The sequence below is a fragment of the Glaciecola sp. KUL10 genome (assembly GCF_003203515.1).
In the GTDB taxonomy this organism is placed as follows: domain Bacteria; phylum Pseudomonadota; class Gammaproteobacteria; order Enterobacterales; family Alteromonadaceae; genus Glaciecola.
Genome location: NZ_BGNG01000003.1, coordinates 346,029 through 403,699, shown reverse-complemented (window position 1 = coordinate 403,699; position 57,671 = coordinate 346,029). Strand labels below are relative to the sequence as shown.

Here is a 57,671-nt window from a genome sequence, read left to right as displayed (position 1 = left end):
TCCAATCCCAGCTTCAAAAGCTGCACTGGCTAAAGCAGGTTTGTCTGTTGCTGACATGGACGTAGTTGAGTCAAATGAAGCGTTTGCTTCACAAGCACTTACGGTGTCTAAAGGACTTGATTTAGATCCTGCTAAAACGAACCCGAATGGCGGCGCAATTGCGCTTGGTCACCCAATAGGTGCTTCGGGTGCTGTTATTGCCACCAAAGCAATTCATGAATTACAACGCATCGGTGGTAAATATGCGCTTGTGACTATGTGTATCGGTGGTGGTCAAGGTATTGCGGTTGTATTTGAACGTCTTTAATCACATTGCGTGAGTTAATTTGTTCTTAACACTTCTTAAAGGCATTACTTATTCAGGTGATGCCTTTTTTAACGTCTATTCAATACTCTTTCTATCCATATCAATGTCAAACTGCTAAGCAAAAGCAACCAAAACGCTAATTTATCTATTGACCTTGTTGTTTGTCTTGAAATATATGCGATATTTTCCCTGCTTTTATTAAATTGACTACTTTGCAATTCATTCAAGCGTTTTAATGCATATGTGTGGTTAGTCAGCCAGTCTTCATGTGCATAAGCGAAACCATTAAAAAAGTCATTAACGCTAGGCACAGTGTGCAAACTGAACCATCCTGATGAGTCGATGAGCGATTTGGTGCATAGTGTGGAAGCGTACTCATTAATATGTTTTTTAAAATTAGCGTTTTGGAAGCTTATTTCTCGACTTATACCATTTTGTTTCAATAATAAACTAGCAGTATCATCTGTTTGCGTATTCTCAATGGTAGCTTTTTTACATATTTTGCTTGGTTGCTTAGCTCTAAAAATATTTTCAAGTGCATGTGGCTCTGCATTGTATATGCGTTTATTGGCCTCTTTTTCTCTGGCGATGTTTTTAATCAAAAACTGCCAAAGTTGGCTATGAACCAAACTACTGCCTTGAGTTTTGATTGCATAGCTGGAAGGTAGCAACGAGAGGGCTACTTTACCTTTCCCCAACTGAATGCGTTCAATAATTGAATTACCCGCTTGATCTTGGATTAGTGACTTTGTAAACAGGGAGGGTAAGGTGTTGTTAATACTGGCAGGTATGACTGCCAATGGCCTATCAAATGAACTTTCCCCCCAATTTATTAGGCGCAACTCATCTTGATTTTCCAGGTAATCTAACTCGAAAAGTGAGTTTATAGCTAAAAAATTGGCTATTTTGGAGCTTTCTATTTCAGCGCTTTGAGTACTCCAATTCTGTGCATCCTCATAATTAACGATGAGGTATATACCGAGCCCCTGTTCGACAGCCTCTGTAATCGAGGTGTGTTGCTCGTCGCTTAACTTAAACAAGGTGGTGCTGTCGATAATTATTAGGTCTATATAGTTCAATGACTGCGATGAAAGGGGCGAAGTAAATATTACTTTTTCATCGTCCGAAAAGTTGATGAATTGACGGCTTATTTTGTCTCGACTAATTTGCGTGAAGCTGGCGATTTGTGCACCGTTTTCGGCAGCCCAGTTTTGAATTTGTTTAGTTTCAAAACTGGGGGCGCTTTGTGAGATGAGCAACTTTAATCTAGGTTTATCTATGACGTTGATTGCAATGGTTTCTGTGATGCTTAAAGCGTCTTTGTGCGCTTCATTTAAAGTGACATTTTCACGCAATTTATTGGATTTTTTTGTAGCGTTGGCTTGTTTTAATTGCAGTGAGTACTCCCACTGACCAGCGGCGATTGGAATAAAGTTTAGAGCAAAGGGTTCTGCGATTCTAACGACCTCTTCAGCAATGATTCTGCCACTGGGGTCAGTTAATGTGAGTGAGAAGAGTTTTGTAGTGTCATCTGCATTTTCGGATGTTGAAGAGGCAGCTTGGACTTGGCCGCTAATAGTGACTGTTTCACCTACCGTGCTTTGTTGTTGCCAATTGACGTCGACTAGGCCGAACTGATTTGGATTCGGCGTAAAGATGAGTTGAGGCGCATTTCGTCCATTGCTCTTGGCATCGTTAGTGCGAGCGAGTGCATGGATAATTTGCCACTGTTCAGCGTTTAAGCCATCACCTAATATTTCGATGGTTTTGTAATCAAAAAAGGTGTGTTTGGTAAATGAAACAAAGTCGCTTACGGTTTGATAGTCAACTAAGTCAACTAAGTCAACTAAGTCAATTTGACTTGCTGAGGTTTGCAGGCGGTTTTGCAGCGCGTAAACGCTGCTTGAGTTGTCTATTTCTCTGAGTTTTTTGTTGGCGACAGCAGACGTAACAATAACAGCCTTATCATTTTTGTGCACATTGTAGGTAATGTCGAGCAACAGGCCTACTATCGCTAGACTAGCCAACGCATTTAAAGTACTCAGCGCATAGTGCTTAAGTTTTGTTTCAACACGCTGCTTGACTTGATTAAACAGAAAAACGTTTAGCGCGACTAGGCTCACTATCAGCAGTACTAAGGCCCAGGTAGGAAGCGTAGAACTAATAGTAAATATGCCTAGTTTAATCATCATTTTCTACGCGACCTGATTCTTGATTGTAAATACTTGCTAACGATTTGCGCTTTTCCATTCGAAGAAAGTCTGAATATGCTTGTGTAAGAGGCGAGTTAGTTGCTTGGCTTTGTTTGGTGAAGGGGGCCGCTTCTTGAGCAGGTATTATCTGCCACAAGGAACGAGTTAGTTCGTTTAGACAGTTTTCACAATCGTTAAGCGCTAAGCTTTGATTGAGTGCCAAACGTTCTAGTGTCGCTAGACTCACGATGAGCTGCGGTTTTTCCACAAGTTGCGTGATCAAGATTTCCTTAACACTTTCAATATGTTTTAAGAGCTTGCTTATATCAAAGCGCGTTTCATTAGCGTTTTCATATAAGACTTTGTTGACGTTGATATAGCTTAATAGGGCGCTAATTGCTTTTGTTTGTTGTAAGTCTTTATCCTGCTCATTGTTTAATGAGCGCTCTATTTCATTTTCAAGAATGTCAGTGAGTTTCGCTTGATAACGCCTTTCTTCAGAAACTGGTGGCGGTTCAAATCCTAGTCGTTTAACGTAAATACGCTCGGCTTTTTTAGCGCGGTTTAAATAGTCCAATGCTTCTTCTTCATATGGAAGCGCTAATTCAGGTTGTGATAATCGAAGGTGAAGCTCGGCTTGCCACATTTGAGCAATCGCTTGTTTCATCAATACTTTGGGGCTTAGCATGCCTTTGTCGAGTTTAATAAACCCGATGTCTGCTTGGCCATGGTTGTGTCCGAAACGGTCGATAATTTGTGCGTAGCCAGAGCGATCATCCATTGAATTAGCTTCTGATTGAGCGTGTCCGTGGTCATGCCCATGCCCATGTTCACGCTCGTGGCTATGTTCTTCCATATTCTCGTTATTTGACTCATTATGCGCTTCATCGTGATCGTCATGTTCATCATGATCATGCCCCGAGTCTTTTAAATTTATATCCGAAGCCGCTTCCATCGATTGCAATACGCCCGTTTCAAACTCGTCACCCAAATACTGCCCATAACGCTGCTTCAAATCGCTTTGATCATTACCTAAGCCTCGTGACGCTCGGTCAAATTCTGTTTCACTAAGAAAGGGCTTGTCTTGAATAAGTTGCTTGGTTTCGATGATTATCTGCCGTTGGCTTTTAAAGTACTCTGGCTCAAAGTCGATTAGGATACCTTCACCACCTAACACGGCTTCTTCATCTTCTAGCCATCTAATAATCTTAGTTTCTGAGCGAGTGCTTTGATAGCTAGGTTGATTACTGACGTTGTGATAGTTATCGCTGGCTTGAACCGAAAAATAGAGTTCGTCTCCGGGCTCCATGTCGAGTTCTTCAAAACGCCATGTTTTTTTATAGGTGCGTTCTAGATATGTCGAGTTTGGTTCGTCCGTGTTTTTCGCTTTTTCGGTAAATGAATCAAAGGTAAATACCTCATCTCTAAACTTAACTGCTTCGCCTGAGCCTTTTGCGATTGAAGCTAAAATAGTCACGTCTGTCAGCCCAAAGTCGTCACTGACAAGCACTTCTGTTTCTATTATAGGTTGAGTGTCTTTTGGAAAATTGGTGAGCGTGGCTCTTGGAGACAAAATGCGAATGCGTGGTGCCGTATCCCTAATTGTTTCTATCGAAAAAGGACCTGCGATTAGCTTTTCTTTTAGCTGTTCATTGTCTTGTTTATCTAACGTATTTGAAGGGCTCAATTGTATAAATTGATATAGCGTACTTTGATTGACTTGTAACGTGAGACTCGTTTTACTTTGGGAATCTGTCGCTAGTTTTTGGGCTGTTTCTCCATTGCCTAGTCTAAGTTGCAACAAAGCTTTTTCTGCATTAATCGCATCTACAGAATTTGTCTCGCTTATCATCCATTCTATACTGCTACCTTGAAGCACCTTCAAATTAGGTGCCTGCAAAACCTCAGTTTTCATTTGCGTATAGCTAGGTGGCGTAATCTCAATCAGCAATTGAGACATCGGGTTTAGCAAGACCTTGTTTGTAGGTTCAGCATTTTGTGATGCTTGGGACGATATTATGGAATCACTAGGCTTATCGAGCTGAATATCTGATATTGCGAGAGCGAGCAGATTCATTGACATACCAAGTAATACAACGACCAACGCAATACCAAATTTAGTTTTTGGAAGCGCTAAATCTTCGTCTGGTTTAGACAGTATTTCTTTTAATCGATGCGCAATTCGGTCTTGTTGCATCTCAGCGAGAATACTTGTTTGTTGCCTTTGATTATCATTTTGTTTTGCATCGACATCGTTAAAAAATAGCGCGGCGCTTTCTTCTAATTCACTGAAGTGTTTATTTAAGTGAGCGATGACATTGACTTGGCTAAGGTGAGTGATCTTAGCTTTATATACAAATATGGAGGTGGCTATCGAAACAGAAAACAAGACCAGCAAAAAAGCGACCAAATGCACATTGACTAGGGTCAGAAGACTGCTTGTTGTTAAACCTATTCCGAATCCATAACAAATTGAATAGATAAGCTTTTGATAGCGCAGTTTTTTTAGAATCGCTTCGACACGTTCACTTGCAAGGCGGTTGATTTGTGTGTGTTCACTACTCATTTTCGACGCTCCGAAAGGATACGTTCAAAAATAAAAAGGCCTACTAATAGCGCGGCTAACCAGCTTGGAATAGGGGCTTGTTTGACTGTTTTGCTATTTATCGAAGACTGTTTGACATCACTTTTTGAAGAAGCAAAAGCGCCGAGGCTGGCTTGTTTTATCTTACTTAGAGGAAGCGTCGCTAGTTGATTTTCGGCAAGTGCGAGCTCTTGTTTAAATAAGTCGTTAAACAACAAAGCTGGGAATGAGGGTTTACTGAGTTCCTCGATATGTACTATGAGTTTACCGTCAGGCGTTTTAGTTATTTGTGAGTCATTAGTGGTTTCGACAATTAGTAGTTCGACAGATTTATCAAAACGCTTGTTAAGTGAATTGTTATCATTATCAATCGCCTCGGTGTTAATCGCATCTATACTCTTTGTATTAGTGCCAATCGAAAGACTGACCTGCGGAATATTTTGATTGATTGCATCAATTGCTGCATAAAGGTAAGGGCTAATTTGTTGCGCTAGCTCATCAGGCGAGAACAATAAATTCACCTTGAGATATCCTAAGTCAGGCAATTCATTCTCAGTTTGTTGTTTCAATGATAGCAAACGCCAATCGAAGATAGCTGAGTTGTTTGGCAACTCACTGCGAGTGATAGAAAATGTCTGCGGGTCGTATTTTTGTTGAGCGAGAGAAGAGATTTCGGGAGAAAATGAGCCCGCACTAGACAAATCGTACTGACTAAGTCGATTGGTAGCAAATACGCTTATCTGCGTGTCATCAGACTGTTCAATCAATCCATGCGATACTAATTGAGCATAAGCCTGCGCGAGCTGTGTATTGACGCTATTAACAAAAAAAGAAGCGTTTAGTGCTTGCTCGGCTTCTTGAGACAGACTTAAGAAAGAATCTTCAGGTTGCTGCAAAGCCTCTGGGAAGGACTCACTAATTATTTGTTCAAGCGAATAGATACTTTCAAACCCTTCTTGTATTAGTGCATTTTTTTCTGTGTCACTCGCCATCAAACGCCAATCATCTGTAACAATGGCGATTTTTGATTGGGCTTGAATGGTGTTATTTGAATAAAGCCCGATTAATAAAATTGAGCTGAGTGCTAACAAAAGCAAGCGAACTGCAAGTAACAGGTACTGATTGAGCTTTAACTGAAAGACTGTTTTCTTAGTTGGCGCTGGAAGTAAATCTACAAAACTAAATACAATTCGTTTGCCGCTGCTTCGATTAAACAAATGAATAATGATTGGAATGAGCAACGCTAAAAGCGTCCATCCGTAGTTTATATCATTAAGGTTATTCATCTATTCATCACTTTTTGTTTGTGCTTCTTTGCTGGTGTCTATGCTGGTGGCTACGGCGCATCGCTGTCTGCAAATTAAATAAATCGTGCATTGCTTGGTGGATCGGTAGGTCAACGTTAACTAATAGGTGTTGCATGCCTAAGTGACTGATATGCGCTTCTAGTTGCGCTTGATGTTTGTTTAATGCTTGCAAAAAGCCTGTTTTGGCTTCGTTTGCGGAAAGTAAGAAGCTTTGTCCGGTTTCTGGCTCTTCGAATTTTATTTGGCCTTGGTAGTTAAAGTTCAGTTCGTCTTCACACATCAGTTGCACACAAATCACATCTGTTTTTTGCGTATTAAATTGCGCGAGTAACTCAAATATTTCTTGGTTGTGCTGGCAAAAATCGCTAACAACCACTAATACTCCATGGTGGCGCATCGATTCAAAGCTGGGTAGTAAATTTTCTAAGTTTGGAAAGCCGCCATCGGCGTTTATGTTGTATAGCGACAACAGTAGGTTTTGCCAGTGCGCATGACCTTTTTTCGCTGGTATAAAGAGATCGTTTGCATTTGTTGAACTTGATTCCAGAGACACCAATCCAATTGCATCTCCTTGTTCTTGAGCGATGCAACTTAAGCTCGATAGGAATACTTTCGCAAAGTCTAGTTTTGACAAAGGTTTTGAGCGAAGGCCGTTCATATCGATGCTTTTATTTTGCTTTGAGACCATAGACATAGATGCACTTGAGTCTATCAACATCCACAGGTCAAGGTCGCTTTCTTGATAAGCTTCTCGCACAAAATAGCGATCTGAGCGTGCAAATAACTTCCAGTCTATATTTGCTAATGCATCGCCAGGTTCGTAAGCTCGGTATTGGCTAAATTCGACGCCACTGCCTCTTGATACGCTTGAATGCAGGCCACTTAAAAAGCCTCGTGCTACCTTTTGAGCAATCCAAGGTAAGCCTTTCACTTTTGCTAAAGCAGCTAAGTCGACAAGTTCGTTCACAAAAGCAACTCTCTAAGCCAATGGGCTGGCAGGTGCGCTCACGCCATTCACAATTGCATCGATCACGCTTTCGACCGTTTGCTGTTGTGCTTGCGCTTGAAAGTTAAGCAGTATTCGGTGGCTTAATACACTGGGTAAAACACTTTGTATGTCACTTAAGGTCACTACAAAGCGCTTGTTGAGCAAAGCATGGGCTTTTGCACATAACACCAATGCTTGTCCGGCTCTTGGACCTGCGCCCCAACTGACAAACTGAGATACTTCGCTGATTGAAGTGCCTTGAGGACGTGTATTTCTGACCAGTTCGGTTACGTAATTGAGTAGATCGTCGTTAAACTCAACTTCTCTGACCAAATTCTGCAATTGGATAATTTCTTGAGAGGAGAGTGTTGCGTCGATCGCATAATCATATGTACCCGTTGTGCGCTTGAGTATTTCTCGTTCGTCTTCCTGAGAGGGGTATCCAACATTTACAAACATTAAAAAGCGGTCTAACTGAGCTTCTGGCAAGGGATAAGTACCAGACTGTTCAACCGGATTTTGAGTGGCAAGCACAAAAAATGGCTTGGGCAAAGGATAGTGTTCACCTGCATAACTGACGTGCTTTTCTTGCATGGCTTCCAACAAGGCCGCTTGTGTTTTTGCCGGGGTGCGATTGATTTCATCAGCCAACAAAATATTAGTGAAAACAGGCCCTTTTTGAAACTTGAAAAAGCGTTGACCGCTATCGTGGCCTGTTTCTAATACTTCGGTGCCAATGATGTCACTGGGCATCAAATCTGGCGTAAATTGAACACGATTGAACGATAAATCTAAGGCCTGTGATAAGGCATTAACCATCAGTGTTTTAGCTAATCCTGGTACACCTTCTAGTAAACAATGACCGCCAGCTAGTAGACTAATCATGAGTTTTTGCACGACGTCTTGTTGCCCGACGATTGCTTTTGCAACTTCACTTTGGACTTGTTCAAGCTTATGTAGCAGCGCTTGTATTTCGGTTTTATCTAGAGTCGCCATCTTTATTGTTTGCCTTTGGAATCAAATTTATTGGTTTATGCACAACGCTCGCGGGCTTAGGACATCATCGCGTACATCACAATGTTAACGCCAAACTTTGTATTGTCTTTGCGTAAGAAACGTTTATTTCTAAAGTCGTAATCCCATTCGCAGCCATAGTCTTTGTTACTGTAAAGCACGGCTATACGCCCATTAACGATAATCGCTTTTAAATAGTCATGAACGAGATCATCTCCCCAACCATTGAGCTCAAGTCCAGTGGTAGGTGGACCGTCAAATTCAAAAAAACTGCTATAAATAGGGTGATCGTTAGGGATTTTTTGAAGTGCATCGTCGCCAAATATAGCGGCCATTTGACGCTCAAATGTACGTGCAAACATGCCATCTATATCGTGGTTACAATCATCAACAAAGACAAAGCCGCCATTGTTGACGTAGGTTTCAAAGTTATCTCGTTCTTGAGTATTAAATTCAACCAAGCGATGACCTGCCATGTAGCAAAACGGTGCGCTAAGCATGGCTGGATCAGACAGTGGAATAATTCGCTCTTTGATATCCACGCGCAAGCTTGTGTACTCAATTAGCGAATTAAGTAGATTAGCAGGCATGCGTTCATCAACATCCCAATTGCCTGATTCGTAACTCAAGCGAGTAAAGTAAAAATCGTATTTACTGCTTAAAGCACTGACTTTAAATGGCAATGATAGAGAAGCTAAAAGCGCTGAGCCTGAAACGATGAAGTCTCTGCGTTTCATAAGATTTATATCAACTTAAACGACATGCACCGCCTGAAGAAATAGGCGGTGCAATGACTTACTTTATACCGCGTCAGATAAACTGCTAAAGGTAAAGTCTCGTACTTTCATTGGCGGGATCATATTGCCGTTGATTCGTTGAGGTTCACCTAGCGCTTCTATATTGTTGAGCATCACGATTGGACTTTCATTGAATCTGAAATTTTTAATCGGGTATTTAATCTTGCCATTTTCAATGTAGAAAGTGCCGTCTCGGGTTAAGCCAGTGTACAACAGTGTTTGTGGATCCAACGAGCGGATGTACCACAAGCGAGTGACCAAAATGCCTCTGCGAGTATTTTTGATCATGTCTTCTAAAGACTCGTTACCGCCGTCCATAATAATGTTGCCACCACCTGGAATGTAATCAACGCCCGTTTTCTTCGCCCAGTAAGGAGAGTTTGGCATGTTGACTACTTTGCCGTTTTTAATCCAATCGGTGTGCTTTCTCGGATAACCGTTACCTTCAAACGGAGCCGTCGGAGCAATCGGATGTTGAGGGTCGGTGTAGATGTTCACGCGTTCATCGAACATTTTTTCGCCAAGGCGGTTTTTAGGTGCTTTTTCTGGATCTTCGCCTTCTTTTGGCTTGTAACTCAAAAAGCTACGGCCTTCATCAGCTGAGCGTTGGCCAAAGTTGTTTACCATATTGCCTAGCAATCCTACACTTGCCGCAGGCTCAAGGATGACAGTGTATTTACCTGGCTCCATGGCTTTGGCATCCACCGAGTTTTTCGATTTTGTGATTGCGATTTTGGAGGCTTCTGCAGTATCAAGCAGTTTAACGTCGCTATAGTTGCGGGTTGCCCAACCAGAGCCTTTGCCGTCTTCTGTGCGGATAGTGACAGAAAAATCAACGTCAGTCGCTTGGTTGTAGGCAAACAAGCCTTTGTTGTTCATGATTGCCGAAAAGCCCACTGTTTCTTCTAGAAAGCCTGAAGCAACGAGTTTGTTTTTCTTTGAAGGTACAATGCTGTCTTCTGCTGCTTGAGCTCTAAACTCTGGCGTGACATCAGCTGTAGACTTGAAGTAGGTCTTTGATTCTACGTATTTTTGCTTTCCAAACACTGGCATATGCTCATCATTTTCAGGCGCCAGTTTTGCTAGTTCTTCTGAGCGTCTGACCACCTTTTGAAGTGATGCATCATCGAACTCGTTGATCGTCGCAACGCCCGTGCGTTTGCCAAAAGTTGATTGTACTGCAAGCACTAAATCACTTTCTTCACCGGCTGTTGATACGGTATTTCGTGCGTATCTTATGTTACCGCCCAAAGTGCCATCGAGGTTGCATTCACACTCGTCAGCTTTAGAAAAGGCGATGACTTTGCTTAATAAAGCTTTTGCTTTTTGTTCTGATAATATTGTCATTTTTATATTCCTTGTCCTATGCCTTACACGTTGCGCGCTGTGTTGATCACGTTGATATTATTGAATCTTGTGGTTGGGCAACCATGAGAAACTGCGCTAACTTGTGAAGGCTGACCTTTGCCATCAAAGAATGAACCGCCTAAGCGATAGTCTGATTTACCTGCCATTTGCACACAACTGTTCCAAAACTCTTGTGTATTTGACTGATAAGCCACGTCTTCAATTTGATCGACGATTTTACCGTCTTTGATTTCATAGAATAATTGACCGCCAAATTGGAAGTTATAGCGTTGCTGATCGATTGAAAACGACCCGCGCCCCGCGATGTAAATGCCTTTTTCGACATCTTTGATTACATCTTCAGCTGATATATCTTTTTCATTTGGTTTTAAGCTGACGTTCGGCATACGTTGGAATTGAACGTCGCGCCAACTTTGAGAATAACAGCAACCATGAGACTCGTTTTGATCAATCATGTGCACTTGATCACGTGTTGCTTGATAGTTAACTAAAATGCCGTCTTTCACTAAGTCCCACTGTTTGGTTTTAACCCCTTCATCATCGTATTCAACGTGACCGAGTGAGCCCACTTGGGTTTTGTCAGCAAACAAGTTAACGATGTCAGAGCCGTATTGGAATTTACCGCTTTTCCATTTATCTAATGTGGCGAAACTGGTGCCAGCAAAGTTAGCTTCATAGCCCAGTACACGGTCTAGTTCAAGCGGGTGTCCTACTGATTCATGAATCGTTAGCATCAAGTGAGCAGGGTCTAAGACTAAATCATATTTACCAGGTTCTACCGATTTGGCTTTTAGCTTGGCTTTGAGCTGCTTACCCGCAGCCGCGGCATCTTCGATAATATCGTATGACTTGTTGTAGCCGACGTTTGCGCCGGTAATTTTAATTTTGTCTTCTTCTTTACCGTCTAAGTACTCAAAGCCCATGCCGACAGGATTACCTAAACCTGTGCGTTGTTTAAATCCTTCTGGACCGACAGCGGTGGCGAAGAACGGCGCCCATAAACGATGAACATCTTGATCAATATAAGAGCCATCTGTTGAAGCGAAATACTTTTGTTCATTCACTAAAAACAAAACAGAAGTAATGAAGTTGGCACCATTGCTCATCGCTGCATCGTTGACCGATAGCAATAAGTCTACTTTTTCTTTGATCGGCACTTCCATTGCATTTTTGGTGATCGGCGTTTGCCAGCTGACATCACCGACCCCTTTAACAGGCGCTAATTTAACGGGAGAGGTTTGAAACTTAGAATTAGCTTTTGCTACTGCAACGGCTTTTTTAGCTGTTTCGGCAATACTGTCAGGCGTCATAATAGAGGTTGAGGCAAATCCCCATGTGCCGTTAGCAATTACGCGGATACCAATTCCAGCAGACTCAGTGTTGACGATATTGTCTACGTTGGTTTCTCGAGTCGTGACAAATTGATTTAGGTAGCGACCAATGCGAGCATCTGCATAGGATGCACCTGCCGCTTTTGCAGTATTGAGTGCAATATCTGCCAGTTTTTTCTTAAATGCGACATCCATGGGTTTGTCGAGCATTTGTTCTGCCGAGATGGCTATGCCTGAAACAGGCAACACCATTGCACCTACTCCTGCGGCTGTGCCTAACTTGATAAAGTTACGTCTATCCATTCTTATTCCCTCTGCCGTTGTTTTTTGTGATTTCTTATTGTTTTATTATTATTTTTTTTCGTATCTTCACCAGTATATGGCATTGAGTAAAAAACACTCAAGCAAGGATTTACCTTGTTGCCAATTAATACGTAACAACTTGTTACATTCATTGGCAAAATCAGCGCTATTTATGGACTTTGTTGACATGTAAAGCGCTAGACGTTATTGCTAGCGATATAAATAACAGCGTAATAGTCAATGAGCACGTTTAAGCGTATTCAATAGACATAAATTCAAAGGATTCAATTGAAATGACAACATGTATTGGAACACCATTTTCAACAAGCGCGACTAAAGTGCTTTTATGTGGAGCAGGTGAGCTAGGCAAAGAAGTAGCGATTGAACTCAAGCGATTGGGGTGTGAAGTCATTGCTTTAGACCGATACGAAAACGCACCAGCGATGCAAGTTGCCGATCGTAGCTATACACTTTCGATGCTGGATTCAGAAGCGTTAAGCAAGATCATCAAAGCAGAAACCCCTAATTATATCGTGCCTGAAATTGAAGCGATTGCGACGGATACGCTCATGCAGCTAGAAAGTGAGGGGTTTAATGTTGTGCCCACGGCGAAAGCGGCGCATCTGACCATGAATCGAGAGGGAATTAGGCGCTTGGTGGCCGAGGATTTGGGCATTCCGACGTCGTCATATCAATTTGCGGATAATTTTGAAGACTTCAAATTAGCGATTGAGCAGATTGGCTTCCCATGCTTGGTAAAACCTATTATGAGCTCATCAGGTAAAGGGCAATCTTTGTTAAAAAGCGAAAGTGATGTCCAACATGCTTGGAATTATGCTCAAGAAGGCGGCCGCGCAGGAAAGGGCAAAGTCATTGTTGAAGGCTTTGTTGATTTTGATTACGAAATTACCTTGCTCACTATTCGGCATATCAATGGTACAAGCTTTTGCGAGCCGATAGGGCATCGACAAGAAAATGGAGATTACCAAGAATCTTGGCAACCACAAGCAATGTCGCCCCTAGCGCTTCAACGTTCACAAGAAGTCGCTGAAAAAGTCACCTCGGCGCTAGGTGGTCGTGGCTTATTTGGTGTTGAGCTATTCATAAAAGGTGACGATGTGTTTTTTAGTGAGGTTTCACCACGCCCTCACGACACTGGTATGGTGACTTTAATATCGCAAGGTTTATCTGAATTTGCTTTGCATGTGCGAGCATTTTTAGGCTTACCAATACCGAACATACCGTTTAACGGGCCCAGTGCATCAGCTGCAATACTGGTGACGGGGGAGTCCAAGCAAGTCAGCTTTTCGTGTTTGGAAGAAGTATTGAGCATTGCCAATACTGATCTGCGCTTATTTGGTAAGCCTGAGGTGGCCGGCACAAGGCGCATGGGTGTCACGCTCGCCAAAGCAGAAAATACAGATGATGCAGTGGCCATTGCTAGTCATATGAGAAGCACTATTAAAGCAAGTCTCTAAGCTTGCTTTGGATTTGTATGCTCTTGTCTATACTGCTTAGGAGTCATCGAAAAATGCTTTTTGAATACTGAATACATGTATTGAAGCGAGGGATATCCGCACTTTTCAGCAACCAGATTTATCGCTTCATGACTGTCTTTTAAAAGCGTGCACGCGCGTTCAAGTTTGGCGTTGTGAATTTCGTTGTGCACACTGTGACCGCATTCTTGTACAAAGCGTTGCTCTAGGTTTGAACGTGAAATACCCACATAGTCTACAACTTGCTCTACTTTAATACCTCTGCATGCATGTTGTCTGACGAAATGCATGGCTTGAATGACATAAGGGTCTTGTAAGGCTTTAAAGTCTGTTGACTGACGTTGAACAACGCCCGTTGGATCGACCAACACTCTCGGGAAAGTTTCTGGTTCTGGGCGATTACTTGCTTTTCTATCTAACGCTTTGTGCAACAGACGAGCGGCTTGAACACCCATTTCAAAACACCCTTGCGAAACTGAACTGAGACTAATTCGACTCAAGTTTCTTGCAATGTCGTCATCATCAATCCCGACAATTGAAATTTGGTCGGGCACTAAGCGCTGCACCTTGTCACATGCTTGAAGCAAGTGTCGCGCGCGGGCATCGGTAACTGCGATAACACCGGTAGGGGCGGGGAGACTTTGGATCCAGTCAGATAAACGATTCATATTGTGATGCCAAGTTTCAGGCGTGGTTTCATAGCCTCGATATACCAAGCACTCAAAACCAGAGCGGCGGCACAAGTCAATCACTGCTTTTTCTCTTTCTAGCGCCCACTTTCTGCTTTCGTTTATCGGCAGCCCATAAAAGGCAAAGCTTTCTAAGCCTTTTTGTTTTAGGTGGACAAAAGCGGCTTCGATTAAGCGACTATTGTCGGTAGCAACATAAGGTACATTGGGATAGTCAGCTTCGTTTTTGTATGAGCCACCTACACCGATGACGGGCTTTCTAAACGATGAAAGCGCATCTCTGATTTCTTGGTCATCAAAGTCAGCGATGACACCATCTACTTCCCATGCGTCAAGATTATTGAGTCTTGCAAGACAGTCTTCTTCAAGAAAAACATCCCAGCCGACTTTTGATGAATGCAAGTAGTGTCCGATGCCTTCTATTACTTGCCGATCGTAAACTTTATTAGCATTAAATAACAAACGAATACTGTGTTGTTGATCCATCCGTAACCCCTTAATGAACTTTAATGATTTTTACTTAATCGATTACGAAAGATGATAATCAAAATTGGTTAACAAAAGAATAACAAAATTACGGAATTTATTTATGAAAATTAGTAATTGAGCGATTTATTGGCATGCCCGATGATGTATCCATCAAAACAAACGGTAACTATTTTTCGTTAACAAATAACGTTTACCGGAATGCATTCAATGTAATGCATTGAAATAAAGGCACAGCTATGTATTTAGGAATCGATTTAGGCACATCGGGCATCAAAGTTATCATTACCGACCAAGACGGTAAGTTGGTTGCGTCGGTGACAGAAGGACTTACCGTGCAGCGCAAGCACGCGCTTTGGTCTGAGCAAGACCCAGCGCAGTGGTGGGATGCACTGCAAGCTTGTATGAGTAATAAGCAGTTAACACCATTTTTGGGTAGTGTAAAAGCACTGGGTGTAACCGGTCAAATGCATGGTTCTGTCGCGCTTGATAAAGATGCAAATGTCCTTCGACCTGCAATTTTATGGAACGATGGGCGCTCATCAAAAGAATGTGCTGAGCTAGAAGCAGAAGTCAAAAATGCGCGCCAAATTACCGGTAATTTGATAATGCCCGGGTTCACTGCGCCCAAGATCAAATGGATGCAAAAACACGAACCTGAATTGTTTCAGAAAATCGATAAAGTACTGCTTCCAAAAGACTATCTTAGGTATCTGTTAAGTGGTGATTTTGCCTCTGATATGTCAGATTCAGCAGGCAGTTTGTGGTTGGATGTTGAAAACCGTAAGTGGAATACCGAGTTGCTTAAGGCCTGCGGTCTTGATGAATCTCATATGCCCACTCTCTATGAAGGTTCTGATATTACTGGCCATTTAAGCCCATCGTTAGCACAAAAGTGGGGCATGCAATCAGTGCCGATCATTGCAGGTGGAGGTGACAATGCCGCTGGCGCAGTTGGTGTGGGCTTGATCAACAGTGGCAAAGCAATGATCTCACTGGGCACCTCAGGTGTTTACTTTGTCGTGAATAACACTTTCTCTGCCAATCCAGACAAAGCAGTCCACAGTTTTTGTCATGCTTTGCCTAATACTTGGCATTTAATGTCGGTGATATTAAGTGCGGCAAGTTGTTTGGAATGGCTATCTACGCAGGTGCTTAAAAAAGATCTAGGCGAGTTGATGCTTGCGCTTGAACAGGCTGATCTTGATACCTCGAAAGCACCGATCTTTTTGCCTTACTTATCGGGTGAGCGAACCCCGCATAATAACCCTAATGCTGTTGGAAACTTCTTTGGTATCACCCATCAAACAAGCGATTTAGATATGCTTTATGCAGTGATGGAAGGCGTGTGTTTTGCGTTTGCTGATGGCTTTGATGTGCTTCATGAGAACAGCCCAAAACCCGATGCTATTACGCTAATTGGCGGCGGTTCTAAAAGCTTGATGTGGAGACAGATGTTTGCAGATATCTTAAACATCGAAATAGATTACCGAGAAGGTGGCGATGTTGGCCCTGCCTTAGGTGCAGCAAGACTTGCACAAATTGCGGTTGACGATTCAAAAACACTAGTTGAGATTTGCCCTGAACCGCCGGTAGTCGCAACTTACCAACCAAACCAAGCGGCGCAGACTTTATACAAGAAGCGAAGAGCGACTTTTATACAACTTTATAGCGCGCTAAAGACGCTTTATTAATTTCTTTTTCAAGCCGGGTGATTAGCCCATGCTTGAAAACAACTATGACACGGGGACAAATATGTCGACTTATTTTTCAGATATTCCAAAAATCGCGTTTGAAGGCGCTGATTCAGATAATCCGCTTGCATTTCATCACTATGATGCTGAGCAAAAAATACTCGGTAAAAGCATGAAGGATCATCTTCGCTTTGCGGCGTGCTATTGGCATAACTTCTGTTGGGACGGTGCAGATGTATTTGGGCAAGGCACGTTTAATCGTCCTTGGTTACAAACAGCCGAACCAATGCAACAAGCCAAGCAAAAAGCAGATGTTGCCTTTGAGTTTTTTGAAAAATTAGATATTCCTTATTACTGTTTTCACGACATTGATGTTGCGCCAGAAGGCAATAGCATCAAAGAGTACGTAAACAACTTCAGCGAAATGGTAGATGTACTTGAGCAAAAGCAAGCTGAGACAGGCTTAAAGCTACTTTGGGGAACGGCAAACTTATTTAGTAACCCTAGATATGCCGCAGGTGGTGCTTCTAACCCAAATCCAGAAGTTTTTAGCTATGGCGCAACACAAGTATGCCATGCTATGAATGCAACTCAGCGTCTTGGCGGGGAAAACTATGTTCTTTGGGGCGGCAGAGAAGGATATGAAAGTCTTCTTAATACTGACCTACGACAAGAGCGTGAGCAACTTGGGCGTTTCTTTACCATGGTCGCAGAGCACAAAGCAAAAATTGGATTTAAAGGGACGCTTTTAATCGAACCCAAGCCTCAAGAGCCTACAAAGCATCAATATGATTATGATTCTGCAACGGTTTATGGTTTCTTAAAGCAGTTTGGTCTAGAGGATGAATTTAAGGTCAATATCGAAGCAAACCACGCGACACTTGCGGGTCACTCTTTCCATCATGAAATCGCGACAGCTATTTCATTGGGCATCTTTGGTAGTATTGATGCGAACAGAGGCGATGCCCAAAACGGATGGGATACGGATCAATTTCCAACCGATATTGAAGAGCTAACACTTGTCATTTACGAGATTCTTAAATCAGGTGGTTTCACCACGGGCGGGTTCAATTTCGATTGTAAGTTGCGTCGTCAAAGCAGTGACCCTGCCGATTTATTCCATGGTCATATAGGTGGTATGGACAACCTTGCGTTGGCGCTCAAAAAGGCGGCTGGCATCATAGAGAACGACTTCTTTGTTGAAAAAGTGGCACAACGCTATGCTGGTTGGAATGCAGACTTAGGTAAAGGGATATTGGCAGGTCAATACTCATTGTCAGGCCTTGCAGAAAAAACAATTAAGGACGGTTTCTCTCCAAAGCATAGCAGCGGTCAGCAAGAATTTTTAGAGAATAGGCTAACACGTCATATATATAAATAGTTTTTGCGTGTTCTTAGGCTGAAAAGACTTGTTGCGTTCCGAGTGTGTGCGGAATCTTTAAGTACTTCTCCTTAGTCTAGGCTTAAGGACCGTTTAGGCAGAAATAACTCTATTTCTGCCTAATTTTTTACCTTCATATAAGGCTAAATCTGTGCGTTTGAGACACATGTCTATCGTATCTCCATTTCGACATTGTGTGATCCCTAGCGTAATCGTGATTGAGTGTTTAATTTGTGAAGTTAAATCAAAATATATCTGCTCTCTGATGTCTTCCGCTATTTTCTTACCCTCTTTTATTTCGCAATCTGTCAATAAAACCAAAAACTCTTCTCCGCCCCAGCGACCAGCAAAGCCATGCTCTTTGACCATTCCCTTCATAATAATACCGCCCGTTTCTAGGACAATATCCCCTACATCGTGACCAAGTTGGTCATTCAGTTTTTTGAAATGGTCGAAATCGATTAAAACCAGGCAAAATGGTCTTTGAAAAACATCAAATTCTTGCTTTGCTTGGTTGATATGTTGCATGAGGCCGCGACGATTTAATAAACAAGTTAGCGGGTCTTCATTGACCAAGACTTCTAATTTTTGATTTGCTCTTGCTAATTCGCTGGTTCGCTGGATTACTTGGTGCTCGAGTGTAGAACTGAGCTCTTCTAATTTTTCGTTTCGCTCTTTAAGTCTTACATCCAAGACCTTATTTTCGATGCCTGCATTGATAAAATAAGTATAGGTCAGATAATTTTGACACATTAAAAAGGCTACGAGACCAAAACTGCTTAAAATTAAGGTATCAATGACATTCATGCTATGCAAAATATCATTGACAACGCAAGTAAACAGCATCATTGAACCAACAAACAAAAGGTTTGCGTTTGGACGTTTCCTAATGACAGCTAAAATAATACCTGACATTAAAAATAGCAGCGCAGGTATCATGAAAACTTGGAAGTAGGGCATAAATGTGCTGAATAGCAAAGAGGGGGTAAGCAATATAATCAACGAATAAGTGATAGCAACCGCATTGATGAAGATCATCACACTGCGATAGTAATCCTTTGGAAACATGTAATAGAAATACAGCATGTAAATTGGTGTTGTTGCAGCAAACGTCAAAAAGCTAATTCGCACTCCTGCTTCAAAATTCCAATAGTAAATGTCAGAGAATTGAAGAATCTGACTAGCTTCTAGTTCACGTATTGCTAACGATGCAGATATCAATGCCACTAACAGCGGCAATCTATTAGTCGGATTTAATGAAAACTGAATAAGATTAAATATACATACAGTGATGAATACTGCGATCAGGAATGAATTACGGAAGCCTTTTGCATATTGTTGTTTAAATAGTTCAGAGGGTAGGCCTACTCTAAGTGACTCCCAAAAGCCTCCCCATTGAAATTGATGATTGGATACAAGCACCGTAATAGTAAATGTTTCACTTTGAGGGGAAAAGTCGAAAATACCTGGGTGATATTTTGCGATTGAATCTTTAGCATCGAACGCAACCTTACCGCCTTCTGCAAGCAGTTGATCATCAATGTACAATTGATAAGCGGTACCAATCGACGGTATTCGGATGGCTAATCTCTCGTATTGTTTATTCAGTGTCACTTCTGCTTGATAAGTCGCTGCTCCATGCAATGCGAGGTCTTTCCCACGGTGCTTCTGAGTATTCCATGTGCTTGGAACTTTGAAAAAATCAATACTGGAGTTTTCTTCATTAATATCTTGCGGTTTGCGCAACTCTTGCCAATAAAATGACCAATCACCATCAAGAGGAACGGATTTTGTCTGATAAAAATCTATTTTACTTAGATCAAGCTGACCTTTAATTACAGTTGGCAGAGATTTGTCTTTAACAACGTCACCTACGAGTACCAAAACGCTAAAAACAACAACAGAAAAAAACAAAGCAATAGGATCCCTGACATTGAGTACAGTGAGGTTTCTATTGATTGCCTTTTATCACTTGCTGTTTGGCTATTGGTGTTGATAATGCCGTCGCTCTGATATTGATAATTCACCTATTAATATCAGAGGTATCGGCATCTACTGAATTGGTATTACATTTTTATTAGGTTGGTTGATTGCGTTTCACTTCAGTGTAGGCGTATGCTTATTGCGAATTTATCGTAGCCATCTCTTTATTCGTCAATCTATAATGGCGAAGCAACAGAAAAACAACGACACCAGCAAGCGCTGATGCTGCAGAGAATATTAATTTTATACCCAATAATGAACTGTCGGATTGGGTGACGTTTGCCTCATAGCCGAAGCCAGCGAGTATCCATCCAGTCATAGCACCACCAATTGCAATACCAATTTTGAGTGCCCATAAATGACCTGAAAAGCTCATTGCCATCGCTCTTGAACCATGCTTGACTGCACCGTAGTCTACAGTATCTGCAACGGCAGAAAATAATAGCGGCGTGATCACCATATGGGTAAAGTTGGCGATTAGCATCAATGCAAATGCTGCCCACAGCATATCTTGTGGTACAAAAAATAATGTAGCATTACTCACAATAATACCGGTAGTTGCAAGGCGCATGAGCGAAACTTTGCATAAATAACGAGATAACCAATCTGTCGACAAGGCGCCCGCCACACCAGCTAGCATGCCAGCTGTCATGAACATCGCCACCATATCTTCGCGCCCTAAGTAGTAAGTGACATAGTATTGAGTGACGGAGCCTCTCATGGCGACACTAATTAACAAAACAAATGTGATTAAGGCAATTATTCTCCACTGGTCATTTGCGAGCATTTTTTTGACATCCGCTAAGATACTTTGCTTATCTACTCGTTGACTTTCGTCCTTGTTGGGTTCGACTATCGTTCGTTCTTTTGTGAATACGAAGCACACGACAAAACAAATAACAGCGAAGATCGACAAAGTCGCCATTGCAAATAGATATCCGCGCTCTTTATTTCCTTGTCCCCAAAACTCAACCAATGGCAACATTGAAGCGGTGACAATTGCACCGCCAATCATAGCAAGTGCAAAACGCCACGATTGAATAGACGCTCTTTGAGTAGAGGACGATGTCATCACGCCTCCTAATGCAGAATAAGGAATATTAATTGCTGTATAAACCGTCATTAATAGCGTGTACGTAACATACGCAAAGATGAGTTTTCCTTGGGCACTAAAGTCAGGGGAAGAGAATGCTAATACCGCAATTAAGCCATAAGGAATGCACATCCATAGGAGGTATGGACGGTATTTACCCCACTTAGTTTGAGTGCGATCTGCTATTCCACCCATAATAGGGTCAGTTATAGCATCAAAGATTCTTACCACAAGAAACAAGGTACCTACGGCCGCAGCTGATAAGCCGAAAACATCAGTGTAATAAAACATTAAAAAGCCGATCACCACTTGAAACACAATGTTGCTGGCTGTGTCGCCTAATCCATATGCGAATTTTTCAGTTACTTTAACTGGCTTTTCCATGCTCTGATTGTTAGTCGATTCCATTACTTTTCCGTTAACATTTTTAGATGTTTATCGAATGTTAACAAATAATGTTATCGTTAACAAATGAGTTTTTAAAAAAACGCGAACAGAGCGAACGCGCTTTATACATTATCAACGATACTTTGATTGCATGTGAGCAAGTGCAAAAACCAAGGGGGCATTCCAGTTAATTGTGACCTCATTTGAGGCATAGCTGCACCAGTGATCGACGTATGATTGTGATGGTAAATCAGAAACATAATCACATTTATCTTGTTGACCAGAATGTGGGCCGCCCACAAGAAAGCCTGGTACAGGCTTGACAACATTATCAGCCTCAGAAGGTCTATGATGAGGGTGCATAGGTGTGACCTTTCCAAATCCTGTTACATAGCTGAAACCCGTTGGATTAGTTCCTAATGCATAGTTTAAAAGGCCCTCTCCAGCAACTTGATATGCCATCTCTTTTGTTAAGTTATATGCTTGAAACATTACCATTGCTTTGTTCATTGCAACGCCGTTACTTCCCCAAACATAGTCGACTTTGGTCATCGAGTTTGGATAGGCTGACTGCTCGTGCTCTTTTAAAATCCGTTTAGCAAGCAATAAGAATGTGCTTTTAATTCGTTGATAGTCTTGCTCAGGAAGTAACTGCTTACCATCGAATAAAAGCGATATATAACCTAATGCACTGCTATTTGACCAAGAAGGAACTTCTGGTGTCACGGCGACATTGTTAAACGAAGTTAAAAACGAATTACTGTTCGTGGTTAAAAATAATTCGGCAGATGCCCATGCGAACTCGTCGATTGGATACTCATCTTCATATTGACCAGTCGAAACATCTTCCGGTTGACGATAAGGAACTGCTGGGTTGATGGATGCCCACTTAAAAGCAGCTAATGCTTGTTTCTCATACTTTTCAGAAAGGTCTGCATCAATATTTTTATACACTCGGCTAGCTTTGGCTAGTACGGCTGCAAAATTCAGGGCCGCTGTTGTTGTCTTTTGAACAACAAAACGGGACTCTTTTCCTTCTTGTGGCATGATAATTCCAGAGAAGTTCAGTGTCGTAAGCTTGTGATATACACCGCCATCATTTGGATCTTGCATGGTACTCATCCATTCTAGATTCCATGCTATTTCATCCAAAATATCCGCTTTGTTGTTATTAGATTCTGGAATATTTAAATTAAGTGAATTGTAGTAATCTTCGTGCTGAGAGAAAGCTTGAAGTAAGGTATATGTTGATATTCCTGAATTGACGATATATTTGTTGTAGTCGCCAGCGTCATACCAGCCTTTAGGTGAACTAATCACCGTGCCAGCTGGGCGCGCATCACTTGCTGCAGACGGATGAATAATGACTTCTGTATCAGGGTGGCCCATTGCTCTTGCAAACTTACCCCCTAATTCAGGTGTGATCTCCAAGCCTGCCCTATTGTAATAATAAGCTTTAAGCGTGGCCTTATGTAAGTCTTCATATCGGTTATTGATAACTTCAAAGGTTGAAGTTTCATCAATCCCATCTACTGACAACTCATATTTACCTACATCTTTTATACTTGATAGATCTATTTGAGAAATCGATTCCCCTGATAAAGTGCTCGGCTTAGGTTCACTCGAAATACCGTTTTTAATGACTTCGCCAGAGGCGTTCCGAACGCTAAATTTGCGAGCACTAACGGTCGGTATAGCCACAATTTTACTTGCGTTTGGCAAGTAACCGAGTTGATTTATTTTGATAGATGATGCGTATGGGTGCACAACGACTCCTGCTGTTGAATTATCTTCAGTAGCACCGCAACCCGCTAGCCCTAAACTCGCTCCGATAGTAATGATAGCGCTTACATATGCATTTAATTTTTGCTTTAGCATAACTTCGATCCCTGCCAAAATGTTAAAAAAGTGTTGTCCACATTAAAAGGTGTGAGGGAGTTATTGTCAAGAAATGTTAAAATGCAAAGTGTTGCGTTTTGTTGTTAGGCCGTTACTTAATTTCAGTTATTGAAATTGAAATCACTCGGTTGTAACCAGAACATAGCGTTATTAGGCTCTGACTCATCTGGTAAATCGTGGTTATCAATTTTTAAGATCAGGGTTGCTGACTCATCCGACAAAGGGAATATATCTGAGGTGAGCGGATGAAGTTGCATAAATCTCTCCATATCTCCGGATCGAAACATTCGTTCTAAGCCTTTTTCCATGCTTCGCGCGAGAGCTTCGTTTTCGACACTTGTATAAAAATAGACCGCATATGGGTAATGCAGCATGATTCTGTCATATTGCATCAAGTTGGGATATAAGCCCTGCCTTGTTTCTAATTCGCCAAGGACATCGTGGTAGCCTCGAGGGAAATAGTCACACCTGCCACGATCCAGAAGTTTAAATAATGTTTCGTAGTCAGTACTCGTAACGACGGGAAGGCTAGCTTGTCCTAGGATTCGAGTATCGGGCCAGTGACTGCCTTGGCATGCAGTCAGTTGTGAAAGCATCTCAGTGGACTGCACCTTATCAAGTTTCGCTTTACTTGCTTTGTTTATTAAGAACTTTCTATATCCAATCAAGCCTTTTGTTGTTGGGTAATGAATTGCTCTTAGGCCTTTTGTATTCGCTTTGCTCGCGCCGAGCCAATAAATGTCGAGCTTTCCGCCGCTCTTGAGTTCTTGCTCGGCTCGCCCCATTGACATTTCAAAAGTCTCTTCGAGTCTTGGTAAAATAGGATAGTCGCCACTCCTCTCGAGCGCATTCATCATTAGTTGGATATGAAATACGTGAGAGATATCGAAAACAGAACGTGACTTAGGTACTTTTAATACCTCTTTGTTGGCCGAATATGCGCCGCTAGTGAAAAAGATAATCACAGCAAAGGCAACTGTTTTACATAACTCTTTCATCTTAGGATAATGCCTCAAGTTCTTAATTCGACTCAAAGAATTATAGAGATTTAAATTGTTTAGTACGAGTTAACTCTTTATACCTTTGTATCATTCCTCAGTAACTTGAATTAGCTGCGATACTGTTATTTATATTCACACTTTTATAAGACAAGACAATCTTGTTCTGCTACTGGACGATTGACATTATTATCGTTCTAGCGCCGCCTTTAATTCGGTGCTCACCCAGATAAATTCCCTGCCATACTCCCAGTAATAGTTTGCCATCTTTTATTGGGATACTCACACTGCTGCCAATAAGTGATGCTTTTATGTGGGCCGGCATATCATCTTCACCTTCATAGATGTGTTTGTAATATGGCGCGTTTTCAGGAACCATGATGTTAATGTGTTTTTCCATATCCTCACGCACACTTGGGTCTGCATTTTCATTAATGCTAAGTGAAGCCGAGCTATGTTGAATAAATATGTTTAATAAGCCCACTTTAACCTGAGGCAGTTCGGGAAGATGTTTAATTACTTCACCTGTAATGATGTGGAAACCACGTTTTCTAGGGCTAAGTTCTATTTTTCTTTGAATAATCATCTAAGCTTTCCTTGACTTTTGGAGTTTTAAAGCAAGTTACTTTTCAGTAAGTTATACTCTTTTTAAATCTTATTGTCTTGCTATATTCCACCTTTTTGAGGAACCGATTTCGGCATGTTAAATTTTATTAAAATCGCTTGTTTGACTTCTATTGCACTGATTTTATTTAGCTCAAAGTTTGTAGTAGCTAAGGGAATTATTGACTACCCGAAAGTGGGTCTAAATGTTCCATATAGTCAGGTGGCTGAGCTAGCGTCAACTGAGCCAACGCTTAAAGTCAGTTATGGCAGTAAGTCAGATCAGCAGTACAGTTTGTTTTGGCGAGCTCGTGGTGTGGCCAAGGGGGTCGTTGTATTAGTTCATGGTGGCTGCTGGCTTGATATGTTTGATATTCTCCATTCAAAGCCATTAAGCACAGCTTTGTCTCAAGCAGGGTTTCATGTATGGTCTATCGAATATAGGCGAACCGGTTCTGGTGGCGAATGGCCCATTGCATTTGAAGATGTCAAAGCAGGTCTGAAAAGTATTAGCGAGCTTGAGCAGTTTGGTGTCGATTTGTCAGCGGTCAATATAGTAGGACATTCTGCTGGTGGCCATTTAGCGATGCTTGCTGCTTCAGATGCGAACAATATTTTACCTACCAATACAAAAATAAACCTTGTTGGCTTAGCTGCTATTTCAGATGTTAACGCATATGCTAAGGGAAGTAATTCTTGTCAAACGGCCACATCCTCATTCATGAGCGGCACACCTTCAACTAAACCGATTGCGTACTATTTAGCGAACCCGGTTAATATTCGCTTTGTTGAATCAAACCGTTATTCTGCAATTTTATTACACGGAACACTTGATACCATTGTGCCTGTTAGTCAAGGGCAGCATCCGCAGATGCAGCAAGTGCTATTTGAAGGGGCTGGCCATTTTGATTGGATTCACCCAGGATCTCAGGCCTTTGATTTACTGCTGAAAAGTTTGAAAACTATTTAATAATGAGCAGGGCCAATTAGGTGCCAGACACGTATAGTTTGGTATTCCGTATTACTTACTTTTAGATTCATAAAATGACCAATTCGTTAAACACAACTAAATATCTCAATGGAAGCTGTTTGAACCGCAGGGATGTTTGGTTCAGTAAGGCGCAATCGCTCGATCGGGAAGATTCACTGGCTTATTTGATTGGTGAGTTTTTGATACCAGACTCTTTGCTTTACCTCGATGGAAACTCATTAGGGCCGATGCCTCTATCTGCTAAAAAACGAGCGGTAGAGGTGGTAGAAAAACAATGGGCAAATGATCTTATCACTAGCTGGAATAAACACGCATGGATTGACTTACCAGTGACCGTTGGTAAGAAAATAGCGCGCTTGATAGGCGCGAACGAATCGTCAGTTATCGCTTGTGACTCTATATCAGTGAACTTATTTAAATTATTGAGTGTGGCACTTTTAAAACAAAAAGGTCGCAGCATTGTCCTTTCTCAGACGGATAATTTCCCAACTGATTTATATATGGTAGAAGGGCTTCAATCGTTAGTTGGTAAAGCGCAAGTTGAATTGCAGCACTGCGAAGCAAGTTTATTGGATAGGCTAATTGAAGAGCGTGGTGAAGATATTGCTGTACTTATGCTAACTCATGTCAATTTTAGAAGCGGTGAGGTTCTTGACATGGAGCGACTCACTAAAAGAGCGCATCAAAAAGGAATCCTTGTTATTTGGGACTTAGCACATAGTGCAGGTGTATTACCTGTTGCGTTAGATAAATATGAAGTTGATTTTGCGGTGGGTTGCGGATACAAATACTTAAATGGCGGTCCCGGAGCACCCGCCTTTGTTTATGTGAATCAAAAGCACCTACATAACTTGCAACAACCGTTATGTGGCTGGATGGGGCATGCCTCTCCGTTTGCATTCTCTTCAGAATATCAGCCTGCGAACAATATAAATCAAATGTTGTGTGGTACACCAAATGTAATTTCGATGAGTGTGTTAGATGCTGCACTAGATGTTTTTGATGGGCTGAATATTGAAGATATTAGAGCCAAATCTTGCGACATGACTACCTTTGTAAGTGAGCTTATCGCGGACCAACCATGTCTAAATGAACTGCAACTCTCGTCTCCATTGAATGTGAACTCAAGGGGGAGCCAGTTAGCCTATGCTCATCCTAGTGCCTATGAAATATGTCAAGTGCTCATCAAACATGGAGTGATTGCTGATTTTAGAGCGCCAGATATTCTGCGTTTAGGTTTTTCTCCATTGTTTTTGAGTTTTGAATCATGCTTCAACGCCGTCGAGGTGCTTTGCGATATTATGGACAATAAGACATATTTGAATGATGAGTTTGCACAACGAAATGCCGTTACATAGCATTTTTTAATGGTTGATCTATTTAATATGCAAATCAATGTAGTAGGAGGAGACCCCAGTATGCAAACTGCTCAAAAATACCAAAGGATATTTAGGACAGTAAACGCAATACCAAGTGGCAGGGTCGCAAGCTATGGACAAATAGCCGATTTGTCTGGTCTCCCAGGCAAAGCTCGTTTAGTCGGGAAAAGTTTAGGACAGATTCCTGCGGGTATGACCGTCGCTTGGTATAGAGTGTTGCGCTCAACTGGACAAGTCGCATTTCCCAGAGGTTCCGAGCAAGCTTTAAGGCAAATTGGTATGTTGCAGGAAGAGGGGGTTGCCGTTTTTAATCATCGCGTAAAGTTAGCAACCTTCCAATGGCAACCAGATTTAGGTGAGTTAATGCAATTGGGTTATTAGCCCAATGTACTGTTTCAAAAATTATAGCTACAGAATAGCTTCTAGTTCATGCAGATGCTAAATTTTTCAAAAAAATAAAAAGTTAACCGTTTGAAATATATAGATATATTTTAAATTAAACTTGGTTTTTACTCGGTATTTGCATTTTTAATGAAAGTATTTAATACCCGATTAGGTCTTCTTTAGCGTTAATGAGCTTCGATGCTCGAGCGCGCTAGGCTAACTCATAATATAGATGCGGCTTGGTATTAAGATATTGAAATAAAAGATAAAAATACTTAGGTATGCTATCTAAAACTAATTGGAGCATCAAATGCTATCTATTTTCAAAGGTACTAAATCTCTAGCAGCAGCGGCGGTAATTGTTGCGTTTACTGCAACAGGTTGCGGCATCATTCCTACACAAGCAGACTCAGTTATCACCTCAGTGAACGTGTCAGACAGCAAATTAGCAATAAAGGGTTACGATCCGGTTGCTTATTTCACTGAATCCAAAGCAGTTCAAGGTGTTTCAGCGCACACTGCGCAATATCAAGGCGCCACCTATTTGTTTAGCTCTGCGTCGAATAAAGCTATGTTTGAAGGTAACCCAGCAAAATATGCGCCTCAATATGGTGGGTACTGTGCATTTGGTGTTTCAAAAGAAAAGAAATTTGATATCGATCCGGAAGCATTTGCCGTAGTTGATGGAAAGCTATACCTGAATTTAAACAAAAAAGTACAGTCGCGTTGGGTTTTGAATACTGAAGAGTTAATTAGCGACGCAAATGAGTACTGGGCTGTGATTGCCGATACCCCAGCAGAATCTTTGTAAAATATTTTGACACTGGTGAAAGTTTTTTGTACTTTCGCCGGTATATATATAACACTAGAAAAGTGCAATTGATGAGCAATTTGCACAAAACTTAACCCAAGCAAGTAGAGGAATTCAAAATGAATACTAAATTAGCAATTGCGGCAGCACTATCAACAGTTATGATCGCGGGTGTAGTTGATACTGCCGAAGCGAAGAAGAAAAAAGAAAAGTGTTACGGCGTTTCTCCTGCCGGTCAAAATGACTGTGGTAATTTGGCAGGAACACATAGCTGTGCGGGTCAATCAACGGTTGATAATGATATCGGCGAGTGGCGTCTAGTACCCGCTGGTACATGTAAAGAGCTTGGCGGATATGATCGTAAAGAAGCTAAGAAACTGTTCAAAAAAATGCAAGCTGAAAAAAACAGCTAAGCCTACTTTAATTAAATTCGAACCTTGACGGTAGATTTTGACAATGGCTGAGACGTTCGAAAACAAAACTATAACGAAGCCCAAGACTGATATCGGTGTTGGGCTTCGTCACTCTCATTATCAACAAGCTTTGTATGGTGATGAACATATTGATTTAATTGATTTTGTTGAAGTCCACGCTGAAAATTTTTTCGCTAAAGGTGGCGCAAGTAAAACCCTACTTCACCAAGTGAATGAAAAATTTGATTTAAGCATTCACGGCACATCCCTAGGTTTAGGTTCACAGCATCTTGTACCTGAGTTTGTATTGTCGCAATTTGCGAGTTTAATTGATGAGTTCCAACCCAAGTTAGTCTCTGAGCATCTTTGTTTTAACAGGGCAATGGTCGATGGTAAATTGTTACACTCTGGTGATCTGTTGCCGATATCATATGATAAGCAATCGTTGGACACTATTGTGAGCCAAATCCTACGTGTGCAAGATCGCATAAAAAGACCGATACTGATTGAAAACTTATCTGCTTACCTGCAACCTGAACAGTTAAATGAACAGCTATGTGAACAGCAAATGCAAGAGTTCGAGTTTTTGACATTAATGTGTGAACGTAGCGGTTGTGGTTTGCTTTTAGACCTCAACAACCTATTGATCAACGCACTAAATCGTCATACCGACTCGCCGGTTTCTTATCTTAAGCAGGCGCTAAATGAACTTCCTGTTAACGCGGTAGGTGAGATTCACTTAGCAGGCTATTCAACGCAAGAAAATATCGACACAATTATTGATGACCATGGCGCTAAAGTAAGCCAACAGTGTTGGGAATTATTTGAGTATGCATCCGGTCTATTTAATGGTACACCAAGCTTAGTTGAATGGGATACTAATATTCCGTCTTGGACTGTGCTACTTGCTGAGGCAAAAAAAGCCCAGCAGATCGTGTTACCCAAGTAGTCTTATCAGGCATGGTTGTGCACTAAACCATGGTTGCTTCATAAAAGGTGGAAAATGAACGCTAACAGTCGATATCAAAATGATTTGATCAATTTTATTTTTCATAAACCAGGGTCTACCTTGGCATTAGAGCAGGAGCCAGATGTTCAGCGTTCCATTGATATCTATCGTAATAACTTGTTTGAAAATGCTGCGCGCGCGTTGGCCATTACGTTTCCTACTGTTGAATCATTAATGGGGCGAAAGGCATTTCGTTTTTTAGTGGCAAAATTATTGCAAACAGAATCAAAAACGCAATTCGACTGGGGAGAGTATGGTAAATGTTTCCCAGCTGTGATTACCCAACAAGATGATTTATTGGCATTTCCATATTTATCAGAAGTTGCTGAATATGATTGGTTGATTCATCAAGCTCAACGAGCGTCTGATGTTATACCAAATTCAGCTAGCTTTGCATTGTTGCAAGAGCATGATTTAACAACACTCACCTTTGACACAAGTGCGGCCTTTGTTGTGAAAGCATTTTGGTTTCCTGTAATCGAATTGCATCGCCTAGCCAATGATGCGTCAATCAATGCGCTTGAAAAAGAAGCCTTGCAAAAAAACACAACTAATTTGATTCACAATGCAATAAACCAAGATAAGCCTCGGTCTCTTGTATTGTGGCGTCCAGACTATAAAGCAAATGCAATTTGGTTGGAAGAGCAAGCATTAAGCGCTTTCCAACTGTTGGCGAAAAAGGCGAATGCAGCCGAAATCATTGCCGAGGTAGAGGCGCAACAAATAGACCTAACTCAATGGCTTAGTCAGTTGATTGAGAGCAAGCAAGTCGTTGGTATAACTAAACAGTCGTGAGAATAACACGCACTAATTACAGAGAAGCTTTAATGAACAAAATTATTGAAATTTACAACCGTGTTTTTGCGCCTGCAGATTACCTTCAACCTTTGGCTTTATTGGGTGCGCGTCTGTATGTTGCATGGGTGTTTTTTAAATCAGGTTTGACTAAACTCAACGATTGGGAATCGACACTGATGTTGTTTGAGTATGAATATGCTGTACCCTTGCTAAATTTCGAACTTGCTGCATATCTTGCAACTGTTGGCGAACTAGTCTTGCCGGTGTTGTTAGCGCTAGGATTGTTTGGCCGCAAAGCTGCGGCGGGTTTGTTTATTGTGAATTATGTAGCCGTTATTAGTCTAGAGGATATGCCAATGGCCGCTTACAACTTGCATCTAATTTGGGCCGGGTTAGCAGCTTTAGTTGTCATTTGGGGCTCAGGTAAGTTGTCCGCTGATAATTTCATGAAAATCAAATAAATAGATTGCAAAAAATTGCATAAAAACGCACTTCTTAGTGCGTTTTTTTTACTATATCGCTTACACTTGAGTCAACGAAATGATGATTGGACGCATTTATGTCAATTCTTGGTTCTTCAGCTATCTTCTTAGCGGCGACGCTTGTTGCGGTTCCTCTTTTTAAAAAGTTAAAGCTGGGTGCGATTTTAGGTTACTTAATAGCCGGCGTTTTGATCGGCCCATCTGTACTCAATCTAGTAAGCGATCCCTTTACCATTTTGCACTTTGCTGAATTGGGAGTGATCCTTCTTTTATTCGTGATTGGACTAGAATTAGAACCGAAAACTCTATGGCGGATGCGCAATCAAATACTGATCAGCGGTGGCTTGCAGTTAAGTATAAGTGCTTGTTTAATAAGTTTTATTTGTTTCGCAATGTTTGAACTTTCTATGGCGGCAAGCATCGCTATTGGGCTTGGTCTCGCTCTCTCTTCTACTGCGTTTGCTATCCAACTCATGAATGAGCAAAGAATTTTACAAACACCACCTGGACAACAAGGTTTTTCAATTTTATTGATGCAAGATGTAGCGGTCATTCCAATATTGTTGGTCGTTGCTGCTCTCGCCCCCATTCAATCAGAAGCGGGTCCTGCTTGGTATCTTAGCCTAGGTGCTGTCGTCGGCGTTTTATTTGTTGGGAGATTTTTAGTTAATCCATTTTTGCGAATTATTGCTAAACACGGTTCATCAGAAGTGATGACAGCAGCAGCATTATTTATTGTCTTGATAACTGCTTTGGCGATGGATGCTGCCGGTTTGTCGATGGGAATGGGGGCTTTCGTTGCCGGTATTTTATTAGCAGATAGTAGTTTTAAACATCAATTAGAGGCCGAAATAGAACCTTTTAAGGGACTTTTACTTGGCTTGTTTTTTATTGCTATTGGTATGAATTTAGATCTTAGTCTACTGGCGGCAGAACCTTTGTTTATTATCTCAATGAGTTTGAGTTTGGTACTTTTGAAGGCGCTAGTTATTTTTTTAATTCTAAGAGGGGCTAGGCAAGATAGTACAGATTCAACACGTATCTCATTAATGCTTTCACAAGGAGGGGAATTTGCATTTGTGGTGATGACATTAGCGCTATCTAATGCAGTGCTTGATGCACCTATTGCGGGCAAAGTTAATTTAATCGTCGGAATATCGATGGCATTAACATCCCCTTTAGTTATATTGCATTCACTCTTTTTTACTACAAAAAATTGCCCTGCAGTTTATGATTCAAAAACTGAGGAGACCGAACCTACGGTTATTATTGCTGGTTTTGGTCGTTTTGGACAGATCACAGGTCGTATTCTATCGGCCAATAACATTGCGTTTACTGCCTTGGATAAAGATGCAGAACATATTGAATTTGTTAGGAAATTCGGCAATAAAGTATTTTTTGGTGATGCCACTCGACTAGACTTACTTAAGACTTCTGGCATTGAACATGCAAAGGTTGTTTTAATTGCCATAGATAACCCTAAAGAGGTGACTAAATTAGCCTCCTTGGTCATTAAGCACTATCCCGACGTCAAAATAATTGCACGTGCTCGAAATCGTCATCATGCTATAGAACTGGCGCAACTTTCAATTGATGTTATTGTCAGAGAAATGTTTGAATCTGGCGTTCAAGCTGCGATTGGTGTACTCAGTGCTTATGGTTTTTCTAATGAGCAATCGCAAAAGATGGCGAATATTTTTGTAACACACGATATTCAAATACTTGAGAAAGGGAAGCAATCTAACCCTGACTTAACGGATTTAATTAAAACGGCAAAGCAAGGTCGAGAAGATCTGGCAGACTTGTTTAAACAAGACAAAGTAAATAATAAATAGCGAAGGATAGACATATTGAAAACTAGATTCACGCGTTTTTCCACTTACATAAAAAGTGTTTTTCTAATCAGTGTCATGTCGATAAGTGGGTTTGTAAACGCGAATGATATCGTTGATGCAGTCGTCAATATCGAATTCAACAAGGTACGAGCCTGGGATGACGGTTACAATAGTTCTGGTGTGGGTACTGGCTTTGTGATTGATGCCGAACGAGGTTTAATACTTACCAATAAACATTTATTAAATGTTGCACCGGTGATTGCATTTGCTGAGTTTTCAAATAAACAGACGATACAGCTTATACCTGTTTATCGTGATCCTGTTCATGATTTTGGTGTGTTTAAATATGATCCTAGTGCTCTAAATGGTCTATCGGTAGAGCCCATCGAATTAAGTAGGCAAGCTGTTGTCGGTGAGAGTATCAAATTGTATGGAAATGATGGCGGAGAAGCATTGTCAATTATTGAAGGTGTGTTGTCACGCCTAGACCGCCCCTCGCCTAATTACAACTCCACTAACAGTGACTACAATACATTTTACTTTCAAGCTGCTCTGGGTAGTAGCGGTGGGTCATCTGGCTCGCCAATTTTGAACGAAAAAAACCAAGCTATTGCATTGAATGCTGGTGGTAGACGAGACACTGCGGCGGCGTTCTTTGTACCCATGCAAATGATAGTTCCGACGATTAACAAACTCCTTAACAATGAACCGATCACAAGAGGCACATTACAAACAGTTTTTAGGTTTGAGCCATACAATCAACTGCGAAAAATAGGATGGGACGATGCGCGGATAAAATTATCAAAGGAAAGTATGCCACAAGCCAACGGGCTTTTAGTTGTTGAACAGATCGCTACTGATAGTCCCGCTGACACTAAACTGCAAGTCGGTGATCTACTTCTGTCTCTTGATGAGCAAGTGATTCCAGATTTTTTCACCTTAGAAAGCTATTTAAACGAGCATGTTGGCCAAACTATAAAAGTTACAGTTGAACGTGCCTCGACTAAGCAAAGTTTTGATATCGAAGTGTCAGACTTGTTTGCGTTATTACCCGATGAGTACATAGAGTATGGCGACACTATCATCATTCCTATCGGTCTTGCTACTGCACGTCTTTTTAACGTTGCGGCAACTGGAGTGATGGTGGTTGATCCAGGAAGACTGTTTGGCAGTCAAAATATCCGTCCTTTGGCAAAGATTGATGAGGTTAATGGAAAGCCAATTGAAAATTTAGAGCAATTGGCAGAACAATTTAAATCAATCCAAGATGGAGAAAAATTTAGCCTCAGATATCGCTATTTATACGACGCTAGTAACCAAGAATATAAGCAAATCAGAGACTATAGTAAGTGGTTTAATAATCAACATTGTCAAAGTGAATTAGGCGAATTGTTATGGGCATGTACAGCCATATCAAAGGTGAACGATGCGCCTTACGTAAACAAGGTAAATCGAAAAAACACCATTACTTCCCCTATTGTTGATGTTGAAGTATTCAGACCGTTAGCTGTTAACATGAGTACAGATGTAACAAGGCGTGGGCATGGCGTTGTCGTTGATAAAAGTGACGGGCTAATCATTGCAGATAAGACCCTGATAGATAGCACTTTAAGTCAAGTTCAAGTGATATTGAATAATGGTGTTTCGCTACCAGCAGAGGTGCTTGCAATCCATCCATATTTAAATATGGTGCTTTTAAAAGCGCCGCTTGACGGCTTGCGGTTTGGCAAAAAAGTTGTGCCTAAGGTTAGTGATACCGTGCCAACTGAAGATGAAGAGTTAACTTTAAAAAGTAAGTCTTTCTTTAAAGATTTCACGGCCAGTGTTGAATCTGGATGGCCCACAGTTGCAAATGGTGCAGTGCCATTTGACAGCATGGAAATATCAAAAGTGCCTGCTGCATTTTCGATTTACGTAGACAGAAAAAATCGCTTGGTCGCCATTGCGCCAGGCTTTTCTGATACTAGGATTAGTAATAGTGTGATCCCTGCCCCTTTAATAAATCGATTCGTTAAAAGTATTGAGGCTGGAGACGATGGCTTATTTGAGTTGAAAGACCGATTAGATTATATCAGCTATGCCCAAGCTTTAGAGTTTGGTTTGCAAGAAATTGAAGGGCAAGCGATTGAACGAAAGGTATCTGTTAGCAAAGCTGCCGAACTTGAACAAAGTGGTCTGAAATCTGGCGACTTAATTTTACAGGTAGCTGGAAAGGCGTTGACATCGCTTAACCAGTTGCATAACAGCGTTGATGCTTCTGAATTAGCTGTTCAAGTATTGCGAAATGGTTCACCCGAGAACTTAGCGCTAAAGACTAAATTCTCATCCTTCAAAGAACTCGATGAAGTTTTGGTATGGGGTGGGTCAATTATTCATGAAATTCCATTAAACGTGCCCACACCAAATGGTGTTATCGATACTTGTGTCAGAATTGGTGTTAGATACTTTGGAGCCCCAATATACGCGGCTAAAGCATCAGGTCCATTTTGTGTATATTCAGTTGATGGTGTATTGGTTAAAACGCTCGCTCAACTCAAAGCTTTAATTTCGGGTAAAGCGTTTGGCGAATACACCACTTTGAAAGTGATCAACTTGGATAAAAACTATCGTCTAGATGAGTATAGAGTGACGGAAGAGACCTATTATTGGCCTACACGAGCTTTCACCAATACTAAAATTGGTTGGGTTATTTCGAAGGCACCATTTTAAAATACATGTCCCTATATTCGTGGGCAGTTCTGGTGCTGCTCACGAAGGGATGCATACTCATTCCAAGCATATTTTTGTTAACATCAAGTTCAAAGTGCAGAAACGCATCACGCTGCGCATTTGAATTATCCCATTCAACCTTAAAGCTCGTGTTTTCAAAAGGAGTGACCGTCCCCTTAAGAGTTTTCATTCTACGGTGACTGATGCGTACTTCGCCACCGGTGCCCTCGACAATATCAAATGCCCCAAACCACTGGTCTTCGAATGTACCTAATATCTGAGTGTTTTCTATGGTCATTTTTCCACTGCCGCTAGGCGCAACAATATTACGCGCTAAGTAAGCTTGTTCTCTATCTGCTTGATAATCAACGTAAGATTGAACCCAGTCTTGAGCATATTGTTCTCCTTTATGCTCAGCCAATACGGCTTTAATAACCGTTTGCATGATTGCACCTCTGACGCCATAGTTTGACCCGTTGTTTAGCACTATAACGCCTAGCTCAAAGTCTGGAATAATACTCAAGTAAGCCTGATAGCCCGAGAGCGTTCCGGTGTGAGAGATCATTTTATGCTCGAATAGATTGGAAAGGCGCCAGCCTAAACCGTAGTTTTTGAAAAGTGTACCGTCCCATTCCTCATCGATATCGCTGACACTTAAAATAGTTTGAGGTGCCCACATTTGGTTTAATGACGCTTGGCTAAAAGGCAAGTTGCTTGCCGTATCTTGATGATTAAGTAGTGCAAGTATCCATTTGGTCATTTCTTCTGTATTACAGACCATGCCACCTGCCGCGGCTGACATGAGAGCTTGTCCATGAATGCGGTTACGCGGGATTGGATATATTCCTTTGTCGTCGCTATAGCCGTAGCCCATTGCTACATTGCTCATTGCTGCTTGAGGCAAGTCACCAGCAAAACAGTCCATATCCATAGCTTCAAAAATATATTTATCCACGAATTCATCGAAAGAAATACCACTGACTCTAGCAACCAATTCACCTGCTGCAATGTAGAGTACATTGCTATATGCATAGCGGTCTCTAAAGCTAAACTGCGGCGTTAGATAGCGTAAATTGTTTACCACTTCTTTGCGAGTAAAGCCCGATGGTTCTGGCCATATCATGCTATCACCGGCACCACCGACTAAACCACTTTTATGGCTAAGTAAGTCCTTTATCGTGAATTCCCTTGTTACCCAAGGATCTTGCATAATAAATTCGGGTAAGTGCTCGATGACCTTATCTGACCAATTAATTTTACCTTGCTCTACGAGCACCGCAATTGCTGCGGCCGTAAATGCTTTACTCACAGAAGCCAAACGGTAGTAGGTGTTTGCATTGGCTGATTGTGCTTTTTGGATATTTCGCAGACCTTCGGCTTCACTGAATACCACCTCGCCTTTATAAACAATTGCCAACGAAACGCTAGGGGTATTAAAAGCTTCTAACGACGCTTTCATTGTTTCTTTAAGTGCTTTTTTTGATAAAGGGAAGTTGGTAGGCTCGGTTTGTGTAGCAGAGCAAGCAGAGACCGTTAAGGTTAATAATAAAGCGCTGATTGTTTTTTTTGAGGCCTTAACTAGCAATGTCCAGATTCCTTATGTCATATTTTGGGGGAAACACTTACTAAATAAATATATATTGGAATCATTAAATATGCACTGTTAAAGGTGCTTAGTGCTTTGTTTTATTTTCGGTCCAGCGACTATAAAGAACTAGCAAAGTTGCCCCTAAGTACATAAACACACTATAAATGCCAGCGGCTATTGCATAGTCAGGCATTTGTAAAAAACTGACTGCAATTAACATTGCCATTGTCGAGTTCTGTGTACCGATTTCGATACCTAATGTTAAACCGTCCTTATGAGAAAGCTTTGCTAATTTGGCTAAGGCAACGCCCATTATGGTGGCGATAATATTCAAGGTAAACATGCTGATAAACACGGAGGGAAATGACGCTACAATCATCTCTCGTTCGTTGTAAGAAATAGAGATTATTAGCAGCACCATAAATATTACGGCTAGTTTTCGAAAAAACGGTTCTAGAAATAGGGCAAATCCGTCCGCGAACTTTCTAACGAGCATCCCTAAGAGAATAGGCACGATCAATATCGCGATAATGCCAATCGAAGTATCTAAAATGGAAAACTGCTCGACCGCTTGTTGGGTAAAGTATTCAATTGAGTACACTATGATAATAGGGGTGGTGATCACGCAAATCAATGTGCTTATTGCTGTTAAACTGACCGATAGGGCAAGATTAGCTTTTGCAATATGACTGATTAAATTAGACGTCGTGCCTCCGGGACAGGCAGCCAAAATCATCATACCGATGGCGATTTCATTTGATACACCCAGATTGATTGCGAGTAAAAAGGTAAGTAAGGGCAATAAAACCAATTGCCCAAACAAGCCAACAAGGGCCGCTTTAGGTACTTTTGCAAGTCGCGTAAAATCTTTGAGCGTTAAACTTAGCCCCATGCCAAACATAATGAGTGCTAGCACGAGCGGCAAAAGTACTTGAGTTAATATGCTGTCTTGCATGAGCGTTGTTATCTACCTTCAGTATTTTAAGTTATGCATAGTGAGAGCGTATCGCTTAGCTCATCTTTTTTAGCCACGATAACGGGGCAATTTTTAGTATTCTTACCATAATTGACCAAGGCCAGTTTGGAACGTAACTATTTGCACCCTCTTTTTCTATGGCTTTCACAATAGCTCTGCAGCCTACCTCAGTGTCAACCATGAAAGGAACCTTTTCGACTTTTTCATTGATTTCGCTTCGAATAAAGCCCGGGTGAACTGTAGATACCTTAATCGGTGTATTCATTAAGTCTACACGTAAACCTTCTGAAAGGTTACTTAATGCTGCCTTTGTCGCTGCATAAACGTTTAAAGCACGCCTAAACCCACGCATCGCGCTGATAGAAGATATATTAACAAGATGACCCGCATTTTGAGCCCTGAAAATCCCCACAGCCGCCTCACACTGTGCTAACGCAGAGACAAAATTGGTTACGGCAGTCTGCTTGTTGGCGTGAAAAAAACCTGTGCCGATTGACGCACCCTTTCCCATACCTGCGTTAACTATTACTCTATCTAATGACCCGAGAGCCTGACGAAACTCTTCGAAAACAGTAAATACAGCGTCATGATCGTTTACGTCTAATGATTTAATGACTACCTTAATATTTGGGTTGATAGTTTCTAGCTCCGCCTTTAGATCTTCTAGGCGCTCAACACGTCGAGCACATAAACCCAAATTACGTCCCATTTTGGCGAACTCGATAGCCATTCCTTTGCCTAGACCTGAGCTGGCACCGGTAATCAGGATGTTTTGACGAACTGCTGTCATGCCGTTTCCTTTTTTATTTAGTTTTTAGTATCGCGAATGAAATGCCAATTAAATGTACTGTATACGATTTACTGATAACGTTTTATCACTTTGTTGCAGCGATACAATAGATAGTGAACAAAGACCCAAAGGTTTTTATAAGCAGGGTTACGCGTTTGTTTATGGTGATATCGATAGTAAATTTGTTGAACAATCCCGGCTAATCTAAAGAGTCCATATACTTCATAAAAAGCGAAGTCTTTTGCTTCTAGTTCTTGTTTGTGACAATAGTAATCGATGACTTGTTGTCGCGTCATCATACCTTCTAGATGTGTAGGTTGACGTCGTGTATTTCGAGCCATAAAGTCATCATCAGCTTGCACCCAATAGGCGAGTGAGTTGCCGAGATCCATAAGAGGATCACCCAATGTCGCTAATTCCCAATCTAACACTCCGATTATCTTTGTCGGATCGTGTGCGTCTAAGACCAAATTATCAAACCGATAGTCATTGTGAGTGATACAAATTTTCTCTTTATCAGGCATTGTGTTTTCAAGCCAAGCCATGACCTTTTTTGCGCTCGGGACATTCCATGTTCTAGCTTTTGTGTAACGATTTATCCAGCCGCTGATTTGTCGTTGTGTGTATCCTTCCCCTTTGCCAATGTGGGACAAATTTGCACCTTTATAATCTACATTGTGCAGTTCGATTAGACCATCCAACGCGGCTTTGCATAACTCAGCCGTTTGCGCTTTGCTCATTTCTAAGCCCCTCGGCATATTTTTACGAGGGATAATGCCATTAAGCTTCTCCATGACGTAAAACTCTGCGCCAATGATGGCTTCATCATCGGTGTAACCAAGCATAGTTGGGACGTTTGCGTAGACTTTCTTCAGTGAGTTTTGCAAGCGGTATTCCCTGCCCATATCGTGAGCACCTTTAGCTTTAGTTCCTGCAGGGGGGCGTCTAAGAATCAACGATTTTTCGGCGAACTCCAGACAATAGGTCCAATTCGAGGCCCCGCCGGAATATTGAGTGATGATGGGGTCACCTGAGATTCCACCTACATGTTTATCTAACCATTCACATAAGGTTGCAACAGGGAGTTCTTCACCGGGTCTGACGGAACCTGCGCTATCAAGTAAGGATGAGTTAGCTTGGGATTTTGTTGTATTGGTCATATTATTTGTACTTCTTTAGCTCTAGACGAGTCACCATACCCATATGCACTTCATCAGGGCCGTCGGCCAAACGCAACGCTCGAGCACCTGCTGCAAATTGCGCCAAGGGGAAGTCACCACACATTCCTCCCCCTCCATGAATCTGCACAGCCATATCCACGACTTCCTGCAGCATATTTGGTACAACTACTTTGATTGCTGATATATCAACCATTGCATTTTTAACGCCTAGATTATCTATCTTCCAAGCTGCCTGAAGTGTTAACAGGCGTGATTGCTCTATGGCCATGCGTGCTTTTGCGATTCGTTCACGATTTCCACCCAGTTGAATAATAGGAGACCCGAACGCTTCTCGCGAAAAACCACGCTTGATGGCAAGTTCGAGCGCTTTTTCGGCCATACCAATTGCTCTCATACAATGATGAATTCGTCCTGGCCCCAATCGCCCTTGTGCAATTGCAAAACCTTTACCCATGCCTACGAGTAAATTTTCTTTTGGTACACGGACGTTGTTAAAGTGCATTTCTCCATGCCCAAATGGTGCATCATAATCGCCATATGCTGTCAGCATACGCTTAATTTCAATACCAGGTGTATCGAGTGGCACAATTACCATGCTGTGTTGACTGTGCTTATCATTTTCTGGATTGGATAAGCCCATGAAAATGCACACCTTCGCATTTGGGTGCCCAAGGCCAGTAGACCACCATTTTTTGCCATTAATAACTATTTCATTGCCGTCCAATTCAATTGTAGCCGCCATGTTTGTTGCGTCTGATGAAGCAACATCAGGTTCTGTCATCCCAAACACAGATCTTATTTCACCGTTGAGCAGGGGAGTCAGCCATTCATCCTGTTGAACCTGATTGCCAAAATGGTAAAGCACTTCCATGTTGCCCGTGTCAGGTGCGTTACAATTAAATATTTCTGGGGCGAATAAGTAGCGGCCCATTTCTTCGGCTAGGGGGGCATATTCTAACGTGGTGAGTCCCTGTGCGAGATTTTCATCAGGTAGAAATAGATTCCAAAGACCTTGTTCTTTAGCCTTTTGCTTCAAGGGTTCAATCGCCGGATGGCATTTCCATTGAGTCCAGTCACCGGTGGGGTTTAGCGCATGTAATTCTTGGTAAACCTGTGTTTCTATAGGTTGAATATTATCAGCTATAAATTGCTTGATACGTGCAAGATAGTCTTGAGTTTTAGCATTGTGTGAAAAGTCCATTGGCGTACCTTTATTCGTTAATTAACATAATATTAACGCGAATATTCAATTAGTGAACTTTTGATAAATGTGCGAAGTGGATAAATTTCAGTGATATTAAGCGCCTTAATCAATCTGCTTCGAAAGGAGAGTAGACATTTTGTAAAGGTACTTTGTATCAATCAACTATCCTTTTAAAAACACTGAAGTTAGGTGTTGATCGATACTTTTTTCATGAAATGCTTACGACAAAGCGACACATATTTTTCATTTCCCCCCACATCAACCTGTGCGCCATCTTGAATAGCGTTTCCATGTTGATCTAGCCTTGCGACGAAATTGGCTTTGCGGCCACAGTGACAGACAGTTTTCAACTCTGAGAGTTTGTCAGCCCAAGCGAGCAGGTAGTGACTACCTTCAAACGTTTCACCTCTAAAATCGGTTCGCAATCCATAAGCTAATACAGGTACGTTGAGCTTATCGACTATCTCTAAACACTGAAGTACCTGTTTTTTGCTTAAAAACTGTGCTTCGTCAATGAATAGACAGCTAATCGTTTCAAACTCACAGCGTTTGCGCATAAAGCGATAAATATCGGTCTCTGGCGTAAACAAATTCGCTGCTGTTTGAAGGCCAATGCGCGATGCAATTTTACCTTCTCCAAATCGGTTATCTATTGATGCTGTAAAAAGTTCAACCTGCATTCCCCGTTCGCGGTAGTTATAGGCGGATTGAAGTAATGATGTGGATTTTCCGGCGTTCATTGCAGAATAATAGAAGTATAACTGTGCCATTTGCGGTTCTTATTATGTTTAATTGGTTTACGTTTGCTAAACTAAGTATAGCGAGTTTAGTATTGAATTAAATAAAAAACCAGCATCAAAGAATGCTGGTTTTTTAAAAGTGTATCTAAATTAAGTAGCTTTTAAATTAGATGTATTCAGTGTATGGCTTATGCAGCTTTTACTTCTTCAACCACTTTATCGCCATTCGCGTCTATTAATTCCATATCGAATGTGAACTCATCAACGCGCACTGATAATTTACGCTTTTCATTGTAAGCAAGCAGTGTATCCACTTCTTGCTCAGTCAAAGAACCTGCTTCATGCAACTTATTAACCGCATTTTCGAATGACAAGAAAGGAACAACAGGCGCTTTGCGAAGTGCTTTTTGCACTTTTGACAGCAACGGCATTGCTGCATGCTTCGCTTTAAATGCTTCCTCGTTAATACTGTTGCCGTCTCCCGCCACTACTGTCACTAGATGCGTTAATTGTGCTTTGATACTGCTATCTTGTAGTGCGGCCGTCGACAACTCGCGTACCAAGTCATCTGGAATTTGGTTATAAGATGACGTATACGTATTAGTTATAAAACGCATTAAGCCGCGAGTTGGTGTATTTGGAAAGTTGTTAATAAATGAAACAACAGCCTTTTCGCCCTGCTGAAGCGACCACTCCATCGCGTACTCAAAATACGCTTTTGCTTGCTGACGATCTTCAACGCGCTGCTCGTAAAAACGGATGGTAGCCATCGCGCCATAGACATAGCTCATAACGTCACCAAGCCGTGCAGAGAGTAACTCAGCTTTTTTCAAATCACCGCCTAAAACGAGTAGTGAAAGATCAGCTAATGGCGCTAGCTTAGCCGAAAGAGCGTTAACTCTTCTTTCGTACTTACGTACTTCGGGCAAAGCAGATTCAGCAGAACGGACAAACGGTAAGTAGCTATTTGCAAAGCTTCTAAACGCATTTTTAACGCTGAATTTAACGGTCTTACCTAACACCTTATTGAACTCAGCATCTGCTGATGATTCATTGCTATGGATTAAATCAACCATTTCTTTCAAGTGTGGATGGCAACGCATTGCGCCTTGACCAAAAATCATCAAGTTACGAGTCAGAATGTTTGCACCTTCCACTGTGATTGCAATCGGCAATGCACTGTAGCCGTTAGCTAGCGTATTTTGTGGACCGCGTTGGATTGCCTTACCTGCTTGTACATCCATTGCTGAGTTAAGTACATCGCGACCTAACTCTGTCATGTGATACTTTGCAATTGCTGTTACCACAGAAGGTTTAACACCTTCACCTAAGCCTTCAGTAGTTAATACGCGCATAGCTTCCAATAAGAATGTTTTTCCAGCAATATCAGCAAGCTTTTCCTGAATACCTTCAAAACGTCCGATTGGCACGCCAAACTGTTCGCGCACAAAAGAATACTCTGCAGTTGATTTAAATGCCGATTGGGCTGATGCTACGCCCATTGCCGGTAATGAAATACCGCGACCAGCACCGAGGCAAGACACAAGCATTTGCCAACCTTTCCCAATATTCTTTTGACCACCGATTATAAAGTCCATCGGGATAAAGACATTATTACCACGCGTTGTACCATTGTAAAATTTCACGCCCATCGGATCATGACGGTTCCCAAGCTCAACGCCAGGGTGTGACTTTGGTAACAATGCGCATGTAATGCCTAATTCTAAATCACCGCCCAATAAGCCTTGTGGGTCAAATACTTTAAACGCCAATCCTAAAACTGTAGCGATTGGGGCGAGTGTAATGTAACGTTTGTCCCAACTGACCGATAAACCGAGTACTTCTTTGCCTTCGTATTCGCCCATCGTCACAATACCCGCATCAGGAATCGAACCAGCATCTGAGCCCGCTTCAGGACTTGTCAACGCAAAACATGGGATATCTTGGCCCACAGATAGGCGCGGAAGCCAATAATTTTGTTGCTCTTCAGTGCCGTAGTGCATTAATAGCTCGCCTGGACCTAAAGAGTTAGGCACCATCACCGTGACTGCAATTGCGCCGCTGGTTGCTGCGATAGTCGCCACGATAGTTGAGTTAGCGTAAGGCGAAAACTCAAGACCACCAAATTTCTTCGGAATAATCATTGAGAAGAATTTATTTTTGCCCAAGAAATCTAAAATCTCTTGAGGGATGTGTTTGCCGTTATTCAATTCGAACTCATCGATCATAGTGATCAGTTCTTTTACAGGGCCATCAAGGAATGCTTGCTCGTCTGCACTTAACTTTGCCTGAGGCAGGCTTCTAAGAGCGTGCATATCAGGCTTGCCTTGGTAGATAGATGATTCAATCCAAACGTCTCCGGCATCTAGTGCTTCTTGCTCGGTTACTGAAATTGGAGGTAATACTTTTTTTAAACTCGTTCTAATACTCATGGTAACTTATCCGCTCATCTGACCAGTTGATTTTGTTAATAGAACATATTTTTGTGTAAAGATCAAAAAATGTTGATGAAAAAATGTGCTATCGCTCACCGGATAGTATCTCAAGGTGTAAACTTTAGGGTATCGAGGCCGATACGGATGTATGAACCATGCGTGTTGTGAATGCGGTGTAAGTAAATAGTAAACAACTGATTTTAAATAGTTAAACATAAATTATGCAAATTCATGATGTGGTCAAATTCAAGAAAGAACTTTTTTAATAAACGAGAGTTAAGCTGGCTAGCTTCGTGCTTATTAACTTTGTGTAATAGTTTAGTTTTAAAATAGGATAGTTAATGAAAGCCATTTTATCTTTGGTACGAGCATCAATCATTTTGTTAATGATTCAATACACAGTGACTTCGTATGCTGCAACAGATAGTTTTTATCTGGTCGCTTCCGGCGGATACATTGAAAATGAAACAAAGGTTCTGTCCGTTGACGAAACTTCATATAAATTAGGCATTGGTTACCAGTTTCATCCAAAATGGTACGTGGAAACTGGCTTTCAGTTCTTAGGTGAGCAAACCGGTGATACACAAGGTACAGATTTTAATGCCCCTTTTTTTGAGGCTCGTGGACTATATTTATCTGCTTTGGGCAAAGCATCAGGCAAAAGCGGTGAATTGTTTTATAGAGTTGGGATATTAAAGGCGGAAATAAAAACGGCACAGTTGGCCAATAACGTTTGTGATTCTAAAGCAGAAGTGCTGGATAGCAGCGCGCTATGTCCTATGGAAAAGGATACATTCGCGGGAGTATTGGGTTTAGGGTTTGATTACTATATTTCCTCATCGTTAATGATAAGATCTGAATTCGAGCACATTCAAGGTGAGAATGATTATTCAGCAAATGCATTGCTTATTGGGTTGAGAATCAATTTTTGAGCTGATCTAAAACTCCCAAGATCGCTATAACTTAATATTAAGTTAACGGAGGTTGCCATGAGAAATGAATTAGACAGCAAGTTCTTATTGCGTGTATTTGATAAGGTCACTAAGCATGGTGATAAGGAAAATGATGCGCACACACTTGAAGGTGTAAAAGCGTATACAGATTTCGATGGCTACACTGTTTACATCGAAGATGCATTGGTTAAGTTAAGCTTTGGGTTTCACAATCAGTACCATTTTGATTATGACAAACAAGGGGATTTTGATGCTTTCGAGAAAAAACTTAAAAATATCGATACTCAATTTTAACTTAGCTTTTACTTAACGCCATTGAATCATTACAATTAGGGCTCGTTTACAGTGCTTGTGAGCACGTCTGATATCGGTGGAAATAACGTCCTTGTCAAACTCAACAAAAACTTCTTCTGTTCAAGCCCCTCAGTTCACATTTTCTTTTTTATTGCCCAAGTATTGGGGAATTTGGTTGGGCGCTTTTGTTTTGTATCTGCTGATTTGCTTGCCCTATCCCATTATCAAAAAGATGGGGACGGGTGTTGCCTTTCTGCTAAAACGATTGGCAAAAAAAAGAATAAGCGTTGCAAAACAAAATATAGATTTGTGCTATCCGCAATGGTCTGAAGAGAAGCGTCAATCGGTTTTTGAAGAAAATATTTATAGAACCGGTATGGCTTTATTCGAAACGGCAATGGGGTGGTGGTGGCCTACATGGCGAATAAACCGTATAAGTAAAATTGAAGGTTTTGAACATATAGATTCTATTTTAAAAAGTGGTAAAGGCGTATTTGGATTAGCGTTGCACAATGTCAACTTAGAGTTAGCTTGCCGAGTAATTGGTATTAGGCATCCAAGTATCGCGTTTTATAGAAAGCACAATAATCCGCTAATGGATTATTTGCAATATCATGGCCGAAACCGCTCCAATAAGTATATGATTCATAAACGAAACGCCAAAGGCTTAATAAAAGCAATGGATCAAGGAGAGTTGTGTTTGTACCTTCCGGATCAAGATTATGGCAAGGCGCAAAGTATATTTGTTCCATTTGGCGGGGTTGAGAAAACGGCAACTACCACCGGAACATTGATGTTTGCAGCTCGTGCTAATTGTGTTCCATTACTAATTAGCCCTCAGTATTCCGATTCTGGTTATTTGTTAAAAATTTATCCACCTATTTCATATCTTGCCGATACAATTCCAGAGCAAGCGTTGACAAAACTTAATCAAGATTTGTTAACTTGCATTAATGAACAACCCGAAAGCTATTTATGGATGCATAAACGGTTCAAAACCAGACCAGAGAGTGAGCCTGAATCGCTCTATCAATAATCGGCTATTTTAAGGTGAGATATGGCGAAGCAAAGTCCCCTAGCATTTTGGATCAAGCACGTTATATTAGGTGTCATTGTGATTTTAGGTGCAATCGTAGTCATCCAATATGACCCTTCCGTTAGTGAGCAATCCATTGCTAGTTCGGCACAATCGCCAGAAGAAAGAGATAATATAAGAGATAACCTTTCTGACTTTTACGAGGAATTTAGGATCTCATCTCGTGATCCGATCACCGAACTATACGGTGATTACGTGATTCCGCTTGAAACGCCCAGCGAGAGTGTCGCGCAAACATTAATTAAAATGGGTAACGTAAGTTTTCCGCCCCAAGAAAACTGGACCGGCGAACAGAAAGTAAGGGCATTTCCAAAAGACAGTACATTGCGTACCGAAGCACTTAAATATGTAGAAGAAGAGGGGCTTACGTTAATTTGGGATTTAAACCAAGACTTCATTATTCGTCATCGTTTTCAGTCATACAATACTCTTTCGGGCACGATCGATGAAATTAGAGGCGCAGTAGATTCTAATTTCCCACAACGTGTTTTAGTGTTTTTGTGTTTGCGAAAGCGAGCGTTGGTTATTACCGCCGAGCCTCAGGACTATTTGATTGAACGTTGTAAAAAGCTTACTCCCGACGAGTTTTACAATTAACTACTCTAATAACGCTTCATAGTGTTTTTTTATCACACCAAACTTTTTTATTACTGGGTCATTATCTGCGCTTAACTGCTTATTTTGTAGCGTAAGACTATGTGTTTTGTTTCTTATAGCGAGGTAAGCTTCTTGCAATTCCTTTGCACTTGTAATCGAGATGACAGCTGTTTCGGCGAGTGCTTCAAGCAATCTTAAATTATCCGACCATTTAGCAAGTGATGGGTATTGATGTGCATATTTTAATACTAGGTATTGTACTAAAAACTCTAAGTCAGTGATTCCGCCCCTACTCTGTTTAAGATCAATAAAGCCTTTTTGACTTTTATCTAGGTGCGTTCGCATTTTTACACGCATTTCAGTGACTTCGTTTTTTAGTAACTCATCATCTCTAGATTGGCAGATAATGTTGTGACGAACTTGATTGAATTTTGTTTTGAGAAGGTCATTACCATAGACAAATCGGCTTCTAGTGATGGCTTGATGCTCCCATGTCCAAGCTTTATTTTGCTGGTAGTCCGTAAACGTATCTAGGTGGGTAACAAGCAATCCTGAATTGCCAGATGGGCGCAATCGCAAATCTAATTCGTAAAGTTGGCCAAGATACGTTTTGCTGGTAAATAAATGGGAGATACGTTGTACTAACTTGACATAAAATTCAGTGTTTGAAATAGATTTACGACCATTTGTAGTGCCCGATTTATCCGATTCATGAATACACACCATGTCGATATCAGAGCCATAACTCATCTCCCATCCACCCATTTTTCCATAAGCGATGATGCCAAATTTCTTATCTTGTTGCTCAGCATCACTGGGTTCGCCAAATTTCTCACTGACTTGACGCCATGCCATCTCAACACTAAATGCCAAAATTGTTTCAGCCAATAGCGTCAGCTTATCGCTGACTTTATTTATCGGTAGATGGCCGCTTAAGTCGGCAGCTGCAATTCGAAGTTGTTGCGTGATTTTGAAATAACGCAATGCATCCATTTGTGCTTCGATATCCTCAGGTTCGACCCTAAGTAATTGCAACCTTAATTCATTGTTGAACTCCAGTTTCCAATCACCCAAGTGTTTATCATCTTCTATCAAATAAGCAGGGTGAAGTAATTCATCTAAAAGCAGCGGGAAATTGATAATTTGTTGAGCAACCCAGTGACTTTGGGTAAATAAATAGATAAGCCGTGCACGCACACTTTTGTGTTCGCTTAACAGCTCTAGGTAAGTCGTTCGCCCAGAAATTTTGACAATTAGTTCAAAGAGTTTTTCTACTGTTTGTAGTTTCGTTTTATCGTTGTTTAGTGACGCTTGTTCACTTTTAAATGAAATGCATTGATGAGTTAATGCGGGAATTAGCTTTTTTAAAGTATGTTTTCCTTTGTCGCCCAACCCTACTTTGCCTAACTTATTTTTTAAGTCCTGTATTTTTTCAGCTAATGTGAATGCACTCTCAGGTGGCATTTCAGCGCTTAGTATTTCGCTCGCTTCTTCAATTTCCAAATCCAATTGCCACAAATCTATCAAGGCATGGTTGGATGGGGGCTCATGTTTTGCACTAGTTTGAGCTTCTATCAAGTCCTTAAATGCGGTATGAATTGATAACATAGCTGATTTTATAAGCGATAAACAGTCTTCGTAGCTGTCAAGAGAAAGAAGGTGAGTTAACCTTTGCTGGTCTAATTCATCATCAGGTAAGGTTTGTGTTTGCTTATCGTTAAACGCTTGAATAAAGTGCTCAACTCTTCGCAGTAGAGTATAGTGGTGTGCCATTTCAGTGGCAGTTTTTCGATTGATTACTCCATGAGATACTAAAGCTTCTAACGCTCGATATAAGGATGGTAGTTGACACTCAGTCATTCGGCCAGCATGAATAAGTTGATGACATTGAACAAAGAACTCGACCTCTCTAATTCCTCCAGCCCCTAATTTTATGTTATTGGCTAAACCTTTGCGTTTGACTTCACTTTCTATTAGCTGCTTCATGCTGCGCAATGATTCTAACGTAGTGAAATCTAGATACTTTCGATAAACAAACGGCTTGATAATGTTGTTTATTTCTTTGATATATGCCGCATTATCCTGCGTGGTCTGATTAATAATACGCGCTTTTTGCATCGCAAAGCGTTCCCAATCTCGGCCTTGTTCTTGATAATATAGTTCAAACGCTGGCGCGGAAATTACTAATGGCCCGCTGTCGCCCAATGGGCGCAATCTCATATCTACTCTGTATGCCTGCCCATCAAGTGTTGTTTGATGTAAAGCAGCGATCAGTTTTTGAGCCAATTTCATAAAGAAAACTTGGTGCTCTATGGGTTTTCTTGGGTGATCTGTTTGACCTTGTGATGGATAAACAAAGATTAGGTCTATGTCTGATGAAAAATTCAGCTCGTTACCGCCGAGTTTGCCCATTCCTAGTACTAATAGACACTGTTTTTCTTGCGGGTAGCCATAGCGATGACATGCTTTGTGATATAACCAGTCTAACGCTTGATTGATACAGGTATTCGCTAATTCAGAAACCGCTGCTAGTGATGTTTTGAAATCGGTATTGCCCAGCATATCTAGCCAAGCTATTTTAAGCATGGTTAAGTGCCTAAATTGCCTTATTTGAGCATGGAGTTGTGATTCACGTTCTATACCTTCAAGCCGTTTTTCTAATTCTTGACGATAAAATTCATGGCCGTAGGAGGAGTGCGGACTTGCTGCATTCTCAATTAAGGCAGGTAGCATAGCTTCAAATTGGTTAGGGTATTGAATAGCCGTTTTAGAAATAAAATCGCTGAACGAAAATGCTCGCTTTATCTCAGTTTTAAACAGGGTAAACAGATCGCTGTTGTGCTTATCTTTAAGCGCTGTAAACTTTGTCGTTGCTCGCTCTTCCAGTGTGTAACGGTGTTTATCGTTCATTTCGACGTGAATGCCTTAATCAAAGTTAGATGACTACGATTATCTATTTGGTCGTTATCGATTTAATATCTACTAGCTTGTGCTTATAGTCTAGCTTTGTTTTTCCGCTTATTAGCGCTTGTTTAACGTATTTATTCTGTGCCTTTATCCACGCTTCGGCTTTTAATGCATCACTGTGAGTGCTCACCTGAGCGCAAAAAACAAGTGTCAGTGGACATTTCCCTCTTAACGCTTTCGCTCCTTTTTTTGTGTACTGATGCTCATGAAAACGTCTACGGACATCGGTTGTTATGCCTGTATATAAACTATTTTTGTTTGTTTTTATGAGATATAAAAACCAAGGTTTTTCTGTTTTCTGACCAATCATTGGTATACTCATGATTTATTTTAATAAGCAACAGTTAAAGGGTGATATGCAGCTTCCTGATTTTAGCAAGTCCAAAATCTTAATCATAGGCGACTTAATGCTTGACCGATATTGGTCAGGTTCAACCGGACGTATCTCACCAGAGGCGCCAGTGCCTGTTGTTAATGTCAATGATGCTGAAGATCGCCCAGGTGGCGCAGCAAACGTTGCGATAAATGCTGCGAGCTTAGGTGCTCAGGTTAGCCTTCTTGGTTTAGTAGGCGAAGACGAAGCGGGCAGTATTTTGAAAAATAGACTCAAAGCACTTGATATTGACTGTCAGTTTGAAGCTGTTAAGGGGTTTGATACGATTACGAAATTGAGAATTATGAGTCGCCATCAACAACTACTGAGGCTAGATTTCGAAAAAAGCTTTGAGATGGTTGACAAATCGAGCTTGGTTTCTCGATTCAAGCAGCTAATAGAAAAAGTGGACTTGGTTGTTTTAAGTGATTATGCCAAAGGGTGTTTGAGCGACCCGCAAAGCTTTATTAAAATTGCGAATGACAATAAGAAACCTGTGATCGTTGACCCCAAAGGTGATCAATTTAACAAATACAAAGGTGCGACTCTTATTACGCCAAATATGAGTGAGTTTGAGCAAGTCGCTGGGCAATGTGAGAGCGAAGCTCAGTTAGCGTTAAAGGCAAATAGTTTCCTACGTGAATTATCGTTAGATGCGCTACTGGTCACTCGCTCAGAAAATGGCATGTCGCTCTTTAATGTTAGTAAGTCCAACTATAAGGCCGACAGTTTACACCTGCCGGCTCAAGCAAAAGAGGTTTATGACGTCACGGGTGCGGGAGATACTGTTGTTTCAACACTTGCTTGTGCAATGGCAGTTAAAACGCCACTTCAATTTGCATGTCAACTTGCTAATCATGCCGCCAGCGTAGTGGTAGGAAAGCTAGGCACTTCAACCGTCAGCAACACTGAGTTGGCATTATCAATTAATGCTCAAGCTCACATTGATGGCGGAGTCATGAGCCTAGACCGATTATTAACTGAAGTGAAAAAGGCCCAACAAAGTGGCCAAACCGTAGTCATGACAAATGGTTGCTTTGATATTTTGCATTCTGGGCATGTGTCCTATCTAACCGAGGCTGCCAAACTTGGCCAACGTTTAATTGTCGCAGTCAACTCAGATGATTCCGTTAGGCGATTAAAAGGTGAAGGGCGACCAATCAATAATGCCTCAAGGCGAATGTCTGTATTAGCGGGTCTTAGCGCAGTAGATTGGGTTATTGAATTTAGCGATGATACTCCTCAAGTACTAATTGCTGAAGTTTTGCCTGATATATTAGTGAAAGGCGGAGATTACCAAGTACATGAAATCGCTGGCGGTAAAGAAGTCATTGCAAATGGTGGAGAGGTACGCGTACTTCATTTTGAAGAAGGTGTTTCGACAACAGGAATTATTAATCAAATTGTGTTTAATAACGATAACGATAGCGAGACTCGTTAAAGGTTGATGAGAATGCTGCACATTTATGTGTAATGTGAAGGTTCAAAAAAACGGACGTAATTTAACAATATGCAATTACTTATACTAACTATGCAGTTAGGAGTGTTGCAAACCCAAAGAGATAAGCATGTACGAAAGCTATTATGGATTGACTTCAAAGCCCTTTCAGTTAACACCAGATCCCGCGTTTTTTTTCGCTAGTAAGTTACACAAACGCGCAATGTCATATCTTCAATATGGTCTCTCTCAAGCAGAAGGGTTCATTGTTATAACAGGTGACATTGGGACAGGGAAAACTACAATTGCCAACAGTTTACTTGATGATATGGAGCAAGATATTTTTGCAGCTCAGATTGTTACACCAAAACTAAATCCCGATGAGCTCATAAAAATGGTGGCGTCTAAATTTGAACTTGATGTTGTCAATAAATCCAAATCTGATTTGCTCGAAGACATCGAGTACTTTTTAAGCGGGCTAGCTGGACAGGGAAAGCGTGCGCTTTTGCTAGTGGATGAAGCACAGAACTTACCTTTAGAAACAATTGAAGAGCTACGAATGCTGTCTAATTTTCAAAAAGCGGGTAAACCTTTGCTACAAAGCTTTTTATTGGGGCAGGCTGAACTTCAACCTATTCTGAGGGCACCCAATATGGAGCAGTTTAGACAGAGAATAGTCGCATCTTGTCACCTTGCTCCGCTCAATAGAGATGAGTCTATCGAGTATATTGAGTATCGAATGCATCATGCTGGCTACAATGGTAATAAGCTGTTTTCTGATGATGCTTATACGGCTATTTATGAGTTCTCAAAAGGTGTTCCACGCAAGATGAATACGTTGATGGACAGGGTGCTGCTGTTTGGGTTTTTAGAAGAAATTGAGCAGTTTGCGCTGGATGATGTGCAAAGCGTGATTGATGAAGTGAAAGCCGAAATGTTTCTGCCTGAAGATATTTCTGATAGCGCGTTGCCACGAAACACTGATATACCCGCGGACAACAGTGATCGTTTTACCCATAAAGGGACCCAAATAAGAGAAGCTGAATACTACAAGAAAATGTTGTTTGAATTAGTCGATGCTTTGGATGACGCAATTAAACACAAAATAAAATTGACGCAATACATTGATAGACTGTTGAAAAAGAAATACAAAGCATATGTCCGTTTGAAAACGGATGATGACTGAGCGGGCTTTCTCGAGAATCAAGCAGATTCAGTTGGCGATTACTTACTACCATATCGGTAGCTCAAACTTATAGTTATTCGCCTGTCTTTAAGGTCACCGCTGACTCCTGTGAAACCTATTACTGTACCTCCAGAATTCTCGCCCTCACTCTTTAAATCTAAATACCGTGCTTGCAGGTTGATGTTTAAATATTGACCTAAATTTCTGGAAATACTCACATCACTTGATAAAGAGATAGATTCACTGCTAGTGCCTTCAAACTGATTATTGGACACTGCATATTGAGTATTCCAAGTAAGGTTTGTTTTCTGCCCAATTCCAAACCCCAATGCTATGCCTGCACTGTACGTCCGATTAAGTCTGTCGGATTCCAAATATTCATTCAATGAGTACCTTCCATTAAATGAAAGATTTGTTCGGCGCTTGCTGATACCCATTTGCCATGATAGAGCTTGCCTGAGTATTAATTCATCACTAATCTCCGTATTTTGATCGGAAAATTGAACAAATTCCTCGTTAGGGCCAAGTTGATAATTGAGAGAGCTTGGTTGAAAACAAGCTGATAAATCTCTTGCTCCATCTGCGCAGACAAAAACGCCTAAAGAAGTTGGATCGCTTGTTAGGTTAGAAAAACTTGTAATTTCTTCAGTATAAGAGACTTGAGTTCTAAATCTTTTTATTTGATGCGAAAATGAAAACTCCCCACTTTCACCAAACACTCTTCTTCCATATCGAGCTGAGATTGATGTGCGTGGCGTAAATTGCCATCGAGTATTAAAGCCGATAAAATTTTGGTTATCTGTATCAGATTGGCCAAGTTGTTCTCCATCGCTTGTGTTAGCAGTAATTGTAAAAAAACTGTCTTCACTTTTCCGCCAGCTTAACCCAGCACCGTATGTTGAAAAATTTCTTGCTACAGAGAATATATTGTCTTCAGATGAAACTTGATTGCCTTCATTTGTTGCTGATAATGTAAACCCTAAATTACCAATAACGCTAAAAGATAGGGCAGCTTCAGCCTGCCTGCTCAATACATCACCATTGCCTTCAAATCTCTTTTGCAGGGAGACCTGTGTATTTACAGCAGCATAAAGTCTTTTAAAATCGTTTCCAGTTACGATGTTTGATGTAAGCAAGGTTCTATTATTTTCGAGGCCCTCAAAACCAGTAGCGTTTCTTTCACTTTTGGAGTTTGAATAGGTTAGGGTCGAGCTCAATCCAAAGTAGTCACCTCTTGGGATATTTAAACCAAGTGATGCTGCATTACGTCTTGTTTTTGAAAGGTTATCAGCATTTAAAAGAATATCGTCAGTTTGAAAGCCGTTTAAGTTGGGAGATTGCTGTGATAAGGCACCTGAAGCTACAAAGTTTAATAGGTTTTCTATAATTACGACCTCACCACCGTAATTATAATTGACATAGTTTTGAGTAACTGAACTGCTCCCAATAGAGCGTCGAACATGATTTTGGTTAGCCCGCCAAAAGCCTTGAAGTCGCTTACTGTTATACGTTAATGAAAAACTTGGTGTGACAATTAGATTGTCACTTTCAACAGTCTGATTTCCCTCTGAGTCCTTTACCGACTGCGAAATTGCTTCTGCTTCTAAACTTACCTGATAGTTTAAGTCATTTGCGTTAGTGTGTGAGCAAATAAAAAACAAGCCAAGTAGGGAGATTCCATTAACAAGCTTCACAGAAATATTTATTCCTTTAGATCTTATTTTAGCGTTGGCTAAGCGTTACTTTCCTTTGCCATACCCATAGTAATGATAACCGTAATAACCAACTGACTCAGAGCTATTGAGTGCCTTATTAACGACAAAGCCAATCGCCATTTCAGGGTTGAGTCGTTCGACTGATCTTTGTAAATCAGTTAGTTTCGAGCGATTTTCTTCAACCACTACTACAGCTTGACCCGCAAAGTTAGCGAGTATCGCAGATTCATTTATGCCTATGATAGGAGGTGTATCGATTATTACAACTCGATCAGGATAGCGATTAGAGAATTCATTAATCGTATCATGCATCACTTTACTGGCTAACAACTCTGTTGATAAATGATGTGACCTACCAGCAGGAATAATTGTCAGCTTTTCGATATTAGTATGATACATCACATCACCCAGCTCACCTACTTCCCCCAATAAGTATTCGATCAATCCCGATCTTTCGTTTACGCCAAAGGTCTTCAAAACATTGGGCTTGAGTACATCTGCGTCGACAAGTAATACTCTCTTGTCTTGTTCTGCAGCAATGCTCATTGCCAAATTCACCGCTGTAAATGTCTTACCTTCTGACGGGCGAGCACTAGTAACCATGATAATATTGCTATTATTAATAGTTTGAGAAAGTGCGCCAAACGCATTTGCCAGTAATTTACGTTTTATCTCTCTATACTCTTCATTGATTTGCGTTCTTGCAGTATGCAAAGTCACGAAGCCTGCTTTTTCCAAAGCCCCTACATCAATGTCAATACACTTCCTATTGGCATTGTTTTGTGGGGGAGAAGTATTTACTGGTGTGCTAGTTGCCCCCACAGGCGCAGCACTTTCCTTCTCTTCGATATCAGAAGTACCGTCGTTGTCTTGTTGTATATTTTTGGCTTCAAGCTCTGCTGCTTTCTTACGCTGTAAGGCTTTTTCTATGGTATTACTCATAATCCTAATATCCTCTCAGCTAGCTTGATATTCAAGAAATCCGCAGTCACTAAGATTGCATACATAGCAAAAATTGCTCCGCTTGAAGCTAAAAATACTGCAATTCTAAATTTGTTTGTTCGTTTTACTTTTGACAACTCTAAGTGAGTGACGACTCCCCAAATTGGAAAGCCTGTCATTTCTGACAATTGCTGTCCTCTAACAAGTACAGGATTGAGTAAACTGATTAAAAATGATATGCCTACGCCCATTCCAAAGCCAATGATCAGGAAACCAGTATAAAAAAGTAGGCGTGCAGGTCCGGTAGGACGGTCAGGTACCAAAGGTGGCTTGATAATTCTAAATTGTAAGTCTTCAGATGAAACATCGGCTCTTCTTGATATCTCGGCAGATTCACGGCGTCTCAGCAATTGTTCATAATTTGTTTTTGTAATGCCATAGTCTCGGTTGAGAGAGGTCGCTTCAGCTTCAATCTGAGGGACCAAATCGATTTTAGATTGTAAGTCCTCGATTTTAGCGATGAAATCTGCTTCCCTAACGGCGAGCGATGCTAATCGCCCTTCAATTTTTCCTACCTCTAGCTTGAGGGACCTATCCAGGTTGCTTACCGGCGCGTCGCCCGCTTCACTGTCTGCATTTAAAAACGCATTTATTTCTTTTTCTCTTGCCGCTTTGAGGTTATCTAAAAGTGTTGTTGTTTCAATAACATCAGGGTGCTTATCAGTAAATCGTAACTTCAACTGATCAAGGTTGCTCTCAAGGCTTAAGATTCGATCATCGAAGCGCGTTCGAATTACATTTTCCTCTTGCCCTTTGGTTACACCTAATGAATCCGATGCGGCTTTTCTACCCTCTGCTTGACTTTCTAACGCGGCTTTTTGTTGGGTGAGTTCTTTCATTTCCAATTGGGTGGCTTCCAACTGTGATTGCAATGCCTGTACTTTACTGTAAAAGGTTCCCTGCAACGGAAGTATATCGTTATACTGCCTTTGGAAATCAGCCAGTCGTTGTTCAGCTTCAGCTAAACGGTTTTCGTACTCAGCAATTTGTTCGTCTAGAAATCTATTTGCAGAATCGGTATCTCGTCTATTATTACCAAGAGAGCCCTCAACAAATAAATCGAGTGTTTCTTGAACAACTGTACGCGCCATTTCTGGACGCTCGTTTTGATAGCTGATGGTGTAAATATTTTCTCGGCCCGTTGATACAAGATTGATATTCGACGTCAACTCTGTAATTAGCCTATTGTAATCCTCATCCGTGGTAACAGTGATATCTAGATCCGATTCTCTAGCAATCGTCTCTATATTTTCCCTGCTTTTAAGCGTTTTCGCCATCATCTGAATTTCTTGTTCAGGGTTCGTTCTTATTGTTAACCCTGCAAGAATTGGTTGTAACATCGACCTTGTGTCGACAAAAACTTGTGCTTCTGATTTATACACATCAGGAAGACTGAGCGTGTAAATAAAGCCCAAGGGGCATACT

At 41.2% G+C, this 57,671-nt stretch carries 46 protein-coding genes (2 of these 46 cut by a window edge); 20 read left to right on the top strand and 26 right to left on the bottom strand.

The features are described from left to right. Positions 1–307, top strand: the end of a protein-coding gene (gene bktB / locus KUL10_RS07980) for a beta-ketothiolase BktB (protein ID WP_110428378.1). Its footprint begins 878 nt before the window's first position; 307 of the gene's 1,185 nt are visible here — the last part of the coding sequence; its start codon lies off the left edge, out of view; its stop codon occupies positions 305–307. 68 nt (positions 308–375) lie between these two features. Here the strand turns inward: bktB and KUL10_RS07975 are convergent, their stop codons facing one another. The 8 genes from KUL10_RS07975 to KUL10_RS07940 all read right to left on the bottom strand — a co-directional run bounded on the left by KUL10_RS07975 (position 376) and on the right by KUL10_RS07940 (position 12,191). Beyond that, entirely contained in the window at positions 376–2,499 is a 2,124-nt protein-coding gene (locus tag KUL10_RS07975; protein WP_110428377.1) for a hypothetical protein, read from the bottom strand. Further along, positions 2,489–5,065: a hypothetical protein gene (locus KUL10_RS07970; RefSeq protein ID WP_110428376.1), complete on the bottom strand. Its 2,577-nt coding sequence runs from the start codon at positions 5,063–5,065 to the stop codon at positions 2,489–2,491. Before KUL10_RS07970 ends, KUL10_RS07975 begins: the two co-directional genes overlap by 11 nt. Continuing rightward, on the bottom strand, positions 5,062–6,369 hold the full coding sequence (locus tag KUL10_RS07965) for a BatA domain-containing protein (RefSeq protein WP_110428375.1): 1,308 nt from the start codon (positions 6,367–6,369) through the stop codon (positions 5,062–5,064). The genes KUL10_RS07970 and KUL10_RS07965 overlap by 4 nt, the downstream gene beginning before the upstream one ends. A 7-nt stretch (positions 6,370–6,376) precedes the next feature. Then, positions 6,377–7,357, bottom strand: a complete 981-nt coding sequence (locus KUL10_RS07960) for a DUF58 domain-containing protein (protein WP_110428374.1) — start codon at positions 7,355–7,357, stop codon at positions 6,377–6,379. 12 nt (positions 7,358–7,369) lie between these two features. Continuing rightward, a complete protein-coding gene (locus KUL10_RS07955; RefSeq protein WP_110428373.1) occupies positions 7,370–8,374 on the bottom strand; it encodes a MoxR family ATPase in 1,005 nt (334 codons plus the stop codon). Between the two features lie 56 nt (positions 8,375–8,430). After that, positions 8,431–9,129 carry a DUF4159 domain-containing protein gene (locus KUL10_RS07950; RefSeq protein ID WP_110428372.1) on the bottom strand — a complete coding sequence of 233 codons (699 nt, stop codon included), beginning with the start codon at positions 9,127–9,129 and terminating at the stop codon, positions 8,431–8,433. 63 nt (positions 9,130–9,192) lie between these two features. Then, on the bottom strand, positions 9,193–10,536 hold the full coding sequence (locus tag KUL10_RS07945) for a TldD/PmbA family protein (RefSeq protein ID WP_110428371.1): 1,344 nt from the start codon (positions 10,534–10,536) through the stop codon (positions 9,193–9,195). Between the two features lie 23 nt (positions 10,537–10,559). After that, positions 10,560–12,191, bottom strand: a complete 1,632-nt coding sequence (locus tag KUL10_RS07940; protein WP_110428370.1) for a TldD/PmbA family protein — start codon at positions 12,189–12,191, stop codon at positions 10,560–10,562. Between the two features lie 293 nt (positions 12,192–12,484). Here KUL10_RS07940 and purT point away from each other — a divergent pair, with 293 nt between their 5' ends. Beyond that, positions 12,485–13,669 (top strand): formate-dependent phosphoribosylglycinamide formyltransferase, encoded by a 1,185-nt coding sequence (purT, locus tag KUL10_RS07935; RefSeq protein WP_110428369.1) that lies wholly within the window; start codon positions 12,485–12,487, stop codon positions 13,667–13,669. On the opposite strand, the gene KUL10_RS07930 is transcribed toward purT, so the two are convergent. Further along, entirely contained in the window at positions 13,666–14,862 is a 1,197-nt protein-coding gene (locus tag KUL10_RS07930; RefSeq protein ID WP_110428368.1) for a DNA-binding transcriptional regulator, read from the bottom strand. The two genes, purT and KUL10_RS07930, sit on opposite strands and share 4 nt — an antisense overlap. Positions 14,863–15,101: 239 nt before the next feature. Between KUL10_RS07930 and xylB the strand changes: the two genes are divergently transcribed. Then, entirely contained in the window at positions 15,102–16,556 is a 1,455-nt protein-coding gene (gene xylB, locus KUL10_RS07925; RefSeq protein WP_110428367.1) for a xylulokinase, read from the top strand. Positions 16,557–16,617: 61 nt separating this feature from the next. Continuing rightward, entirely contained in the window at positions 16,618–17,937 is a 1,320-nt protein-coding gene (gene xylA / locus KUL10_RS07920) for a xylose isomerase (RefSeq protein WP_110428428.1), read from the top strand. 93 nt (positions 17,938–18,030) lie between these two features. On the opposite strand, the gene KUL10_RS07915 is transcribed toward xylA, so the two are convergent. From KUL10_RS07915 to KUL10_RS07895, 5 genes are all read right to left on the bottom strand, one after another. After that, entirely contained in the window at positions 18,031–19,851 is a 1,821-nt protein-coding gene (locus tag KUL10_RS07915; RefSeq protein ID WP_110428366.1) for a diguanylate cyclase, read from the bottom strand. Positions 19,852–20,056: 205 nt separating this feature from the next. Then, a complete protein-coding gene (locus tag KUL10_RS07910; RefSeq protein ID WP_233499746.1) occupies positions 20,057–21,421 on the bottom strand; it encodes a glycoside-pentoside-hexuronide (GPH):cation symporter in 1,365 nt (454 codons plus the stop codon). A gap of 111 nt (positions 21,422–21,532) precedes the next feature. Next, the gene (locus KUL10_RS07905) at positions 21,533–23,278 is read right to left on the bottom strand and encodes a glycoside hydrolase family 9 protein (protein WP_110428365.1); all 1,746 of its coding nucleotides are present in this window, start codon (positions 23,276–23,278) and stop codon (positions 21,533–21,535) included. Between the two features lie 122 nt (positions 23,279–23,400). Beyond that, a complete protein-coding gene (locus KUL10_RS07900) occupies positions 23,401–24,297 on the bottom strand; it encodes a hypothetical protein (protein ID WP_110428364.1) in 897 nt (298 codons plus the stop codon). 169 nt (positions 24,298–24,466) lie between these two features. Further along, entirely contained in the window at positions 24,467–24,883 is a 417-nt protein-coding gene (locus KUL10_RS07895) for a secondary thiamine-phosphate synthase enzyme YjbQ (RefSeq protein WP_110428363.1), read from the bottom strand. Between the two features lie 114 nt (positions 24,884–24,997). Here KUL10_RS07895 and KUL10_RS07890 point away from each other — a divergent pair, with 114 nt between their 5' ends. From KUL10_RS07890 to KUL10_RS07845, 10 genes are all read left to right on the top strand, one after another. Further along, the gene (locus KUL10_RS07890; protein WP_110428362.1) at positions 24,998–25,870 is read left to right on the top strand and encodes an alpha/beta hydrolase; all 873 of its coding nucleotides are present in this window, start codon (positions 24,998–25,000) and stop codon (positions 25,868–25,870) included. Positions 25,871–25,989: 119 nt separating this feature from the next. Further along, a complete protein-coding gene (gene kynU, locus KUL10_RS07885) occupies positions 25,990–27,249 on the top strand; it encodes a kynureninase (protein WP_233499745.1) in 1,260 nt (419 codons plus the stop codon). 60 nt (positions 27,250–27,309) lie between these two features. After that, entirely contained in the window at positions 27,310–27,651 is a 342-nt protein-coding gene (locus KUL10_RS07880) for an MGMT family protein (RefSeq protein ID WP_110428426.1), read from the top strand. Between the two features lie 313 nt (positions 27,652–27,964). Next, positions 27,965–28,465 carry a YHS domain-containing (seleno)protein gene (locus KUL10_RS07875; RefSeq protein ID WP_110428360.1) on the top strand — a complete coding sequence of 167 codons (501 nt, stop codon included), beginning with the start codon at positions 27,965–27,967 and terminating at the stop codon, positions 28,463–28,465. A gap of 119 nt (positions 28,466–28,584) precedes the next feature. Further along, entirely contained in the window at positions 28,585–28,878 is a 294-nt protein-coding gene (locus tag KUL10_RS07870; protein WP_110428359.1) for a DUF2282 domain-containing protein, read from the top strand. A gap of 43 nt (positions 28,879–28,921) precedes the next feature. After that, positions 28,922–29,827 (top strand): DUF692 family multinuclear iron-containing protein, encoded by a 906-nt coding sequence (locus tag KUL10_RS07865; RefSeq protein ID WP_110428358.1) that lies wholly within the window; start codon positions 28,922–28,924, stop codon positions 29,825–29,827. Positions 29,828–29,881: 54 nt separating this feature from the next. Further along, complete coding sequence (locus KUL10_RS07860) at positions 29,882–30,682, top strand: DNA-binding domain-containing protein (protein WP_110428357.1); 801 nt, start codon at positions 29,882–29,884, stop codon at positions 30,680–30,682. Between the two features lie 32 nt (positions 30,683–30,714). Beyond that, on the top strand, positions 30,715–31,146 hold the full coding sequence (locus KUL10_RS07855) for a DoxX family protein (RefSeq protein WP_110428356.1): 432 nt from the start codon (positions 30,715–30,717) through the stop codon (positions 31,144–31,146). Positions 31,147–31,244: 98 nt separating this feature from the next. After that, the gene (locus KUL10_RS07850) at positions 31,245–33,002 is read left to right on the top strand and encodes a monovalent cation:proton antiporter-2 (CPA2) family protein (protein WP_110428425.1); all 1,758 of its coding nucleotides are present in this window, start codon (positions 31,245–31,247) and stop codon (positions 33,000–33,002) included. A 15-nt stretch (positions 33,003–33,017) separates the two neighbouring features. Continuing rightward, a complete protein-coding gene (locus KUL10_RS07845) occupies positions 33,018–35,711 on the top strand; it encodes a trypsin-like peptidase domain-containing protein (protein ID WP_146216765.1) in 2,694 nt (897 codons plus the stop codon). Here KUL10_RS07845 and KUL10_RS07840 read toward each other — a convergent pair. From KUL10_RS07840 to KUL10_RS07810, 7 genes are all read right to left on the bottom strand, one after another. Next, positions 35,689–37,296, bottom strand: a complete 1,608-nt coding sequence (locus KUL10_RS07840) for a serine hydrolase (protein ID WP_110428354.1) — start codon at positions 37,294–37,296, stop codon at positions 35,689–35,691. The genes KUL10_RS07845 and KUL10_RS07840 overlap by 23 nt on opposite strands. Positions 37,297–37,384: 88 nt before the next feature. Next, the gene (locus tag KUL10_RS07835; RefSeq protein WP_110428353.1) at positions 37,385–38,254 is read right to left on the bottom strand and encodes a bile acid:sodium symporter family protein; all 870 of its coding nucleotides are present in this window, start codon (positions 38,252–38,254) and stop codon (positions 37,385–37,387) included. 55 nt (positions 38,255–38,309) lie between these two features. After that, on the bottom strand, positions 38,310–39,065 hold the full coding sequence (locus KUL10_RS07830; RefSeq protein WP_110428352.1) for an SDR family oxidoreductase: 756 nt from the start codon (positions 39,063–39,065) through the stop codon (positions 38,310–38,312). 68 nt (positions 39,066–39,133) lie between these two features. Next, the gene (locus tag KUL10_RS07825; protein WP_110428351.1) at positions 39,134–40,225 is read right to left on the bottom strand and encodes a phosphotransferase family protein; all 1,092 of its coding nucleotides are present in this window, start codon (positions 40,223–40,225) and stop codon (positions 39,134–39,136) included. Between the two features lies 1 nt (position 40,226). Next, a complete protein-coding gene (locus KUL10_RS07820) occupies positions 40,227–41,447 on the bottom strand; it encodes an acyl-CoA dehydrogenase family protein (protein ID WP_110428350.1) in 1,221 nt (406 codons plus the stop codon). A gap of 188 nt (positions 41,448–41,635) precedes the next feature. After that, on the bottom strand, positions 41,636–42,220 hold the full coding sequence (locus tag KUL10_RS07815; RefSeq protein WP_110428349.1) for a thymidine kinase: 585 nt from the start codon (positions 42,218–42,220) through the stop codon (positions 41,636–41,638). Positions 42,221–42,378: 158 nt separating this feature from the next. Next, entirely contained in the window at positions 42,379–44,622 is a 2,244-nt protein-coding gene (locus tag KUL10_RS07810) for an acyl-CoA dehydrogenase (RefSeq protein WP_110428348.1), read from the bottom strand. Between the two features lie 344 nt (positions 44,623–44,966). On the opposite strand from KUL10_RS07810, the gene KUL10_RS07805 reads away from it, so the two are divergent. The 4 genes from KUL10_RS07805 (at position 44,967) to KUL10_RS07790 (ending at position 47,565) form a co-directional block, all read left to right on the top strand. Beyond that, positions 44,967–45,557 carry an outer membrane beta-barrel protein gene (locus KUL10_RS07805; RefSeq protein ID WP_110428347.1) on the top strand — a complete coding sequence of 197 codons (591 nt, stop codon included), beginning with the start codon at positions 44,967–44,969 and terminating at the stop codon, positions 45,555–45,557. A 57-nt stretch (positions 45,558–45,614) separates the two neighbouring features. Further along, positions 45,615–45,872 carry a DUF3081 family protein gene (locus KUL10_RS07800; RefSeq protein ID WP_110428346.1) on the top strand — a complete coding sequence of 86 codons (258 nt, stop codon included), beginning with the start codon at positions 45,615–45,617 and terminating at the stop codon, positions 45,870–45,872. Positions 45,873–45,963: 91 nt separating this feature from the next. Continuing rightward, on the top strand, positions 45,964–46,908 hold the full coding sequence (lpxL, locus tag KUL10_RS07795) for an LpxL/LpxP family Kdo(2)-lipid IV(A) lauroyl/palmitoleoyl acyltransferase (RefSeq protein WP_110428345.1): 945 nt from the start codon (positions 45,964–45,966) through the stop codon (positions 46,906–46,908). A 21-nt stretch (positions 46,909–46,929) separates the two neighbouring features. Next, on the top strand, positions 46,930–47,565 hold the full coding sequence (locus KUL10_RS07790; RefSeq protein ID WP_110428344.1) for a TcpQ domain-containing protein: 636 nt from the start codon (positions 46,930–46,932) through the stop codon (positions 47,563–47,565). Here the strand turns inward: KUL10_RS07790 and glnE are convergent, their stop codons facing one another. Together glnE and KUL10_RS07780 are read right to left on the bottom strand one after the other, a co-directional pair. Next, on the bottom strand, positions 47,566–50,475 hold the full coding sequence (gene glnE, locus KUL10_RS07785) for a bifunctional [glutamate--ammonia ligase]-adenylyl-L-tyrosine phosphorylase/[glutamate--ammonia-ligase] adenylyltransferase (protein WP_110428343.1): 2,910 nt from the start codon (positions 50,473–50,475) through the stop codon (positions 47,566–47,568). It lies immediately after the preceding gene. 43 nt (positions 50,476–50,518) lie between these two features. Beyond that, positions 50,519–50,842: a GIY-YIG nuclease family protein gene (locus KUL10_RS07780; protein WP_110428342.1), complete on the bottom strand. Its 324-nt coding sequence runs from the start codon at positions 50,840–50,842 to the stop codon at positions 50,519–50,521. A 46-nt stretch (positions 50,843–50,888) separates the two neighbouring features. On the opposite strand from KUL10_RS07780, the gene hldE reads away from it, so the two are divergent. Together hldE and KUL10_RS07770 are read left to right on the top strand one after the other, a co-directional pair. After that, positions 50,889–52,346: a bifunctional D-glycero-beta-D-manno-heptose-7-phosphate kinase/D-glycero-beta-D-manno-heptose 1-phosphate adenylyltransferase HldE gene (gene hldE / locus KUL10_RS07775; RefSeq protein ID WP_110428424.1), complete on the top strand. Its 1,458-nt coding sequence runs from the start codon at positions 50,889–50,891 to the stop codon at positions 52,344–52,346. Positions 52,347–52,473: 127 nt separating this feature from the next. Further along, positions 52,474–53,529 carry an XrtA/PEP-CTERM system-associated ATPase gene (locus tag KUL10_RS07770; RefSeq protein ID WP_110428341.1) on the top strand — a complete coding sequence of 352 codons (1,056 nt, stop codon included), beginning with the start codon at positions 52,474–52,476 and terminating at the stop codon, positions 53,527–53,529. Between the two features lie 38 nt (positions 53,530–53,567). Here KUL10_RS07770 and KUL10_RS07765 read toward each other — a convergent pair whose 3' ends face one another. The 3 genes in view from KUL10_RS07765 to KUL10_RS07755 are tightly spaced (at most 45 nt apart) and all read right to left on the bottom strand, a layout consistent with a single transcriptional unit that may run on beyond the window. Beyond that, the gene (locus KUL10_RS07765) at positions 53,568–55,223 is read right to left on the bottom strand and encodes a TIGR03016 family PEP-CTERM system-associated outer membrane protein (protein ID WP_158525343.1); all 1,656 of its coding nucleotides are present in this window, start codon (positions 55,221–55,223) and stop codon (positions 53,568–53,570) included. A gap of 45 nt (positions 55,224–55,268) precedes the next feature. Continuing rightward, positions 55,269–56,186: an XrtA-associated tyrosine autokinase gene (locus KUL10_RS07760; RefSeq protein ID WP_110428339.1), complete on the bottom strand. Its 918-nt coding sequence runs from the start codon at positions 56,184–56,186 to the stop codon at positions 55,269–55,271. Then, positions 56,183–57,671 carry the 3' portion of an XrtA system polysaccharide chain length determinant gene (locus tag KUL10_RS07755; protein WP_110428338.1) on the bottom strand. The gene runs 92 nt beyond the window's last position, so only the last 1,489 of its 1,581 coding nucleotides appear in the window; its start codon lies beyond the right edge, outside the window; its stop codon occupies positions 56,183–56,185. The genes KUL10_RS07760 and KUL10_RS07755 overlap by 4 nt, the downstream gene beginning before the upstream one ends.

Bases quoted from the DNA above. Each gene is read 5' to 3' on its own strand.
- KUL10_RS07975 (WP_110428377.1), bottom strand. From the start codon at position 2,499: ATGATGATTAAACTAGGCATATTTACTATTAGTTCTACGCTTCCTACC.
- KUL10_RS07970 (WP_110428376.1), bottom strand. From the start codon at position 5,065: ATGAGTAGTGAACACACACAAATCAACCGCCTTGCAAGTGAACGTGTC.
- KUL10_RS07965 (WP_110428375.1), bottom strand. From the start codon at position 6,369: ATGAATAACCTTAATGATATAAACTACGGATGGACGCTTTTAGCGTTG.
- KUL10_RS07955 (WP_110428373.1), bottom strand. From the start codon at position 8,374: ATGGCGACTCTAGATAAAACCGAAATACAAGCGCTGCTACATAAGCTT.
- KUL10_RS07950 (WP_110428372.1), bottom strand. From the start codon at position 9,129: ATGAAACGCAGAGACTTCATCGTTTCAGGCTCAGCGCTTTTAGCTTCT.
- KUL10_RS07945 (WP_110428371.1), bottom strand. From the start codon at position 10,536: ATGACAATATTATCAGAACAAAAAGCAAAAGCTTTATTAAGCAAAGTC.
- KUL10_RS07940 (WP_110428370.1), bottom strand. From the start codon at position 12,191: ATGGATAGACGTAACTTTATCAAGTTAGGCACAGCCGCAGGAGTAGGT.
- purT (WP_110428369.1), top strand. From the start codon at position 12,485: ATGACAACATGTATTGGAACACCATTTTCAACAAGCGCGACTAAAGTG.
- KUL10_RS07930 (WP_110428368.1), bottom strand. From the start codon at position 14,862: ATGGATCAACAACACAGTATTCGTTTGTTATTTAATGCTAATAAAGTT.
- xylB (WP_110428367.1), top strand. From the start codon at position 15,102: ATGTATTTAGGAATCGATTTAGGCACATCGGGCATCAAAGTTATCATT.
- xylA (WP_110428428.1), top strand. From the start codon at position 16,618: ATGTCGACTTATTTTTCAGATATTCCAAAAATCGCGTTTGAAGGCGCT.
- KUL10_RS07910 (WP_233499746.1), bottom strand. From the start codon at position 21,421: ATGGAATCGACTAACAATCAGAGCATGGAAAAGCCAGTTAAAGTAACT.
- KUL10_RS07905 (WP_110428365.1), bottom strand. From the start codon at position 23,278: ATGCTAAAGCAAAAATTAAATGCATATGTAAGCGCTATCATTACTATC.
- KUL10_RS07900 (WP_110428364.1), bottom strand. From the start codon at position 24,297: ATGAAAGAGTTATGTAAAACAGTTGCCTTTGCTGTGATTATCTTTTTC.
- KUL10_RS07895 (WP_110428363.1), bottom strand. From the start codon at position 24,883: ATGATTATTCAAAGAAAAATAGAACTTAGCCCTAGAAAACGTGGTTTC.
- KUL10_RS07890 (WP_110428362.1), top strand. From the start codon at position 24,998: ATGTTAAATTTTATTAAAATCGCTTGTTTGACTTCTATTGCACTGATT.
- KUL10_RS07880 (WP_110428426.1), top strand. From the start codon at position 27,310: ATGCAAACTGCTCAAAAATACCAAAGGATATTTAGGACAGTAAACGCA.
- KUL10_RS07875 (WP_110428360.1), top strand. From the start codon at position 27,965: ATGCTATCTATTTTCAAAGGTACTAAATCTCTAGCAGCAGCGGCGGTA.
- KUL10_RS07870 (WP_110428359.1), top strand. From the start codon at position 28,585: ATGAATACTAAATTAGCAATTGCGGCAGCACTATCAACAGTTATGATC.
- KUL10_RS07865 (WP_110428358.1), top strand. From the start codon at position 28,922: ATGGCTGAGACGTTCGAAAACAAAACTATAACGAAGCCCAAGACTGAT.
- KUL10_RS07860 (WP_110428357.1), top strand. From the start codon at position 29,882: ATGAACGCTAACAGTCGATATCAAAATGATTTGATCAATTTTATTTTT.
- KUL10_RS07855 (WP_110428356.1), top strand. From the start codon at position 30,715: ATGAACAAAATTATTGAAATTTACAACCGTGTTTTTGCGCCTGCAGAT.
- KUL10_RS07850 (WP_110428425.1), top strand. From the start codon at position 31,245: ATGTCAATTCTTGGTTCTTCAGCTATCTTCTTAGCGGCGACGCTTGTT.
- KUL10_RS07835 (WP_110428353.1), bottom strand. From the start codon at position 38,254: ATGCAAGACAGCATATTAACTCAAGTACTTTTGCCGCTCGTGCTAGCA.
- KUL10_RS07830 (WP_110428352.1), bottom strand. From the start codon at position 39,065: ATGACAGCAGTTCGTCAAAACATCCTGATTACCGGTGCCAGCTCAGGT.
- KUL10_RS07825 (WP_110428351.1), bottom strand. From the start codon at position 40,225: ATGACCAATACAACAAAATCCCAAGCTAACTCATCCTTACTTGATAGC.
- KUL10_RS07820 (WP_110428350.1), bottom strand. From the start codon at position 41,447: ATGGACTTTTCACACAATGCTAAAACTCAAGACTATCTTGCACGTATC.
- KUL10_RS07815 (WP_110428349.1), bottom strand. From the start codon at position 42,220: ATGGCACAGTTATACTTCTATTATTCTGCAATGAACGCCGGAAAATCC.
- KUL10_RS07810 (WP_110428348.1), bottom strand. From the start codon at position 44,622: ATGAGTATTAGAACGAGTTTAAAAAAAGTATTACCTCCAATTTCAGTA.
- KUL10_RS07805 (WP_110428347.1), top strand. From the start codon at position 44,967: ATGAAAGCCATTTTATCTTTGGTACGAGCATCAATCATTTTGTTAATG.
- KUL10_RS07800 (WP_110428346.1), top strand. From the start codon at position 45,615: ATGAGAAATGAATTAGACAGCAAGTTCTTATTGCGTGTATTTGATAAG.
- KUL10_RS07790 (WP_110428344.1), top strand. From the start codon at position 46,930: ATGGCGAAGCAAAGTCCCCTAGCATTTTGGATCAAGCACGTTATATTA.
- glnE (WP_110428343.1), bottom strand. From the start codon at position 50,475: ATGAACGATAAACACCGTTACACACTGGAAGAGCGAGCAACGACAAAG.
- KUL10_RS07780 (WP_110428342.1), bottom strand. From the start codon at position 50,842: ATGATTGGTCAGAAAACAGAAAAACCTTGGTTTTTATATCTCATAAAA.
- hldE (WP_110428424.1), top strand. From the start codon at position 50,889: ATGCAGCTTCCTGATTTTAGCAAGTCCAAAATCTTAATCATAGGCGAC.
- KUL10_RS07770 (WP_110428341.1), top strand. From the start codon at position 52,474: ATGTACGAAAGCTATTATGGATTGACTTCAAAGCCCTTTCAGTTAACA.
- KUL10_RS07760 (WP_110428339.1), bottom strand. From the start codon at position 56,186: ATGAGTAATACCATAGAAAAAGCCTTACAGCGTAAGAAAGCAGCAGAG.